A 56531-nucleotide genomic window follows, 5' to 3' on the forward strand; every position below is an offset into this window, starting at 1 on the left:
CGCCCTATTGCAAGCCCGATGCGCAGGGCGAGCCCGTGTTCCGGCTGCCGGGGCGGCCTTCGCATCCGCTGCCCTACCTGGGTTACGCGCCGGGGGCCTACCTCGGTCGCGTGACCGACCTCCTGCTCAAGCAGGCGGGCACCGCCATCCACCTCGACCGCGTCTACGAAACGGACATGGCCGAAGGCCTGAAGGTGATGGCGCTGGAAGGACACGGCGTCGCCTTCCTGCCGCACAGCGCGGTGCGCAAGGAATTGCGGGCGCGCAAGCTGGTGTCCGCCGCGCCGGCGGAGCTGCGCGACCTGGAGATCGCCATGGAAGTGCGCGCCTACCGCGAACGGCCGTCCGCCAGGCATTCGCCCAAGGGCACGGCGCAGGCGCTGTGGACCTTTCTCGCCGGCGAAGGCGCAGGGACGCTTCCACAAAGCTGACGACCCGGGACGGGGTGGCATGCCACCGGGCACAAACCCTGCTTACCGCTGTTCCTGGCAGGCCGTAAGCTTCCGGGCGCGTCGGGCGGGGCATCCAGGGCGCGGTCCCGCCTAGAATTTCGGTTTTGCTTTGTTTCAACGCGCTTCACAACAGGAGATTCTGATGAACAAGAAATTCGTGCTGGCCCTCGCCCTGACGGCCACTGCCGCGGGCGCTTTCGCCCAGGCGAACGACACGATGGCCAAGGCCAAGGCCGCGGGCAAGGTCGTGATGGGCGTGCGCGAGACGTCCGCCCCGCTGTCGTACACCCTGGGCGGCGGCCAGTTCGCCGGCTACCACGTGGAGCTGTGCCAGCGCATCCTGAAGTCGGTGCTGCCGGGCGTGCCGGTCGAATACGTGCCGGTGACTTCCGCCAACCGGATCCCGCTGGTGCAGAACGGCACCGTCGACATCGAGTGCGGCTCCACCACCAACAACGAGACCCGCCAGAAGGACGTCGCCTTCGCGCTCACCACCTACGTGACCGAAGTGCGCACCGCGGTGAAGGCCGACTCCAAGGTCAAGTCCGTCGCCGACCTCACCGGCAAGACCGTCGCCACCACCACCGGCACCACCTCGGTCGCCCTGCTGCGCAAGAACAAGCGCGCGCAAGGCATCCAGTTCAAGGAGGTCTACGGCAAGGACCACGGCGACAGCTTCCTGCTGCTGGAGTCCGGCCGCGCCGACGCCTTCGTGATGGACGACAACATCCTGGCGGGCCTGATCGCCGGTTCGCAGAACCCCAAGGGCTTCAAGATCGTGGGCGAGACGCTCAACGTCGAGCCGATCGCGATCATGGTCCGCAAGGACGACCCGAAGTTCAAGGGCGCGGTGGACGACTACATCAAGAAGGCCATGAAGGACGGCGAGCTGAAGCTGCTGTACACCAAGTGGTTCCTGCAGCCGATCCCGCCGAAGAACGTGGCGGTGAACCTGCCGATGGGCAAGATCCTGACCGAACTGGTCAAGTCGCCCAACAACAAGCCGGCCGAAGCCTTCAACCAGTAAGGCGAAGCATCCGGTGCCGGCCGCGCGTGGGCGCGGCCGGCTTTTTTCCAGGAGGCGAGGAGAAACGATGGCGCTCGAGTGGGCGATCTTCTGTCAGGACACGATCGAGCGGACCCCCGTGGCGGGCTGCTTCGGAACCGGTGGCGCCACCGGCACCCAGACCTACCTGGACTGGCTGATTTCCGCCTGGGGCCAGACCGTGCTGGTCGCGGCCCTGTCGCTGGTGGTGGCGCTGGTCGTCGGCTCCATCATCGGCACCATCCGCACGCTGCCCGACAGCCCGTGGCTCACGCGCTTCGGCAACTGGTGGGTGGAGCTGTTCCGCAACATTCCGCTGCTGGTGCAGATCTTCCTCTGGTACCACGTGGTGCCGGTGCTGTTCCCGGCCTTCGCCGACACGCCCAAGCTGGCCCTGGTGGTCGCGGGGCTCGGCCTCTTCACGTCCGCGCGCATCGCCGAACAGGTGCGGGCGGGCATCCAGGCGCTGCCGCGCGGGCAGCGCTACGCCGGCATGGCCATGGGCTTCACGACGCCGCAGTACTACCGCTACGTGCTGCTGCCCATGGCGTACCGCATCATCATCCCCCCGCTCACCAGCGAGGCGATGAACATCTTCAAGAACTCCTCGGTGGCCTTCGCGGTGTCGATCACCGAGCTGACCTTCTTCGCGCAGCAGGTGGGCGAGGAAACGTCGCGCGGCATCGAGGTCTACATGGCGGTGACGGCGCTGTACGTCGTGTCGGCCCTGACCATCAACCGCGTCATGGCCTTCATCGAGAAGCGGGTGCGCGTGCCGGGCTTCGTGGCGAGCACCGGCGGAGGCCACTGAGATGCTGGGCCTCGACTTTTCCTTCTTCACCGGCGAGGTGTTCCGTTCGTACATCCTGAACGGGATGTACTTCAGCTTCGCGCTGACGGCGGTGGCCACCTTCGGCGGCATCGTGTTCGGCACCGCGCTGGCGCTGATGCGCCTGTCGGGCGCCAAGCCGCTGGAATGGATCGCCGCGACGTACGTGAACGGCATGCGCTCCATTCCGCTGCTGATGGTGCTGCTCTGGTTCTTCCTGCTGGTGCCCTTCATCATCGGCCGGCCGATCGGCGCCGAGATGACGGCGGTGATCACCTTCATCGCCTTCGAGGCGGCGTACTTCTCCGAGATCGTGCGCGCCGGCATCCAGTCGATCGCGCGCGGCCAGGTGTTCGCCGGCCAGGCGCTCGGCATGAGCTACGGGCAGAACATGCGGCTGGTGATCCTGCCGCAGGCCTTCCGCAACATGATCCCGGTGTTCCTGACGCAGACCATCATCCTGTTCCAGGACACCTCGCTGGTCTACATCATCACGGCGCACGACATGCTGCACGGCTTCTCCGTCGCCGGCAGCAACCTGAGCCATCCGCGCGAGGCCTACATCCTCGCCGCCATCTTCTATTTCGTGATCTGCTTCTCGCTGTCCTGGATCGTCAAGCGCATCCAGAAGAAGATCGCCATCATCCGCTGAGAACAAGAAGGGATCCGCCATGAGCGACAAACCCATGATCGACCTGCGCAACGTGTCCAAGTGGTACGGCCCGGTGCAGGTGCTGCACGACTGCTCCGTGCAGATCAACAAGGGCGACGTGGTGGTCGTGTGCGGGCCTTCGGGCTCCGGCAAGTCCACCCTGATCAAGACCGTCAACGGCCTGGAGCCGATCCAGAAGGGCGAAATCTACGTCGACGGCGTGCAGGTCAACGACGGCAAGACCAACCTGCCCAAGCTGCGCAGCCGCGTGGGCATGGTGTTCCAGCACTTCGAGCTGTTCCCGCACCTGTCGGTGACGGAGAACCTCACCATCGCGCAGATCAAGGTGCTCGGACGCAGCAAGGACGAAGCGCAGGCTCGCGGCCTCAAGATGCTCGATCGCGTGGGCCTGATGGCGCACAAGGACAAGTTCCCCGGCCAGCTCTCCGGCGGCCAGCAGCAGCGCGTGGCGATCGCCCGCGCGTTGTCGATGGACCCGATCGTGATGCTGTTCGACGAGCCGACGTCCGCGCTCGACCCCGAGATGGTGGGCGAGGTGCTGGACGTGATGGTGGGCCTGGCCAAGGAAGGCATGACCATGATGGTGGTCACGCACGAGATGGGCTTCGCCCGCAAGGTGGCCAACCGCGTGATCTTCATCGACGTCGGCGGCCACATCCTGGAGGATTGCTCCAAGGAAGAGTTCTTCGGCGATCCGGACGCACGGCAGCCGCGGACGAAGGATTTCCTGTCGAAGATCCTCAGCCATTGACTCGTCACCCCCGCGGAGGCGGGGGCCCAGGGCATTGAAGAAGGCGGCCAGTGGCCGCCTTTTTCCTTGGACGCTCTGGATCCCCGCCTGCGCGGGGATGACGGAGCGTGGTGGGACAATCGCGGCATGTCCCAGACGACCCTCACCATCACCCGCCCCGACGACTGGCACCTGCACGTGCGCGACGGCGCGGCATTGGCGTCCGTGGTGCCGCATTCGGCGGCGCAGTTCGGCCGCGCGCTGATCATGCCCAACCTCCGGCCGCCGGTGACCACGGCCGCCGCCGCGGCTGCGTACCGCGAGCGCATCCTGGCCGCCGTGCCGCAGGGCGTGGACTTCGAGCCGCTGATGTCGCTGTACCTCACCGACAACCTGGCGCCGGACGAGATCGTGCTGGCGCGCCGCGCCGGCGTGGTGGCCGTGAAGCTCTATCCCGCGGGCGCCACCACCAACAGCGACGCCGGCGTCACCGACATCCGCAAGGCCTACAAGACGCTGGAGGCGATGCAGCGCGCCGGCATGCTGCTGCTGGTGCACGGCGAGGTGACCGACCCGAACGTCGACATCTTCGATCGCGAGGCGGTGTTCCTCGAGACGCAACTGAAGCCGCTGCGCCGCGACTTCCCGGAGCTGAAGATCGTCGTCGAGCACATGACGACGAAGGAAGCGGTGCAGTACGTGCGCGACGCCGACCGCTTCACCGCCGGCACCATCACCGCGCACCACCTGCTGTACAACCGCAACGCGATCTTCACCGGCGGCATCCGGCCGCACTACTACTGCCTGCCCGTGCTCAAGCGCGAGGTGCACCGCCAGGCGCTGGTGGAAGCCGCCACCAGCGGCAGCCCGAAGTTCTTCCTGGGCACCGACAGCGCGCCGCATCCGGCGGTGCTGAAGGAGCATGCCCTGGGCTGCGCCGGCTGCTACACCGCGCTGTCGGCGATGGAGCTCTATGCCGAGGCCTTCGACGGCGCCGGCGCGCTGGACCAGCTGGAAGGTTTCGCCAGCCTCCACGGCGCCGACTTCTACGGCCTGCCGCGCAACGCCGGCAAGCTGACGCTGAAAAAGGAAGACTGGCGGCTGCCGGAGAAGGTGCCCTTCGGCGAAGCGGAGCTGAAGCCGCTGCGCGGGGGCGAGACGCTGTCGTGGCGGGTGGTGGCGTGAACGGAAAACCGCGGGTCGCGCTGCTGATCGACGCCGACAATTCGCCCTCCGCCAAGATCGCCCTGATCCTCAACGAGCTGTCGACGTTCGGCGAAACGAACGTGCGGCGGGCCTACGGCAACTGGAAGAAGAACGAGCTCAAGGGCTGGGAAGAGCAGCTGCACGAGCATGCGATCCGGCCGATGCAGCAGTTCGACTACAGCAAGGGCAAGAACGCCAGCGACATGGCGATGGTGATCGACGCCCTCGACCTGCTGTACACCGACCGGCCGGACGCCTTCGGCATCGTGTCCTCGGACGCCGACTTCACGCCGCTGGTGATGCACCTGCGCGCCAAGGGCGCCGCGGTCTACGGCTTCGGCGCGCGCAAGACGCCGGAGCCTTTCGTGAATGCCTGCTCGCGCTTCCTGTTCCTCGACGAATTGCGCGAGGAGGCGGCCGACTTCGACAGCGAAGCCGGCGACCCGGATCGTGCGCAGCGGCTGCGGCGCACGCCCTCCGAGCTGCGGCAGGACCAGAAGCTGGTCGCCTTGCTGCGCAATGCGGTGCGCGGCGCCGCGGACGACGAAGGCTGGTCCCGCGTGAGCAGCGTCCGGCAGCAGATCGGCAACCAGGCGTCGTTCGACCACCGCAACTACGGTTACTCCACCCTCACCAAGCTGCTGGCCGCCACCGACCTTTTCGAACTCGTGGACGAGGGGACTTCGCAGGTCTCGCTGCGGGAGAAGCGCGCGCGCCGCGGCAAGGCCTGATGCCGGCGATCGACTGGACGCAGCCCTGGTACGCGCCCTGGCGCGATCCGGGCGAAGGCGTCGCCACGGGCGCGGAATCCGGCGTGCCGCTGCACGACGCGCTGAATGCGCAGGCGCCCGCGCCGGTGCGCTTCGTGCCGCAGGAGGCGCTTCCCGCAGGCGCCGCCTACGAGCAGTTCATCTTCGGCAACCGCCAGTGCCCGGTCCGCCCCGGCCTGCACGATTTCTTCAACGGGCTGGTGTGGCATCGCTTCCCCCGGGCAAAAGCTGCGTTGAACCGCATGCAGGCGCAGGAAATCGCCCGCGACGGCATCGGTGTCCGGCGCGGGCCGGTGCGCGACGCCATCACGGTGTTCGACGAAAACGGGGCGCTGTTGTCGGCGCCCGACCCGCTGTGGGAGGCGCTGCGCGCGCGGCAGTGGCGGCGGCTGTTCGTGGATCTGCGGCCGCTGTGGGCCGAGGCTCGTCTCCGGATCTTCGGCCACGCCTTGCTGGAGCAGCTTGCCGTACCGCGAAAAGGGCTGACCGCCCATGTCTGGTGCGGGTCCACTGCTCTTGATTCAGGAGCGGAAGCGGATGCCTGGCTGGCCGCCCGCTGCACCGCCGAAGCGCTGGCCACCAAGCCTTTCACGCCGCTGCCGGTCCTCGGCGTCCCCGGCTGGTGGCCCGCCAACGAGAACTTTTCCTTTTATGATGACTCCCACGTATTTCGTCCACGCAAGACGGCAGAACCCACTACAACGACAAAACTTGCGGGCCCTGCGCGCTCTTGATTTCGGGCTCGGCCAGCCTCATCTGGCGCGCGAGGGTGCATCCCTTCCACCCTTCGGAGCTACCTGGCAATGAAACGCATCCTTCTGTTCGTCGCAACCAACCTGGCGGTGGTCCTGGTCCTGGGCATGGTGTCCCGGCTGCTGGGCGTCGACCGCTATCTCACGGCGAATGGCCTCAACCTCGGCGCGCTGCTCGCTTTCGCGGCCATCATGGGCTTCGGCGGCGCGATCATCTCGCTGCTGATGTCCAAGACGATCGCCAAGTGGAGCTCCGGCGTCCAGGTGATCACCGGCAACGAAGGCCCCGACGAGGCCTGGATCGTCAACACCGTGCAGCGCTTCGCCCAGCAGGCCAACATCGGCATGCCCGAAGTCGGCGTCTTCCAGGGCGAGCCGAACGCGTTCGCCACCGGCGCCTTCAAGAACAACGCGCTGGTGGCGGTGTCCACCGGCCTGCTGCAAGGCATGACGCGCGAGGAAGTCGAGGCCGTGATCGGCCACGAGGTCGCGCACGTCGCCAACGGCGACATGGTCACGATGACGCTGATCCAGGGCGTGATGAACACCTTCGTCGTGTTCCTCTCGCGCGTGATCGGCTACGTGGTCGACGGTTTCCTGCAGCGCGGCGAGCAGCGCTCCGGCCCGGGCATCGGCTACTACGTGACCACCATCGTGCTGGACATCCTGCTCGGTTTCCTGGCGGCGATCATCGTGGCCTGGTTTTCGCGCCAGCGCGAATTCCGCGCCGACCGCGGTTCCGCGACGCTGATGGGCCGCAAGCAGCCGATGATCAACGCGCTGGCCCGCCTGGGCGGCATGGTTCCCGGCGAACTGCCCAAGGGCCTGCAGTCCATGGGCATCACGTCGGGCGTGGGCAAGCTGTTCTCGACGCACCCGCCGATCGAGGAGCGGATCGCGGCGCTGCAGCAGGGTTGATCGTCATCCCCGCGCAGGCGGGGACCGAGAGCGTTTGGAAGTGCCCGCGTCAGCGGGCACTTTGCTTTTGGATGCCCTGGATTCCCGCCTCCGCGGGAATGACGCGCAAGCCGGGAGATAATCCCCCCGTGAAGCTCGCCAGGCCGCCGCTGGTGCAAGTGCCGAAAGGCCGCACTGGAGGAACGTCCGGACTGCACAGGGCAGCGTAGCAGGTAACACCTGTCCACCGCGAGGTGAGGATTAGAGCAACAGAGACGAGTCCTCTGACGTCGCGGCGGCGAAAGCCGCCGCAAAGCCCTCTACGAGGGCGGTGTCAGAGGGGTGAAACGGGCAATCTCTACGCGCAGCAATACCAAATAGGCCAGCGTTGACGTGGTCCCGCGGAGCTGGCGGGTAGGTAGCATCGAGCCGGTGGCGTGAGTCCCGGCCCAGAAGAATGGCGGTCACACGTGGGCAACCACGTGCACAAGATCCGGCGTATCGGCGAACTTCACACTTTTCTTCAACGGCACGTTGCAACGTGCCCGTCCTTCAAATCCCGCGCCCGCTGCGGCGTCTCGGGATGGCTGCTCAGGATGTTCGTCCAGTTGCCGCTTTCGTCCGGCGCCGCCGCCGTCTTGCGGCCGCCGCGTTCGCCTTCGATGCCCAGCAGCAGGTCCGTCATCGGCGCGACCGGCAGGCCGGCGCGGCGCATCAGGGCGGCGGCGAAGCAGTCGGCTTCGGTCTCGTGGCCGCGGCGGTAGGCGAGGCCGGTGAGCGCCGAACCGGCCATCGACACCACCGTCGACACGTCGCCCAGCGCCAGCCCCAATCCCACGTTCAGCACGCCCTGTTCCACGATCATGCGGGTGGTGTGCCGGTGCATCACGTGGCCGATCTCGTGCGCGAGCACGCCCACCAGGGCGTCGTCCGGCAGGTTCTGCTTGGCCGAGGCCGCGACCATGTCGTCGGTCATGACGATGGTCCCGCCCGGCAGCGCGAAGGCATTCGGCCCGAGTCCCGAGCGGAATTGCAGCGTGAGCCGCGGTGCGTAGCCGGGATAGCGCCGCAGCTCCGGCGCGACCTGCGCGGCCAGCGCGTCGAAGCGCGCGCGCAGCGCGGCCTGCCGCTCCGCCGGCACCTTGCTCGGTTTCAGCCAGGCCGCATCCAGGTCGCGCAGCGCGCGTTCCGACAGGCCGGTCTCCCAGTCCAGGGGCACCTGCCGCGTGAGCTGCGTGGCGGCCCAGGGCGTGCCCCAACGGTAGAAGGCGCCGATCGCCGCAATCGCCATCAGGAAGACGGCCAGCAACGCCGTCCAGCGGGTCTGCATGCGCTGCGCGAGCGGCACGCTGCGTCCGGCTTCCTGCGCCGCCGCATGCCAGCCGGCGACGTCGTCCACCTGCAGGCTGCCGTGCGAGCCGAGGTCCACCATCACCTTGCGCGGCATGCGGCGCGCGCTCCAGGCTTCCGGCCAGGCGACCTCGCCGTGCGTGAGCACCAGCCGCTCGCCGCCATCGAGCGGCTGCAGCACCAGCGACGGGCCGCGCGGACCCGGCTCCAGCGCGACGCGCACCTCGCGGCCGCGGCTGGAGCGGCCGTCGAACCAGGCGGCGCGAAAGCTCGCCGCCATGTCAGCCGACGAGGTCCAGGCCGACGGCGTCGGCCAGAGCGTCGCCCAGGCCGTGCTCCTCGCGCGCGAGCTGGCCGGCGAGCTGGTCGAGTCCGCCCTTCACGTGCAGCGTGACGGAATCCAGCTTCATGCGGTACTCGCTCACCATCGCGAACGGCCGGTAAAAGCCCAGCGTGAGCAGCGTGAGGAAGATGTTCTTGACGCGGAGCAGCACGTAGCGCCCCACGCGCAGGTCGGACTTGAAGCGTGCGATGTGGCTCACGCCGGTGTTGTTCCAGACCAGCCGGAAGATGCGCGCCTCCCGGTAGGCACGGGCGGGCCCCGAAGCGAGGAACAGCAGGAACACGGCGGCGGCGAACAGGGCGATCGCCAGGAGCAACATGAGCAGGCCCGCGCGCCGCGGCCCATCCGGCCCGCCGGGCAGCAGGGCGGTCATGCCTCCCGTGACCGCCATGAGCAGGACGACCACCAGGAGCACGGACCCGAGAAACACCCCGACGGTGGCCAGCCAGATCCGCACGAAGTCCCCGAATACCGGTTTCCAGCGGCCCGCCTGCCCGCCGATGCGGGCCTTCGCGACCAGGAGGCTCTTGTAGTTGAACTCCAGGCGCATCAGGCAGCCCACGGTGACCAGCAGCGCCGTGCCGATCGCCGTCAGCGACGGCCCGATCGCGGCCTTGAACTGCGCGGGAGTCATGTCCGGCGAGACGTGCGCATCGATGACGGCGGCAGCGATGGCCCAGGCCAAGGCCGCCAGGAACAGGGGCCAGCTCGCGAAATAGACCTCGGGCCAGGTCGCCGTGAACTGCAGCCGCACCCCGCGCCAGCGCGTGGCATTCAGGCGGAAGCGCATCGCATTGCCCCAGAAGTACGGCGCGAACGCTGCACCTGCGAGCAGCATGAGGCTGACCGTCGTGTCCTGGCCGGTCTCGGCCGCCACCTTGAAGGCGATGTACAGCGCCGCGAAGAGCAGGAAGCCCATCACCATCTTGCGCTGCTGCGCCGCGAACTCCAGCGGGCTGTCCGCGACCGTCGTGTGGCCGTAGAAGTACTGCGCGGTGCGCCGGCGCGCGAAGGGCGTGTAGAGGCCGAAGGTCAGCACCGACAGCAGCACGTTGACGATCCACACGCGGAAGAACTCGCCTCCGCTGCCGCTGAATTCCAGCGGATAGGCCTCGATGCCGGGGTATGCGCCCCGCACGGCTCGGTCCATTGCCCTGTCCCCTCCAAGAACTGCCGGGCAGTGTAGCGGGCGCCGCCGTCAGCCGGCCAGTTGCAGGGCCTCGATGCGTTGCACGTGCGCCAACAGCGAGCGCTTGGCCACCGGCCACAAGCGCTGCGGCACGTCGGCGTAGGCGAGTTCCACCCAGTCTTCCAGCGTGCCGCCGGGGCGCGCGCGCATGGCGGCCACGACGCGCGCCTCGCGCTGCAGGCGGTGCGCCTTCAGCATCCCGATCGCCTTCTTCGGGTAACCCAGCACGTGGCCGTGCGCGGGCAGGATGAAGTCGATCCGGTGTTCGTCGCAGGCGGCCGCGAGCCGGTCCAGCGATTCGAGGTAGGCCGTCATGTCGCCGTCGGGCGGATCGACGACCGTGGTGCTGCCATTGAGCACGTGGTCGCCGGAGAGCAGCAGGCCGTCCTCCAGCAGCACCAGGCACAGGTGGTTGGCCGCGTGGCCCGGCGTGTGGATCGCCTGTACGCGATGGGTGGTGCCGTTGCCGGTGAGCGTGAGCACTTCGCCGTCGGCGAGCACGCGATCGGGCGTGAACTCGCTCGCGGGGCGCGCCGTCGGCGCGGAGGACAGGCCCAGGATGGGCGGCTTCGTCTTGCACAGCGCCTGCAGCGGCCGCGCGCCGGGCGAATGGTCCGCGTGCGAGTGGGTGCAGACGATCAGGCGGATGTCGCCGCCGGCGGCGCGCCACAGGCGCTGCTGGTGCCCGGGTTCGTCCGGGCCCGGATCGACCACGATGTAGCCGGTGTCCGGGTCGCCGACGATGTAGCTGTTGGTGCCGGGGCCGGTCATCACGCCGGGGTTCGGCGCCGTCAACCGCATCACGTTCTTCAGCAGGGCGACGGGCTGGTCGGTGCGCCAGTCCAGGTGGTGCAGCATCTGGCCGTCGGGGCACACCAGCGCCAACTCGCCGTAGGGCATCTCGTGTTCCATGAAGCGTGCCTCGGCACCCTGCAGGAAGCCGGCGCGCGGACAGCTGGTCCACAGCGGCTGCTCGGTGGCGCAGGCGGCGAGCACGGCGTCCACGGTCTCGAACTTCTCCAGCCGCTCCAGCGTGCGGATGGTGGGGAAGATCATGAAGAACTGGCCGGCCTGGTGCCGCGCCAGCGCATCGGCGGGGCGCACCCACACCGGCTCGAACTGCTCCGCCTCGTCGGCGACCGGCGACTGGCCCTGCGGCATGCGCGCGACGAGGAAGGGCACGTCGAAGCGTCGCGGCAGGTCGCGGTCGGTGATCCAGTGGGCGAGCACGAAGACCTGGTCGGCGGCGAGCATGAGGCCGCGCTCGCGGCATTGCGCGGCGAAGGGCGCGTGGCGATCGAGCGCGTGCACGTCCTCGCCAGTGACCGGCGTGCCATCGCGATGCCGCGCCAGCAGCACGCCCAGCTCCTCGAAGCTCTCGCGGATCGCGGCGATCGCCTGCGTGAGGGGCTCGTCCTTCTGCGTGGGGCGGCGCGCGGCGATCTCATGCGCCTGCGCATCGGCGGCGTCGATCGCGCCGCCCGGGAACACGTAGGCGCCCGGCGCGAAGCTGGCGGTGGCCGAGCGGCGCGTCATGAGCACTTCCAGCCCGCCGCTGCCGTCGCGCAGCAGCAGCACGGTGGCGGCCGGGCGCGGGACTGCGGGTTCTCGCTGAGGGTGCAGAAGCTGGCTGGCTCGTACCATGCCGGCCATTACAGCATGGGGAACCGCCATGAAGACCCGCAGAAGCCTCCTTGCGCTGGGCCTCGCCCTCTGTGCCGCGGCACCTGCCTTCGCGCAGGCCGGTGACTGGCCGAAGCGCCAGCCGATCAAGCTGGTGGCGGTGTTCCCGCCCGGGGGCTCGGTCGACCAGGTGGCGCGCATCCTCGCGCCGCAGCTGTCGCAGCAACTGGGACAGAACGTGATCGTGGAGAACAAGGCCGGCGCCTCGGGCTCCATCGGCACGGCCTCGGTCGCGACCGGTCCCGGCGACGGCTACACCTTCGCGGTGGTGTTCGACACGCACGGGGTGAACCCGAGCCTGATCCCGAACCTGCCCTTCGACACGCGCAAGGACCTGGCGCCGGTGATCCTGCTGGGGACGGCGCCGATGGTGGTGGCGACGCCCGCGGGCTCCGAGTTCAAGACTTTCGCCGACGTGGTGGCAGCGGCGAAGGCGAAGAAGAACGTGAGCTACGGCAGCGTGGGCTCGGGCAGCCTGGGCCATCTCGCGATGGCGCTGCTGGGGAAGAGCGGCGGGCTGGAGTGGACGCACGTGCCGTACAAGGGCGGCGGGCCGCTGATGCAGGACGCGATCGCCGGGCACGTGCCGCTGTCGGTGGCGTCGATCTTCGTGACCAAGCCGCACATCGAGAGCAAGCGGCTGCGTCCGCTGGCGGTGACCACCAGCCGGCGCTCGCCCGAACTGCCCGACGTGCCGACGGTGGCCGAGAGCGGCTACCCCGGCTTCGACGCACCGGCGTGGTGGGGCGTCCTCGCCTCGGCGAAGACGCCGCCGGAGATCGTGCGGCGCATGAACGACGAGATCAACAAGGCGCTCAAGGTGCCGGAGATCGCCTCCCGGTTGGCGGGGCAGGGCATGACCGTGGTGGGCGGTGCGCCGGACGCGGCGAGGTCCTTCATCGACCACCAGATCGACACGTGGGCGGTGGTCGTGAAGGACAACAACATCAAGGCGGACTGAATGTCGTCACCCCCGCGCAGGCGGGGGCCCAGGGCTTCCGGACGCCCTGGATCCCCGCCTCCGCGGGGATGACGTTATTTTTCGGGCGTCACGCCCAATGCGAGAAGGAACCGCGCGACCATGTTGTACGTCGCGATCGCCGCCGTGATCTCCACCAGCTCGGTGGTCTCGAAGCGCTGCCGCATCTGCGCGAAGAGCGCATCGTCGACCTTCACGTTGCGCGTCATCTGCGCCGCGTAGCGGGTGACCAGCGCTTCGTCGTCCGGAAGCCCTTGCGGTTCGCCTTTCGCGCCATCGTTCACGAAGGCCTGCAGCGCCTCCAGCGACGCCTGCTGTCCGCCGGCGGCGAGGAAGTCCGGCGCATGGTGGTGGTACTCGTAGTGCGCGCCCGTGAGCAGCGCCACCGTGCAGATGCCGATCTCGCGCAGGCGCCGGCTCGCGCCCAGGCCGGTGCGCACCGCCTTGAGGTAGGTGTTCCAGCCGCGGGCGAGCGGCTCGCTCCAGAGCAGGGCGCGGTCGAGATTGAGCAGTTCGCCGCCGCGGCGCTCCAGGATGGCCTGCACCAGGTCCTGCGGCTGCGGCTTGCGGTCGGGGGTCCAGTCGGGGATGCGCATGAAGGTGGTCTCGCTGGGTTTGTCTCCAGCCCGGAGCATAAGGCCCGCGCGCGCCGTGCGCCGACGCAACGAAGGTGTGGTCGCGGCGCCGCCTGCGCGGATAATGCGCCCATGCGCATCCGCTTCACCAAGATGCAAGGCGCGGGCAACGATTTCGTCGTGCTCGACGAAACCCGCCAGCGCCTGAACCTCACGCCGCAGCAGTACCGGCGGCTCGCCGACCGCCATTTCGGCGTCGGCGCGGACCAGGTCCTCTCGGTGCGCCCCTCGCCCGAGGCGGGCGTCGACTTCGAATACGTGATCCATAACGCCGACGGCGGCGAGGTGGAGCAGTGCGGCAACGGCGCGCGCTGCTTCGCCCGCTACGTGGCCGACAAGGGCCTGGCGCGCAGCGAGCGCATCCGCGTGAAGACGCTCTCCGGCGTGATCGAGCCGCGCCTGAACCGCGACGGCCGCGTGACGGTGGACATGGGCCCGCCGGTGTTCGAATTGCAGTCCATCCCCTTCGACGCGAGTGGCCTGAGCCCGCACAAGGACGGCGGCTGGCAGACATGGCGCCTGGCGCTCGATGTCGACGCCGAGGAAACGCTGGTGTCGGTGGCGGTGGTGTCCATGGGCAACCCGCACGCGGTGCAGGTGGTCGCCGACGTCGACCGCGCGCCCGTGAGGACCCAGGGCCCGCTGATCGAGCACCACCTGCGCTTCCCGAACCGCGTCAACGCCGGCTTCATGCAGGTGGTGGACCGCGGCCGCATCCGCCTGCGCGTGTGGGAACGCGGCGCCGGCGAGACGCTCGCCTGCGGCACCGGTGCGTGCGCCGCGGTGGTCGCGGGCATCCGCCTGGGACGGCTGGACGCGAAAGTCGACGTCGAGACGCACGGCGGCGTGCTGACCATCGAATGGGCGGGCGGCAACGCGCCGGTGCTCATGACGGGACCGGCCGTGACGGTCTTCGAAGGCGAGATCGAATTGCAGGACTGAATGACTCCAAACACCCCCATGACCCCGATCACGGAAGACGACATCGCCAACTTCCTGGTGAACAGCCCGGACTTCTTCGAGCGCCACGCGCAGCTGCTTGCCACCGTGCAGCTCACCAGCCCGCACGGCAACCGCGCGGTGAGCCTGCAGGAGCGGCAGGCCGAAATGCTGCGCGAGAAGATCAAGTCGCTGGAGCACCGCATCATGGACATGGTGCGGCACGGCAACGAGAACATGATCATCTCGGACCGCATCCACCGCTGGGCGCGCACCGTGCTGCTGGTGCAGTCCACCCGCGCGCTGCCGGCCACGCTGGTGTCGGAGCTGCAGAGCCAGTTCATGGTGCCGCAGGTGGCGCTGAAGGTCTGGGAGGTGGACGAGCGCTACGCGGGCGAACCCTTCGCGCAAGGCGTGAGCGAGGACGCCAGGAGCTTCGCCTCGTCGCTGACGCAGCCCTACACCGGCGTGAACTCCGGGATCGAGGCGGTGCGATGGCTGGACGATCCGGACACCGCGATGTCGATCGCGCTGATCCCGCTGCGGGCGGGCGCCATCAACGGCGCCGGCCCGGCCTTCGGCATGCTGGTGCTGGCCTCGCCGGACCCGCAACGCTTCGAGTCGGGCCTGGCCACCGACTTCCTCGAGCGCATCGCCGAACTGGCCAGCGCCGCGCTGTCCCGCCTCCGCCCGCGCTGACGATGCAAGCCGAAGACGCCGGGCTGGTCGAGCGCTACCTCGAACACGTCCGCGTCGAGAAGCGGCTGGCGCAGCGCACGGTGGAGCTCTACGCGCTCGACCTGCAGAAACTGCTGGAGAACGCGCAGACGGCTGCCGTGCCGCTGCTGCGGGTGCAGAACGCGCACGTGCGGCGCTGGGTGGCGCAGATGCACGGCGGCGGCCGCAGCGGGCGCGGCATCGCGCTGATCCTTTCCGGCTGGCGCGGCTTCTATGCCTGGCTGGGCCGCGAAGGCCGCGTCACCAGCAATCCGGTGCAGGACGTGCGCGCGCCCAAGGTGGCGAAGCCCTTGCCCAAGGCGCTCAGCGTCGACGACGCGGTGCAGTTCGCCGAATTCAGCGAGGACGAGGCCGATCCGTGGCTGGAAGCGCGGGACGCGGCGATCGTCGAACTGCTCTATGGCTGCGGACTGCGCGTCGGCGAGCTGGTGGGGCTGGATGCCCAGGCGAGCGGCAGCGCGAAAGGCTGGATCGACCTGCAGGCCGGCGAGGCCCACGTGCTGGGCAAGGGCAGCAAGCGCCGCACGGTGCCGGTGGGCCGCAAGGCGATCGCGTCGCTGCGGCACTGGCTGGACCTGCGCGGCGGCGGCTTGAAGGGCGAGCAGCCGGCACTGTTCGTCGGCCGGCATGGCTCGCGCCTGAGCGCGCAGGCGATCTGGCAGCGGTTGAAGCAGCGGAGCCTGAAGGCGGGACTCGCCACGCCGGTGCACCCGCACATGCTGCGGCATTCCTTCGCGAGCCATGTGCTGCAGTCGAGCGGGGACCTGCGGGCGGTGCAGGAGCTGCTGGGACACGCGAACATCGGCACGACGCAGGTCTACACGCGGCTGGATTTCCAGCACCTGGCGAAGGCGTACGACGCGGCGCATCCGCGGGCGAAGAGGAAATAACGCTCGTCATTCCCGCGCAGGCGGGAATCCAGGGCTCCCGTGTTGAACTGCGCGCTGCGCGCGCAGCCTGAATGCCCTGGGTCCCCGCCTGCGCGGGAATGACGATCGGGCGTCAGCCCGTGAGCGCCGCCGGCATGCTCGCCTTCGACAGCATGAACACCGCGCGGCGGCTGTCGGGCGGCGCGCTGGCGAGCAGCATCTCGAGGCGGCCGATCAGTTGCGCGGGATCGGTGCCGTCCATGGGGATCAGCGCCTGCGCCACCCGCACGTGCGCGGACCATTCCAGCGGCCGGCCCTTGAAGGGCATCAGGCAGCGCGCCACGATGCGCGGCCCGGCCTCGGCGACTTCGTCCGCATGCAGCGGGCCTTCGAGCAGGATGCCGAAGCGGTGCTCCGACAGCCGCGCCACGGTGTCGATCTCGCGCGCCACCGACAGCAGGCGGCCGGCCACGCGCAGCGTGAGTTCGCGGGCGGAGTCGGAGTCGAACTGGCGGCGGATCTGCTCGATGTTGCCGATGTCCACCAGCAGCATGGCGCTGCGGAACTTCAGCCGCTGCGAGCGCGCGATCAGGCGCACCAGGCGTTCGTGGAACACGGCGGCGTTGATCAGGCCGGTGGCGGGGTCGATGCGGTCCAGCCCCTGGATCCGGCGCTGGTGCTCGCGGCGGTGCTGGCTGCGCATCACCAGCACGATCAGCAGGATCGGCAGCTCCAGCGCGATGGCCACCTGCATGCCGTGCGTGGTCCAGAAGCTGATCGGGATCAGGCCGGCCGCGCGCGCCATCGGGAACAGCGCGCCGACGGCCACCGGCGAGGACCCCACCAGCAGCCAGGGGGCGTAGCGGTCGCCGCGCGAAGCCGCCCACACCACCATGCCCAGGCCGAACAGGGTGAAGCCCATGATGTAGCCGACGATGATGAACAGCCGCTGCATCACGTCGGGCGTGAACATGATGTAGGCCGCCAGCGGGAGGCTGCAGAAGGCGACCGCCACCAGGGCGCGGTACAGGATGCGCGAGCGTTCCCGCAGCGACACCACCTCGGCGAAGAACAGCTGCAGCGAGGCCACGCCGAACAGCGGCATGATCTGCGGCGCCACGTTGTTGAACCAGGGCCAGTCGCCCCACAGGTGCAGGCCGGCCAGGCCGGTCATCGTCGCCTGCGTCAGCGCGACGAAGATGCAGGACAGCGCGTAGAGCGTGTAGCCCTGGTCCTTGAGGGTGATCGCGCCGGCGGCCGACAGCATGACCGTCAGCACCACCAGGCCGAAGTAGATGCCCAGCGCCAGCGAGATGCCCTGCTCGTGGCGGGCCAGGTAGCTGTCGCTCACGAACTGCAGCGGCGCGCCGAAGATCGTGCCGTTCTGGATCCGCAGGTAGTGCACCCGCGCCTGGTTGGGCGACACCAGCAGCGGCATGATCGGGTGGCGGTGCGGGAAGGGCCAGTCGGAGACGGCGACGTTGTCGCCGGCCTGCCGGGTGATCCACTTGCCGTCCGATCCCTGCACGAACATGGTCACGCGGTCCACCCCGGGGTAGGGGATCTCGAGGTACCAGCGTTCGGTGTTCGGCGTCACCGGCACCGTGAAGCGGACCCAGAGGGCCTGTCCCTTGTCCAGCTTGTAGATGTTGTCGTCGGCCGTGACATGCCAGCGGACCTCCGCGCTGCCGGTCACCTCCTCGATGCCGAGCTTGCCGCTGTCGTCCACCCAGGCGTCGCCGGAGTCGCGGAGCATCACGTCCCTGCGGACGTCGTCGAAGTTCAGGCTGCTCCGGGCAAGCGCCGCCGGCCCGGCGAGCAGGGTCGCCAGGAACAGCAGCGTTGCCGCCAGCCAGCGGCCCCGGGCGAACCGCCCCATGGGTGTCTCCTTGACGACTTTGTCCTGTTGCACATTTTTACGGGGAATGCGAGCGCGGACAATAGGGTCCCATGAAAGTGATCCGCTTACGGGAAGGCCGCGAACGTTCGTTGTTGCGCCGCCACCCCTGGGTATTCGATTCGGCCGTGCACAAGGGCGGTGCCGATCCGGGCGAAACCGTCCGTGTGGAAAGCCACGACGGCCGTTTCCTGGCCTGGGCGGCGTTCAGTCCCGCATCCAAGATCCGGGCCCGCGCCTGGAGCTTCGACGAGGGGGATCGCATCGATCCGGCCTTCGTCCGGGCGCGGCTGCAGGAGGCCGTGCAGATGCGCGCCCGCCTGAAGGTCCCGAGCGACGGCGTGCGCCTGGTGCATGGCGAGTCCGACGGGCTGCCCGGCCTGGTGGTCGATCGTTACGGGAATACCCTCGTGGCGCAGTTCCTCTCCGCGGGATCCGAGCGTTGGAAAAAAACCATCGCCGATGCCCTGATCGAGCTGACCGGCCTGGAGCGCCTGTACGAGCGCTCGGACGCGAATGCCCGTTCGCTGGAGGGGCTGCCCGAAGTCACGGGCTGGCTGCGGGGCGAAGGCGCCACCGAGCTCGCCATCGCGGAGCACGACTGGAAGTTCGCGCTCGACGTCGCCACCGGCCACAAGACCGGCTTCTACCTGGACCAGCGCGAGAGCCGCGCCCGCTTCGCGGACTGGGTCCGGCGCCTCGGCGCGCGCCGCGTGCTCAATTGCTACTGCTATACCGGCGGCTTCACGGTGGCCGCGCTGGCGGGCGGGGCGCAGGAGGTGACCTCCATCGATTCCTCGGCGCCGGCGCTGGAGCGCGCGCGCGCCAACGTGGCCCTGAACGGCTTCGATGCGGGCCGCGCGGAATTCCTCGATGCCGACGTCAATGCCAGCCTGCGACGCTTCATCGAGGCGGGCCGCCAGTTCGACGCGATCGTGCTGGATCCGCCCAAGCTGGCGCCCACCGTGGCGCACGCCGAAAAGGCCGCGCGCGCCTACAAGGACATCAACCGGCTGGGGCTCAAGCTGCTGGCGCCCGGCGGCGTGCTGTTCACCTATTCCTGCTCCGGCGGCATCTCGGCCGACCTGTTCCACAAGATCGTGGCCTCGGCCGGCACCGATTCGGGCGTGGACGGCTACATCGCCGACCGCATGGGCGCGGCGCCGGACCATCCGATGACGCTCGCATTTCCGGAAGGCGAGTACCTGAAAGGGCTGGTGGTCCTGCGCAAGGGCTGAAGCCTCACTACACTCACCGTCCCCCTGGAGTTTTGAACATGAGCCTCATCCCCGCCACGATCCTCACCGGCTTCCTCGGTTCCGGCAAGACGACCCTGCTCAAGCGCGTGCTGGGCGAAGCGCACGGCGAGAAGATCGCCGTGATCGAGAACGAGTTCGGCGAGGAGAACATCGACAACGAGATCCTGGTCACCGAGACCCAGGAGCAGATCGTCCAGATGAGCAACGGCTGCATCTGCTGCACGATCCGCGAGGACCTGCGCTCCACGCTGCAATTGCTGGCCGCCAAGAAGCGCAAGGGCCTGCTCGATTTCGATCGCGTCGTCATCGAGACCACCGGCCTGGCCGACCCCGGCCCCGTCGCCCAGACCTTCTTCATGGACGACGAAATTGCCGAAAGTTACCTGCTGGATTCCATCCTGACGCTGGTGGATGCCAAGCACGCCGACCAGCAGCTCGATGACCGCCAGGAGGCTCGGCGGCAGGTGGGCTTCGCCGACCAGATCTTCATCAGCAAGACCGACCTGGTGGAGAAGGACGAGGTCGACGCGCTGATCCACCGCCTGAAGCACATGAATCCGCGGGCGCCGCAGCGCGCGGTGCACTTCGGCGACGTGGCGATCCAGGAAGTGTTCGACCTGCGGGGCTTCAACCTGAACGCCAAGCTGGACATCGACCCGGACTTCCTCAAGGAAGACGGGCACGAGCACGAGCACCACGACCATGACCATGACCATGACCATGAGCATGGCGAGCACTGCGACCACCCGCACCACCACGCCCACGACGACGACGTGAAGAGCTTCGTGTTCCGCTCCGAGCGCCCGTTCGACCCGATGAAGCTGGAGGACTTCCTGGGCGCGATCGTGAACATCTACGGCCCCCGCATGCTGCGCTACAAGGGCGTCCTGAACATGAAGGGCACCGAGCGCAAGGTGATCTTCCAGGGCGTGCACCAGCTGATGGGGAGCGACCTCGGGCCGCAGTGGGCCGAGGGGGAGCAGCGGCTGTCCAAGATGGTGTTCATCGGGATCGACCTGCCGAAGGACATCTTTTTGCAGGGCCTCGAGCAGTGCCTTGTCTGACGTCCCGCCGCGGCGCCTTCTGAAGCGCCGCGCTTCGGGCCCGGGAGTACGCTGGCGCACTTTCCCCTTCCACCGCATGCCGCCGGCCCGCCATGTCTGTCTCGCTTCCGCAACTGACGGAGTCCGCCATTAGCAGGGCTTGGACGGCGCGTTCCAACGAAAAGGAGGTCCACGGTCGTGCACAGCCCTTAACTCAGGGTATAAATCGCGGTCATGACGGCGCTTCAGCTACAACAAAAGGTACTCTCGCGGGGATGCACCCGCAGGGCGCCCGCGCCGATGATGCGAGGAGACGGGAAGTGAAGGCTCAGCCCAAGGCCGCCACCAAAACCAAGAAGCCTGCGGTGAAAAAACCCGCGGCCAAGGCCACCAAGCCCGCCGCCAAGGCGAAGGCGCCGGCGAAGAAAGCTCCTGCGAAGACCACCAAACCCGTAGCGAAGACCAGCAAGCCCGCCGCGAAGACCGCGGCCAAGGCACCGGCGAAGAAGACTCCCGTCAAGAGCGTTCCGGCCAAGGCGGCGAAGGCCGTCAAGGCGGCGCCCCTGGCGGCCAAGTCCGCGGCCGGCAAGGTCGTCGGCGCCGTCGCCAAGGCGGTCGCGACCGGCGCCAAGGCCGTCGTCGCCGCCGCCAAGAAGATTCCTGCCAAGGCCAGCACGGCTCCCGCCGTACCGGCCAAGGCGTCCCCACCCACTCCGGCACCCGCTTCCGCCGCAGCGAAACCGGCTCCACGGCCCGCGCCCCTCCCGCCAGCACCGCGGGCGGCGCAGCCGCAGCCCCTGCCCGCACCGGCGATGCCTGCTGCCGCCAAGGCAACCTATATCCCCATGGCAACCCAATCCGTACTGCCGCCCCCGCCCGTCGTGGCCGTGAAGAAGGACCCCAAGTTGGCGAACAACTGGAAGACGAAGACCGCCGAGGAGCTTTCGGACGAAGAAGTCCTGGCCATGCCGGATGCGGAATACATGAACGAGAAGCAGCTGGCGTTCTTCCGGCGCAAGCTCGAGCAGCTCAAGCAGGACATCCTCAACAGCGCCGGCGAGACCACCGAGCACCTGCGCGAGGACACCGTGATCGTTCCCGATCCCGCCGACCGCGCGACGATCGAGGAGGAGCACGCGCTGGAACTGCGCACCCGCGACCGCGAGCGCAAGCTGCTGAAGAAGATCGAGCAGTCGATCGCGCGCATCGACGCGGGCGACTACGGCTACTGCGACGAGACCGGCGAGCCGATCGGCGTCGGCCGCCTGCTCGCGCGTCCCACGGCGACCCTGTCGCTGGAGGCGCAGCAGCGCCGCGAGCTCAAACAGAAGATGTTCGGCGACTGACGCCGCCGTCGCACCTGCAGTACCCCGAGCCGACTCATGCCGCAGAAAGACGATTCCGCGCCCGGTGGCTTGTTCTCCAGGGTGGTGCGGTTCGTCCGTAACCCCAGCAGCGGTTTCAGCGAATCCACGCCCGAGAGCGACCGCGAAAGCTCGTACTCCAAGCAGATGCTCAAGGAGATGATCGAGCGCAAGCGGCGCAACGACTTCGTGCGCAAGCGCGAGTTCGACATGCTGCGCAAGATGCGCCGCAGCGAGGTGCTCGCCGGGCAGGATCCGGGCCTGCGTCCTTCGTTCTTCCAGAGCTCCATGCCCTCGAAGCCGGACGACCGCGCCACCACGCTGAAGAAGATCGACGAGATCGAGGCGCAGATGTCCATGCAGTGGTGGAAGACCAAGCATGGCGCCAACTCGCAGCAGCCTCCGGCCAACAGCGGCTTCGCGATGTCCTCGCAACAGCTTCCGCCCGAGAGCGTGCGTCCGGCGCCCGCGCCGGCGGGTGCTTCGTATTCGCGCACTTCGCCGCAGCCACTGGCCGATCCGCACGCCGCGACCGCGCCGGTGCCGCCTTCGCTGGCGGAGACGGAAAACGCGGACGCGACCACGCAGGCCATGGGCCTGCTGCCGCGCCAGCAGCGGCCCGTGGCGCCGCAGGCTCCGGTGCGGCCGGTGCCGCCGTTGAACGGTGCCGGCGGCAGCACGATGGCGCCGCCCGCGGTGCGCCCCATGGCGCCGGCCGCCGGCGCGCCCGCCCCGAAGCCCGAGCCGCAACCGGCGGCCAAGGAGCAGGCGCGTGATGGCGCGTCCAGCGTGCCGAGCATGTTCTCGCCGTCCAAGCAGTTCGCCATCCAGGTCGAGGAGTTCGCGCACGACCCCGAGCTGGAGGAGGCCTCGATCCGCTTCGCCAACGGCGACGACGACGGCGCCGAGGCCGGCCTGATGGAAGTGCTCGGTCCGCAGGGCACGCGCGTCAACCACGACGAGACCTGGCTCACCCTGTTCGACCTGTACCGCGCCACCGGCCGGCACGAGCGCTTCGAGCAGGCCGCCATCGATTTCGCCGGCCGCTTCGGCCGCTCCGCGCCGCAGTGGTTCTCGATGCCCGAGATCGTCGGGCGCATGAATACACCGGCGCAGCAGCCGGCGGGCCAGTCGGCCGCGGACTGGAACTGTCCCGCGGTGTTCGGAACGCAGACGCTCGCGGCGCTCAATGCGGCGCTGGCCAAGGCGAAGCAGCCCTACAAGCTGAACTGGAGCAAGCTCACCACCATCGGCGAGCCCGCGGTCGAGCCGCTCACCAGGCTGTTCACGCAGTGGGCCGGCCAGAACCTGCAGCTGCGCTTCATCGGCGCGGAGTCGCTGGAGCGCGTGCTGCGCGACGCGACGCCCTCCAGCGACCGCTCGGTCAACGCGGCCTGGTGGAAGCTGCGCATGGAAGTGCTGCGCGTGATGCACCGGCCCGACGAGTTCGAGCTGGTCGCGCTGGACTACTGCGTGACGTACGAAGTGTCGCCGCCGTCCTGGGACAGCGCACGCTGCGACTTCAAGGCCTTGCAGGCCGACGGCAGCGTGGCCAGCCGCAACACGATCGTGGGCGATGCCTACCGCGATTCCGTGGTCTCCAGCGTGATGACCTACGGCGATTCGCAGATGCCCGGCATGAGCTCGCAGCTCTCCAGCATCGCCACCGTCGAACTCTCGGGCCAGGTCCTGGGCGACGGCAAGGAAGCGATCGAGATCCTCGACGCCAAGCTGTCGGACGCCGACATCATGATCATCTCCTGCGCCCGGCTGATCCGCATCGACTTCACGGCGGCCGGCACGGTGCTGAACTGGGTGACGGCGCGCGAAGCGGAAGGCCGGCAGGTGCAGTTCTCCGACGTGCACCGGCTGGTGGCCGCGTTCTTCAACGTGATCGGCATCAGCGAGCACGCGCGCATTACCATCCGCAACGAGTAAGTCCCTGGGCGTTGCAATCCGGGGCTTCGTCCCAAGGTGCAACGCTTATGGAACAGTTTCACGGTACGACCATCGTCAGCGTGCGGCGCCAGGGCGCCGACGGCCGCTGGCAGGTGGCCATCGGCGGCGACGGCCAGGTGACCCTCGGCAACATCGTCGTCAAGGGCACCGCCCGCAAGGTGCGCAAGCTCTACCACGACAAGGTGCTGGCCGGCTTCGCCGGGGCCACCGCCGATGCCTTCACGCTCTTCGAGCGCTTCGAGGGCAAGCTGGAGAAGCACCAGGGCCACCTGGTGCGCGCGGCGATCGAACTCACGAAGGACTGGCGCACCGACCGCGTGCTGCGCCGGCTGGAGGCCATGCTGGCCGTCGCCGACCGCGAGTCCTCGCTCATCATCACCGGCAACGGCGACGTGCTGGAGCCGGAGCAGGGCATCATCGCGATCGGCTCCGGCGGCGGCTACGCGCAGGCCGCCGCCAAGGCGCTGCTGGACAACACCGAGCTCGGCGCGAAGGACGTCGTCAAGAAATCGCTCGAGATCGCGGGCCAGCTTTGCATCTACACCAACATGAACCACACGATCGAGGTGCTGGAATGAGCACGATGACGCCCCAGGAGATCGTGTCGGAGCTCGATCGGCACATCGTCGGCCAGAAGGACGCCAAGCGCGCCGTGGCCATCGCCTTGCGCAATCGCTGGCGCCGCCAGCAGGTCGACGACAAGCTGCGCCACGAGATCACGCCCAAGAACATCCTGATGATCGGCCCCACCGGGGTGGGCAAGACCGAGATCGCGCGGCGCCTCGCCAGGCTGGCCGACGCGCCTTTCATCAAGGTGGAGGCGACCAAGTTCACCGAGGTGGGCTACGTCGGCAAGGATGTCGACTCGATCGTCCGCGACCTCGCGGAAATGGCGGTGAAGCAGACGCGCGTCGCCGAGATGCGCAAGGTGCGCACGCGGGCGGAGGATGCGGCGGAAGAGCGCGTGCTCGGCGTGCTGGTCCCCGTGGCGCGCGGCGAGGACACGTCGGAGAACACCGCGCGCCAGGTGTTCCGCAAGAAGCTGCGCCAGGGCGAGCTCGACGACAAGGACATCGAGATCGACGTCGCCGAGCCCAAGCCCCAGCTGGAGATCATGGGGCCGCCGGGCATGGAGGACATGGCGGAGCAGCTCAAGAGCGTGTTCGGCCAGTTCGGCAGCGCCCGCCGCAAGCCGCGCAAGCTGAAGATCCGCGAGGCGATGAAGCTGCTGGTGGAGGAAGAAGCCGCCGGCATGGTGAACGAGGACGAGATCAAGGCCGCGGCAATCCAGAGCGCGGAGCAGAACGGCATCGTGTTCATCGACGAGATCGACAAGGTCGCTTCGCGCAGCGAGACCTCCGGCGCGGACGTCTCGCGCCAGGGCGTGCAGCGCGACCTGCTGCCGCTGGTGGAAGGCACCACGGTGTCGACCAAGTACGGGCCGATCCGGACCGACCACATCCTCTTCATCGCGAGCGGGGCGTTCCACCTCTCGAAGCCCAGCGACCTGATCCCGGAACTGCAGGGGCGCTTCCCGATCCGCGTGGAGCTGTCGTCGCTCTCCGTGCAGGACTTCGAGGCGATCCTCACCACCACGCATGCCTCGCTGGTCAAGCAGTACCAGGCGCTGCTGGCCACCGAGGGAGTGACGCTGGAGTTCACGCCGGACGGCATCACGCGGCTGGCGCAGATCGCCTACGACGTGAACGAGCGCACGGAGAACATCGGCGCGCGCCGCCTGTCCACCGTGATGGAAAGGCTGCTCGACGAGGTGAGCTTCGATGCGACCCGCCTCGAAGGCCAGACCGTCAAGGTCGACGGCGGCTACGTGGACGCGAGACTCTCCGAGCTCAGCCGCGACGAGGACCTTTCGCGCTACATCCTTTGACAGGGCTCAGGCAACACATTCAGAGCCGCGCCTAAGTACTTGGTTTGGAACGGAATTCGGAGGCCTCGTGCCTCCGAAGTCGTTTCTAAGTGCTTGATTTCATTGCCAAAAAGTACCAATGCCGCATTGCGCCTCAGCGTTTTCCTGCTAAAGTGCAAATAAGTGCAGAGAAGTGGGGGAACGTGGGAAACCACTCCTCCTTTTGCCGTTGAGCTGTAGTGAGGGCTGACAAAGGTGTTCCAGGGCGCGTCGTCGCTGAGTCTCGATGCAAAGGGGCGGCTTTCCATGCCGACCCGGCATCGTGACGTCCTGGCCGCCTCGTCCGCCAACCAGCTCACCATTACGAAGCACCCCCACGGGTGCCTCATGATTTTTCCTCGTCCCGAATGGGAAAAGTTTCGGGAACGCATCGCCCAGCTCCCCATGGCCGCGCAGTGGTGGAAGAGAATCTTCCTGGGCAACGCCATGGACGTGGAGCTGGATGGAACCGGCCGCGTGCTGGTGTCGCCCGAGCTGCGCGCCTCGGCGGGCATCGAGAAGGACACGATGCTGCTGGGGATGGGCAACCACTTCGAACTTTGGGACAAGGCGACTTACGAGGCCAAGGAGGCCGAGGCGATGCGCGGCGAGATGCCCGAAGCCTTCCAGGACTTTTCATTCTGAGAGCGGGCGGTGGACGGCACATGGCAACACACCACCGTCTTGTTGAACGAAGCAGTCGACGCCCTCGTCACCAAGCCGGATGGAACTTACGTCGACGCGACCTTCGGTCGCGGCGGGCACTCGCGCCTGCTGCTGTCGCGGCTGGAACCGCAGGGGCGCCTGATCGCCTTCGACAAGGACCCGGAAGCGGTCGCGGTGGCGAATGCCATCGGAGACCGGCGTTTCGAAATCCGGCACGAGGGCTTCGCGGCGCTGCGGGAACTGGCGGGGGCGAGCATCACCGGGGTTCTGATGGACCTGGGCGTGAGCTCCCCGCAGATCGACGACCCGAAGAGGGGCTTCTCCTTTCGTTCCGACGGACCGCTGGACATGCGCATGGATCCCACGCGCGGGACCAGCGCCGCGGACTGGCTTGCCACCGCGTCGGTGGAGCAGATGACGGAGGTGATCCGTGACTATGGCGAAGAACGGTTTGCTTTTCAGGTTGCAAAGGCGATTGCAGCTCGCCGACAGGAGCGGGGCCCTCTTGCAAGCACCTCCGAACTGGCCCAGCTCGTGGCTGGTGCGGTCAAAACCCGCGAGCCGGGCCAGGACCCTGCTACGCGCACATTTCAGGCTCTTCGGATTTTCGTCAACGCCGAGCTTGAAGAGCTGCAGCAGGCGCTAGAGGCGAGCCTGAACGTGTTGCAGCCGCACGGCCGCCTGGTGGTGATCAGCTTCCATTCGCTGGAAGACCGGATCGTCAAGCAGTTCATCGCGAAGCATTCGCGCGATGAGGTGGACCGGCGCGCGCCGTTCGCGGCCCCCAAGCCGATGAAGCTCAAGGCGGTGGAACGCGTGAAGCCCACGGCGGAGGAAGTCGCGGCCAATCCGCGGGCGCGCAGCGCGATCATGCGCGTGGCCGAGAGGACGGAAGCGTGACCCGCCTGAACCTCGTCCTGCTCGTCGCCCTGCTCGCCAGTTCGCTGTACCTCGTGCGGGTGCAGTACGACTCGCGCCATCTCTACGCCGAGATCGAGCGCGCGCAGAACGAATTTCGCAAGCTGGAAATCGAGCACGAGCGGCTGCAGGTGGAAAAGCGCGCGCAGGCCACGCCCGCGCGGGTGGAGAAGCTCGCCCGCGAGCAGCTGCACATGCGCCCGGCCACGCCGGCGATCACGCAGTACGTCACGCTCAAGGGCGCGGCGGCGTCGCGGGAGGGGCAGCAGTGAGGAGCAGCAAGGCGGTCGCCTACACCTCCAGCCCGCTGCTGGCGAGCCGCACGCCGGTGTGGCGCAGCAAGTTCATCGTGGCCGGCATCGCCCTGGCCTTCGTGACGCTGGCAGGCCGCGCCGCCTGGGTGCAGGTGTTCGGCAACGACTTCTACCGCAAGCAGGGCGAGGTGCGCTTCGCGCGCACGCTGGAGCTGCCGGCCAACCGCGGCCGCATCTTCGACCGCAACGGCCTGCTGCTCGCCACCAGCGTGCCGGTGCCCAGCATCTGGGCGATCCCGGAGGACGTGGAGCGCGATCGCATGAAGCTGCAGCAGCTGGCGAAGCTGCTGCAGGTGCCGCAGTCCGAGCTGATGAAGAAGCTCGAGGAAGAGGACAAGAACTTCGTCTGGCTCAAGCGCCAGGTCGACGAGGCGACGGCGCGCCAGATCGCCTCGCTCGACATCAAGGGCGTGTACCAGCGCAAGGAATACCGCCGCCAGTATCCCGAAGGCGAGGCCGCGGCGCACGTCGTGGGCTTCACCAACGTGGAAGACAACGGCCAGGAAGGCATCGAGCTCGCGTTCAACAAGGAGCTCGCGGGACGCACCGGTTCGCGCCGCGTGATCAAGGACCGCCTCGGCCGGATCGTGGAAGACGTCGGCGAGCAGGTGCCGCCCGCGGAGGGCAGGGACCTGCAGCTGTCCATCGACAGCAAGGTGCAGTTCTTCGCCTGGCAGAAGCTGCGCGATGCCGTGGTGGACAACAAGGCCAAGGCGGGCAGCGTCGTGGTGCTGGACGTGCGCACCGGCGAAGTGCTGGCGCTGGCCAACTATCCGAGCTACCAGCCGGCCAACCGCCAGAACCTCACCGGCGCGCAGCTGCGCAACCGGGCGCTCACCGACACCTTCGAGCCGGGTTCGACGATGAAGCCCTTCATCGCGGCGCTGGCGCTGGAGAAAGGCTTCGTGAAGCCGACGACGGTGATCCAGACGGCGCCCGGACGCATCACGATCACCGGCTCCACCATCACCGACGCGCATCCGCACGGTCCGCTGACCGTGTCGGAAGTGATCCAGAAGTCCAGCAACGTCGGCACGGTCAAGATGGCGATGCAGATGGAGCCGCACGACATGTGGGAGATGTTCTCCCAGGTCGGGCTCGGCCAGCGTCCCCAGCTGCCGTTCCCGGGCGCCGTGAGCGGCAAGCTGCGCGCCTACAAGACCTGGAAGCCGATCGAGCAGGCCACCATGAGCTACGGCTACGGCCTGTCGGCGAGCCTGTTCCAGCTCGCGCGCGCCTACAGCGTGTTCGCGCGCGACGGCGAGCTGGTGCCCGTGACGCTGCTGAAGACCGACGCGCCCGCCGCGGGCGTGCGCGTGCTGCAGCCGCAGACCGCGCAGGCGGTCCGTCAGATGCTGCACCTGGTTACGCTCAACGGCGGCACCGCGCCGCGGGCGCAGACCATGGGCTACTCGGTGGGCGGCAAGACCGGCACCGCGCACAAGCAGGAAGGCAAGGGCTATGCGGACCGCAAGTACCGCGGCTTCTTCGTCGGCGTGGCGCCGATCGACAACCCGCGCATCGTCGTCGCGGTGATGATCGACGAACCCAGCGCCGGCAAGTATTTCGGCGGCGACGTCGCCGCCCCCGTGTTCAGTGCCACCGTGCAGCAGACGTTGCGGATGCTGGGCGTGCAGCCCGACATGAACGTCAAGCCGCAGATCGTGGTGAAAGCGGTGGAGGAGTCGTTCTGATGCTGGTGCTGCGCACTCCCCGGCAAGCCGCCGACTGGCTGCGCCAGCGCGGCGTGGCCGAGCTGCATTGCGACAGCCGCAAGGTGGGCGCGGGCGACGGCTTCATCGCCTGGCCCGGCGCCGCCACCGACGGCCGCAAGTTCGTGCCCGCGGCGCTGCAGCAGGGCGCGAAGGCCTGCATCGTCGAACACGCCGGCAGCGAAGCCTACGGTTTCGCGAACGATGCGGTCGCGGCCTACGAAGGTCTCAAGGCGGCGACCGGACCGATCGGCGCGCTGTTCTACGGCGAGCCCACGAAGCAGCTCGACGTGCTGGCCGTGACCGGCACCAACGGCAAGACGTCCACCGCGTGGTGGCTCGCGCAGGCGCTCACCCACCTGAAGCCGCCGGTGCCCTGCGGGATCGTCGGCACGCTGGGCATCGGCCGTCCGCCGCACGTGGAGCACACGGGCCTGACGACGCCCGACCCGGTACTGATGCAGCGCCACTTCCGCCGCTTCCTGCAGGAAGGCGCGAAGGCCTGCGCGATCGAGGCTTCGTCCATCGGCATCGTCGAGCGGCGCCTCGACGGCACGCGCATCCGCGTGGCGGGTTTCACCAACTTCACGCAGGACCACCTGGATTACCACGGCTCGATGGAGGCCTACTGGGACGCCAAGGAGGAACTCTTCCGCTGGCCGGGCCTGCAGGCCGCCGTGGTGAACGTGGACGACGAGAAGGGTGAACTGCTGGAAGACCGCCTGCAGGGCGGCGCGATCGACCTGTGGACCTACTCCTGCGTCCGCGATGCGCGCCTGCGTGCGCTGGAGATCGGCTACACGAGCGAGGGACTGCGCTTCCTCGTCGCCGAAGGCGGCGAGCGCCACGAACTGCGCACGAAGCTGATCGGGCAGTACAACGTGTCGAACCTGCTGGGCGTGGTCGGCATGATGCGCGCGATCGGCGTTCCGCTCGCCGCGGCGGTGGCCGCCTGCGCCGACCTGCTGCCGGTGCCGGGACGCATGGAGCGCCTGAACGAAGTCGGCAAGCCGCTGGTGGCCGTCGATTACGCCCACACCCCCGATGCGCTGGAGAAGGGCCTGCAGGCGCTGCGCGACCTCGCCGCGCAGCGCGGCGGCCAGCTGTGGTGCGTGTTCGGCTGCGGCGGCGACCGCGATGCGACCAAGCGGCCGCTGATGGCGGCCGTCGCCGAGAAGAACGCCGACCGCGTGGTGGTCACCAGCGACAACCCGCGCAGCGAGAAGCCCGAAGCCATCATCAGCCAGATCCTGCTGGGGCTGTCGCACCGCGACAGCGTCGAAGTACAGGCCGACCGTGCCCGCGCCATCGCGGAGACGGTGGCCGCCGCCGCGCCCGGCGACGTGATCCTGGTCGCAGGCAAGGGCCACGAGGACTACCAGGAGATCGCGGGCGTCAAGCACCCGTTCTCCGACCAGGCGCACGCGCTGGCGGCGCTGAGGAACCGAAAGTGAATTCGACGATGTTCGACCTGAGGCAGGCCGCCGACTGGATCGGCGGCCGGCTCGTGGGCGACGGCAGCGTGCGGGTGCAGCGCGTGCACAGCGACACGCGCACCCTGCAGGCCGGCGACCTGTTCGTGGCGTTGAAGGGCGAGCGCTTCGATGCCAACGATTTCCTGGCCGACGCCCGCGGCAAGGGCGCGGTCGCGGCGATCGCCCAGCCGGGCCGGCTGCCCGCCGGCATGCCCGGCATCGAAGTGGACGACAGCAAGCTGGCCCTCGGCAAGCTCGCCAACGCCTGGCGCCTGCAGTACCAGTTGCCGCTGATCGCGGTGACCGGCAGCAACGGCAAGACGACGGTGACGCAGATGATCGCGTCCATCCTCAAGGCCTGGCACCCGGAGGCGCACCTCGCGACGCAGGGCAACCTGAACAACGACATCGGCCTGCCGCTCACGCTGCTGCGCCTGCGCAAGTCGCACCAGGTCGGCGTGATCGAGCTGGGCATGAACCATCCCGGCGAGATCGGCTATCTCTCCGACATCGCGCAGCCGACCGTCGCCGTGGTGAACAACGCGCAGCGCGAGCACCAGGAATTCATGGCGACGGTGCAGGCCGTCGCCGAGGAAAACGGCAGCGTGTTCCGCGCGTTGCCCGCGGCCGGCGTGGCGGTGTTCCCCGCCGGCGACGCATTCACCATGCTTTGGACGGGGCTCGCCGATGCGCGCCCCTGCATGACTTTCGGCGACGCGGACGCCGACATCGTTCTGGCCGGGTCTGCATGGCAACAGGGGCATTGGCAGGTGAGGGCGGAGACGCCGGCCGGTCCGATGCAGTTCCGACTCCATATCGCCGGCCGCCACAACGTGCGCAACGCCCTTGCCGCCGCCGCCTGCGCGATCGCCGCGGGCGCGCCGCTGGCCGCGGTCGCGCGCGGGCTCGAGAGCTTCGAGCCGGTCAAGGGCCGTTCGCGCGCGCTCGCCGTGCAGCTCGGCAAGCGCACGCTGACTGTCATCGACGACAGCTACAACGCCAATCCGGACTCCGTGCGCGCGGCGGTCGACGTGCTCGCCGAACTGCCGGGTCCGCGCCTGCTGGTGCTGGGCGACATGGGCGAGGTGGGCAACCAGGGTCCCGCCTTCCACGCGGAAGTGGGCCAGTACGCGCGCGAGCGCCGCATCGAACAGCTGTTCACGCTGGGCGAGCAGGCCGCGGGCATGAAGGGCCGGCACTTCGCCGACATCGACGCGCTGAACGCGGCGGTGGTCGAAGCCCTGGACAAGACGGAAAGCGTGCTCGTGAAGGGCTCGCGCTTCATGAAGATGGAACGGGTGGTGGAAGCGATCGCCGCCCGCGCACAAGAACAAGAGAAGAAGGAGAGCCCCGATGCTCGTTAGCCTGGCCGGCTGGCTGCAAGGCCTCGGACCCGAGTTCGGTTTCCTGCGGGTGGTGCAGTACCTGACCTTTCGCGCGGTGATGGCCGCGATGACGGCGCTGCTCATCGGCATCATCCTGGGCCCGTGGGTGATCCGCCGCCTGACCGAACTGAAGATCGGCCAGCCGGTGCGCGAATACGCCATGCAGTCGCACCTGAAGAAGAGCGGCACGCCCACCATGGGCGGCGTGCTGATCCTGCTGGCCGTCGCGATCTCCACCGTCCTCTGGTTCGACTGGACCAACCGCTTCGTCTGGATCGTGATGCTGGTGACGCTGGGCTTCGGCGCGATCGGCTGGGTGGACGACTGGCGCAAGGTGGTCAACAAGGACCCCGAGGGCATGCGCTCGCGCGAGAAGTACTTCTGGCAGTCGGTGATCGGCCTGGTCGCCGCGCTGTACCTCGCGTTCAGCGTGTCGGAAACGACCAATGTGCGCGTCCTCGGCCTGTTCGTCGACTGGGTGCGTTCCGGCTTCGACATGAGCCTGCCGCCGAAAGCCAACCTGCTCATCCCGTTCTTCAAGGAGATCAGCTACCCGCTGGGCGTGTTCGGCTTCGTGATCATGACCTACCTGGTCATCGTCGGATCGAGCAACGCGGTGAACCTCACCGACGGCCTCGACGGCCTGGCGATCATGCCGGTGGTGATGGTGGGCTCGGCGCTGGGCGTGTTCGCCTACGTGACCGGCAACGCGAACTTTTCGAAGTACCTGCTGCTGCCGCACATCCCGGGTTCCGGCGAGCTGATGATCTTCTGCGCGGCGGTCGCCGGCGCGGGGCTCGCCTTCCTGTGGTTCAACGCGCACCCGGCCGAAGTGTTCATGGGCGACGTCGGCGCGCTGGCGCTCGGCGGCGCGCTCGGCACCATCGCCGTGATCGTTCGCCAGGAGATCGTGCTCGCGATCATGGGCGGCATCTTCGTGGTCGAGGCGCTGTCGGTGATGGCGCAGGTCATCTACTTCAAGTACACGAAGCGCCGCTACGGCGAGGGCCGCCGCATCCTGCTGATGGCGCCCCTGCACCACCATTTCGAGAAGACCGGCTGGAAGGAGACGCAGGTGGTGATCCGCTTCTGGATCATCACGATGCTGCTGTGCCTCATCGGCCTGTCCACCCTGAAGCTGCGGTGATGGAAGAACTGGACCAGCCCCTTCAACCCGAGCAGCCGCCCGAGGCGCAGCCCCAGGCGCCGGAGGTGCAACTGCCTCCCCCGCCGGCGCGCGTGCTGGTGCTGGGTTGCGGCATCTCGGGCGTGGCCATGGCGCGCTGGTGCGCCGGCCGCGGCTCGGAGGTGACCGTCGCCGACACGCGCGAGGAGCCCCCGCAGCTCGCGCTGCTGCGCGAACAGGTGCCGCAGGCGAAATTCGTCAGCGGCGAGTTTTCCGCTGCGCTGCTCGAGGGGCAGGAGCAGGTGCTGCGCAGCCCCGGCCTGACGCCGGCGCAAGTCGCGCCCGTGGCCGATGCGGCGCGCGCGCAGGGCATCCCGGTGCGCGGCGAGCTGAGCCTGTTCACCGAGGCGCTTGCAACGCTGCGCCAGGCCGACGGCTATCACCCCGCCGTGCTGGCCGTGACCGGCACCAACGGCAAGACGACCGTCACCTCGCTCACCGGCCAGCTGGTGGAGCGCGCCGGCCGCACGGTGGCCGTCGCCGGCAACATCGGCCCCAGCCTGCTGGACACGCTCGCGCAGAAGCGCGACGCCGGCGCGCTGCCGCAGGTGTGGGTGCTGGAGCTTTCGTCCTTCCAGCTGGAAGGCATAGCGGATTTCGAGCCGACGGCCGCCGCTGTGCTGAACATCAGCCAGGACCACCTGGACTGGCACGGCAGCATGGAGGCGTACGCGGGCGCGAAGGCGCGCATCTTCGGCAAGTCCGCGACCATGGTGCTGAATCGGGAAGACCCGGCCGTGATGCAGATGCTTCCGGCACCCGTGCGCCTGAAGGGCGGCAAATACGAGCAGCGCGAATACGTCACCTTCGGTGGCGACCTGCCGAAGCGCCCCGGCGATTTTGGCCTGGACATCGTCAACGACATGGCCTGGCTGGCGCGCGCGCACGAGGCCGATGAAACCGAGAAGCGCCGCAAGGACGCGGAAGAAGAGCTGTACATCCAGCGCCTGATGCCCGCCGACGCGCTGCGCATCCGCGGCCGCCACAACGCGATCAACGCGCTGTCGGCGCTCGCGCTGGCGAACGCCGCCGGCTGCCAGCTCGCGCCCATGCTGTACGGCCTGCGCGAGTACCGCGGCGAGCCGCACCGCGTGGAGCCGGTGGGCATCGTCAACGAGGTCGAGTACTTCGACGACAGCAAGGGCACCAACGTCGGCGCGACCGTCGCGGCCCTGCAGGGACTGGGCGCCGAGCGCAAGCTGGTCGTCATCCTGGGCGGCGACGGCAAGGGCCAGGACTTCTCTCCGCTCGCCGCGCCGGTGGCCAGGTTCGCGCGCGCCGTCGTCCTGATCGGCCGCGACGGCCCGCAGATCCGCGCGGTGCTCGAAGACACCGGCGTGCAGCTGGTGGACGCCGCGACGATGGAAGAAGCGGTGCGCGCCGCCACGCAGCGTTCGCACGCCGGCGACGCGGTGCTGATGTCGCCCGCCTGCGCCAGCTTCGACATGTTCCGCAACTATCCGCACCGCGCCGAGGTGTTCCGCGCCGCGGTGCAGGCCATCGCCGACGAGGCCGGCGCCATGGTGCAGGGAGGTGAGGCTTGAGTCTGAGCGCTGTCATTGCGGGCTTGACCCGCAATCCATTCAGCCGCGCAACGCGCGGCGCCTGGGTGCCGGGTCAAGCCCGGCATGACAATTCCAGGATCCACGCCTTCGATCCGGCGCTGCTGTGGCTCACCGTGGCGCTGCTCGCCTGGGGCCTGGTGATGGTGTATTCGGCATCCGTCGCACTGCCTGACAACCCGAAGTTCCAGCGCTACGCGCACACCTACTTCCTGACGCGGCATGCGCTGTTCCTCGCGCTGTCCTTCGTCGTCGGCCTGCTCGCCTTCCAGGTGAAGGTGGAGAGCTGGGAGCGCATCGCGCCCTGGTTGTTCGTGCTGTCGCTGCTGCTGCTGATCGTGGTGCTGGTCCCGCACGTGGGCAAGGGCGTCAACGGCGCGCGCCGCTGGATCGGCCTGGGTCCCATCTCCTTCCAGCCCTCCGAACTCGCCAAGTTCGCGGTGCTGCTCTACGCCGCCAACTACATGGTGCGCAAGATGGAGGTCAAGGAGCGTTTCTTCCGCGCGGTGCTGCCGATGGCTGCCGCGGTGGCGGTCGTGGGCGTGCTGCTGCTGGCCGAACCCGACATGGGCGCCTTCATGGTGATCGCCGTGATCGCGATGGGCATCCTGTTCCTGGGCGGCGTCAACGCGCGCATGTTCTTCCTGATCGCCGCGGTGATCGTGGTCGCGTTCATGCTGATGATCGCGTTCTCCGACTGGCGGCGCGACCGCATCTTCGCCTACCTCGATCCCTGGAGCGAGAAGTACGCGCTGGGCCGCGGCTACCAGCTGTCGCACTCGCTGATCGCGATCGGCCGCGGCGAGATCTTCGGCGTCGGCCTCGGCGGCAGCGTGGAGAAGCTGCACTGGCTGCCCGAGGCGCACACCGACTTCCTGCTGGCGGTGATCGGCGAGGAGTTCGGCCTGGTCGGCGTGATGACGCTGATCCTGGCCTTCCTCTGGATGACCCGCCGCATCATGCACATCGGCCGGCAGGCGATCGCGCTCGACCGCGTGTTCGCGGGCCTGGTGGCTCAGGGCGTCGGCATCTGGATGGGATTCCAGGCCTTCATCAACATGGGCGTGAACCTCGGCGCGCTGCCGACCAAGGGGCTCACGCTCCCCTTGATGTCCTACGGCGGTTCCGCCGTGATGATGAACGTGGTGGCGATCGCGGTGGTGCTGCGCATCGACTACGAGAACCGGGCGCTGATGCGTGGGGGCAGGCTATGACCGAGCGCACGGCACTCGTCATGGCCGGCGGCACCGGCGGCCACATCTTCCCGGGCCTCGCGGTGGCGGAAGCGCTGCGCGCGCGCGGCTGGCGCGTGCACTGGCTGGGCGCGCCCGACAGCATGGAAGCGCAGCTGGTGCCGCCGCGCGGCTTCCCGCTCGAGACCATCGATTTCGGTGGCGTGCGTGGCAAAGGCATCAAGACGCTGGTGTTCCTGCCGCTCAAGCTGCTGCGCGCCTTCTGGCAGAGCATCCAGGTGGTGCGCCGCGTGCGGCCCCAGGTGGTGGTGGGCCTCGGCGGCTACATCACTTTTCCGGCCGGCATGATGAGCGTGCTGCTCGGCAAGCCGTTGGTTCTGCACGAACAGAACTCGGTGGCCGGCATGGCCAACAGGGTGCTGTCCGGCGTGGCGGATCGCGTCTACAGCGCGTTCCCCCAGGTGCTGAAGAAGGCCGAGTGGGTGGGCAATCCGCTGCGCAAGCCCTTCCTGGAGCAAGCGCCGCCGGAAGCGCGCTTCCAGGACCGCAACGGCCCGCTGAAGGTGCTGGTGGTGGGCGGCAGCCTCGGGGCCCGTGGGCTCAACCAGGTCGTGCCCAAGGCGCTGGCGCTGATCCCGGAAGGCCAGCGCCCCTATGTGCTGCACCAGAGCGGCGCCAAGCAGATCGACGAACTGCGCAACTACTACCTCGATGCGGGCGTGCGCGCGGAGCTCACGCCCTTCATCGACGACACGGCCGGCGCCTTCGCCGAGGCCGACCTCGTGATCTGCCGCGCCGGTGCGAGCACGGTGACGGAGATCGCGGCCGTCGGCGCGCCGGCGCTGTTCGTTCCGTTCCCGTCCGCGGTCGACGATCACCAGACCACGAACGCGAAGTTCCTGGTGGACGCCGGCGGCGGCTGGCTGGTCCAGCAGAAGGACCTTACCCCCGAATCCCTGGCGGCCCTGCTGCAGAAGCTGGGCCGCGCCGAACTGCTGCAGAAGGCGGTGGCGGCCAAGAAGATGGAAAAGACCCAGGCGACCGAACAGGTGGTCGCCGCCTGCGAGGCCCTCGCACGATGAAACACGCGATCAAACACATCCACTTCGTAGGCATCGGGGGCGCCGGCATGTCCGGCATCGCCGAAGTCCTGCGCAACCTCGGCTACCTCATTTCCGGCTCCGACATCGCCGACAGCGCCACCACGCGCCGCCTGCAGGAAATCGGCATCCAGACCTTCATCGGCCACGCCGCCTCCAACGTGATCGGCGCCGATGCCGTGGTCACGTCGACGGCGGTGCAGCAGGACAACCCGGAAGTCGTCGCCGCGCGCAAGCGCAAGATCCCGATCGTGCCGCGCGCGGTGATGCTGGCCGAGCTGATGCGCCTGAAGCAGGGCATCGCCATCGCCGGCACGCACGGCAAGACGACGACCACCAGCCTGGTGGCGAGCATCCTGGCCGAGGGCGGCCTCGACCCGACCTTCGTGATCGGCGGCAAGCTGAATTCCGCCGGCGCCAATGCCAAGCTCGGTTCCGGCGACTACATCGTGGTGGAAGCGGACGAGTCCGACGCGTCCTTCCTGAACCTGTTGCCGGTGATGGCGGTGGTGACCAACATCGACGCCGACCACATGGACACCTACGGGCACGACTTCAACAACCTGAAGAAGGCCTTCCTCGAGTTCCTGCACCGCATGCCGTTCTACGGCACGGCCATCCTGTGCTCGGACGACGAGGCGGTGCGCTCGATCATCCCGCAGGTGCAGTGCCCGGTGACCACCTACGGCTTCAACGAGGATGCGCAGGTGCGCGCTGTGAACGTGCAGGCGGTCGGCCCGCAGATGCACTTCACGGTGCTGCGCCGCAACGGCATCACGCTGCCCGACATGCACGTGAAGCTCAATGCGGTGGGCATGCACAACGTGCTGAACGCGCTGTCGGCGATCGCGGTGGCGGTGGAACTGAACATCCCCGACGAGGCCGTGACGAAGGCGCTGGGCGAATTTCGCGGCGTCGGCCGCCGCTTCCAGAGCTACGGCGAAGTGCCGGTGCCGGCCGCGCAGGGCGGCGGCAAGTTCACGGTGATCGAGGACTACGGCCACCACCCGATGGAGATGAAGGCGACGCTCGCCGCCGCGCGCGGCGCCTTCCCGGGCCAGCGCATCGTGCTGGCCTTCCAGCCGCACCGCTACACGCGCACGCGCGACTGCTTCGAGGATTTCGTGAAGGTGCTGGGCAACGCCGACAGCGTGCTGCTCGCCGAGGTGTATTCCGCCGGCGAGGAACCGATCGTGGCCGCCGACAGCCGCTCGCTCGCGCGCGCGGTGCGCGTGGGCGGCAAGCTGGAGCCGCAGTTCGTGGGCGAGATCGACGCGATGCCGCAGGCGATCCTCGACACGGTGCGCGACGGCGACGTGGTGATGTGCATGGGCGCGGGCTCCATCGGTGGGGTGCCGGCGAAGCTCGTTGAGCTTGGAAGCGTTGAGCGTTCAGCGTTGAGCGTTCAGCGGGAGGGAACCAAATGACGCTCGACGCTCAACCCTCAACGCCCAACGTCAAGGACATGGGCAAGGTCGCCGTCCTGATGGGCGGCAAGTCGGCCGAACGCGAGGTGTCGCTGATGTCGGGCGCAGGCGTGCTGAAGGCGCTGCAGTCCAAGGGCGTCGACGCGCATGCCTTCGACCCGGCGGAGCGCGACCTGGTGGAGCTGAAGCGCAAGGGCTTCAAGCGCTGCTTCATCGCGCTGCACGGCCGCTTCGGCGAGGACGGCACGGTGCAGGGCGCGCTGGAACTGCTCGGCATCCCCTACACCGGCTCGGGCGTGCTGGCCTCCGCCATGTCGATCGACAAGGTGATGACCAAGCGCGTGTGGACCACCGAAGGCATCCCGACGCCGAAGTCCGCGGTGCTGCGCAAGGGCGAGTACGACGGCGCGCACCTCGACCAGGTGGTGCAGGACCTCGGCCTGCCGCTGATCGTGAAGCCGGCGCGCGAAGGCTCCTCCATCGGGCTGGGAAAGGTGCTCGCCGCCAAGGAGATGCAGGCAGCGGTCGACGCGGCCGCGGCGCTGGACCGCGACGTGCTGTGCGAGCAGTTCATCGCCGGCGACGAAGTGACCTGCCCGGTGCTCGGCACCGGCCCCGACGCGCGCGCGCTGCCGGTGATCCGCATCGTCGCCCCGGAAGGCAATTACGACTACCAGAACAAGTACTTCACCGACGACACCAAGTACCTGGTGCCCTGCGGCCTGCCGGAAGGCGAGGAGCAGGCGATCCAGGAACTGGTCGTGAAGGCCTACCGCGTGCTGGGCTGCCGCGGCTGGGGCCGCATCGACGTGATGATCGATGCGAAGACGCGCAAGCCCTACCTGCTGGAGATCAACACCTCGCCCGGCATGACCGGCCACTCGCTGGTGCCGATGTCCGCGCGCGCCTCCGGCATCAGCTACGAGGACCTGTGCCTGCAGCTGCTGGCTTCGGCGGTGCTGGACCAGGTGCAAGGAGCGACGAAGGCATGAAGCAAACGCTGCCGCTGCCGGTGGACGTCAGGCTGATGAACATCACCGCCACGGTGCTGTTCGCGGCCTGCGGCCTCGTGCTCGCGGCGGCGCTGGGCTGGTGGGCGCTGCGGCATCCGATCTTCGCGATCGGCGGGATCGTGGTGGAAGGCGAGGTGTCGCACAACAGCGCGGCGACCTTGCGCGCCAACGTGGCGCCGCGGCTGAAGGGCAACTTCTTCACCGTGGACCTGCAGCAGGCGCGCGAGGCCTTCCAGGCCGTGCCCTGGGTGCGCACGGCGGTGGTGCGGCGGCAGTTCCCGAACAAGCTGCGCGTGCAGCTGCAGGAACACCAGGCCGAGGCGATGTGGGGCGCCGATTCGGAATCGCGGCTGGTGAACACCCACGGCGAGGTGTTCGACGCCAATCCGGGCGACGTGGAGCAGGACGAGATGCCGCGGCTGGTCGGGCCCGAAGGCACGGCGATCGACGTGCTGGCGATGTACCGCTCGCTCAAGCCGCTGCTGGAAAAGCTCGACTTGAACCTGGAGCAGGTGGCGCTGACGGGACGCGGCGGCTGGACGCTGCACCTGGACAGCGGCGCGACGGTGGAATTGGGGCGCGGCTCGATGGAGGAAGTGCTGGCACGCGGCCGGCGCTTCGCGGCCACGCTCGCGCAGGTGACGGCGAAATACGGGCGCCGGCCGGAAGCGCTGGTGACCGCGGACCTGCGGCACGCGGACGGCTATGCGGTGAAGCTGAGGGGCGTCGCCACCACGGACGTGGCGGCGAAGAGGAACTGAGGAAACAACGAGGATGGCCAAGGACTACAAGGATCTCGTCGTCGGACTGGACATCGGCACGGCCAAGGTGATGGCGGTGGTGGCCGAGGTCATGCCGGGCGGCGAACTCAAGCTCGCGGGGCTGGGCGTTTCGCCTTCCAATGGCTTGAAGCGCGGCGTCGTCGTGAACATCGACGCGACGGTCCAGAGCATCCAGCAGGCGCTCAAGGAAGCCGAGCTGATGGCCGACTGCAAGATCACGCGCGTGTACACCGGCATCACCGGCAGCCACATCCGCGGGATCAACTCCAGCGGCATGGTGGCGGTGAAGGACCGCGAGGTGACGCCCACCGACGTGGCGCGCGTCGTCGAGACGGCGCGCGCGATCAACATCTCCACCGACCAGCGCCTGCTGCTGGTGGAGCCGCAGGAATTCGTGATCGACGGCCAGGACGTGAAGGAGCCGATCGGCATGAGCGGCATCCGCCTGGAAGCCAAGGTGCACATCGTCACCGGCGCCCAGAGCGCGGCCGAGAACATCATCAAGTGCGTGCGCCGCTGCGGGCTCGAAGTGGAGCAGCTGCTGCTGAATCCGCTCGCCTCCAGCCAGGCCGTTCTGTCCGACGACGAGAAGGAACTGGGCGTGGCGCTGGTGGACATCGGCGCCGGCACCACCGACGTCGCGATCTTCACCGGCGGCGCGATCCGCCACACGGCGGTGATCCCGATCGCCGGCGACCTGATCACCAGCGACATCGCGATGGCGCTGCGCACCCCGACCAAGGACGCCGAGGACATCAAGGTGGAGTCGGGCTACGCCAAGCAGCTGCTGGCCGACCCCGACACGCAAGTCGAAGTGCCGGGCCTGGGCGACCGCGGTCCGCGCATGCTGTCCAAGCAGGCGCTCGCCGGCGTGATCGAGCCGCGGGTGGAAGAGATCTTCTCGCTGGTGCAGCAGGTGGTGCGCGAGTCGGGCTTCGAGGAAGTGCTGTCGTCCGGCATCGTGATCACCGGCGGCAGCGCGGTGATGCCCGGGATGGTGGAACTGGGCGAGGACATCTTCCTGAAGCCGGTGCGCCGCGGCATCCCGCGCCACATCGGCGTGCTGTCGGACATGGTGGCGCAGCCGCGCGCCGCCACGGTGATGGGCCTGCTCGAGGAGGCGCGCCTGGCGCGCGTGCGCGGGCAGAAAGTGGCGATGCAGCACGGGTCGGTGAAGACCGCGTTCGGGCGCCTGAAGGATTTCATCGTGGGGAATTTCTGAAGTGAACCCCCGCAACTTGTGGCTGGCGCGAGGGAGTCCACCTCGCAGAAAGGAGCGAAGTCGGTGCACCGATCCACCGTTCCCCCGTTGAAGGACGCACACAAGAACAGATTCGCAAGTGGCAACTGCAGAAAGTTAGGAGTATCCGAATGAGCATCGAAATGATCGAAGTCGAGGAGTTCCACCAGGGCACGCAGATCAAGGTGATCGGCGTCGGCGGTGGCGGCGGCAACGCGGTGGAGCACATGATCCAGCGCAGCGTGCAGGGCGTGGAGTTCATCTGCGCCAACACCGACGCGCAGGCGCTGTCGCGCAACCCGGCGCACAAGCACATCCAGCTGGGTGGCAGCGGGCTGGGCGCGGGCAGCAAGCCGGAGAAGGGCCGCGAGTGCGCGGAAGCCGCGATCGAGGACATCCGCGAGGCGATCCAGGGCGCGCACATGCTGTTCATCACGGCCGGCATGGGCGGCGGCACCGGCACCGGCGCGGCGCCGGTGATCGCGCGCGTGGCCAAGGAGATGGGCATCCTGACCGTCGGCGTGGTGACCAAGCCCTTCGACTGGGAAGGCGGCCGCCGCATGACCAACGCCGACAACGGCCTGTCCGAGCTGGAAGCCAACGTCGATTCGCTGATCGTGGTGCTGAACGAGAAGCTGCTCGACGTGCTGGGCGACGACATCACCCAGGACGAGGCCTTCGCGCACGCCAACGACGTGCTGAAGAACGCCGTGGGCGGCATCGCGGAAATCATCAACGTGCCGGGCCACGTGAACGTGGACTTCGAGGACGTGCGCACGGTGATGGGCGAGCCCGGCAAGGCGATGATGGGCACGGCCCTGGCCAACGGCCCGGACCGCGCGCGCATCGCCGCGGAACAGGCGGTGGCCTGCCCGCTGCTGGAAGGCATCGACCTCTCGGGCGCCAAGGGCGTGCTGGTCCTGATCAGCGCGGCCAAGGGCAGCCTGAAGCTGGCCGAGTCCAAGATGGCGATGAACACGATCCGTGCCTACGCCTCGCCGGACGCGCACGTGATCTACGGCACGGCCTACGACGACGACCTGGGCGACGCGGTCCGCGTGACCGTGGTGGCCACCGGCCTGTCGCGCCAGGGCCAGCAGCGCCGCACGGCGCCCCCGCTGCAGGTGCTGCGCACCGGCACCGACAACGTGCCGCTGCACGTGCCGACGATCCACACCGCGGTGGGCGGCCCGGGCGCGATCGTCACCCGCGAAATGCAGGCGTCCGGCGTCTCGGCGCCCCAGCAGCCGGACTACGGCGGCCTCGCCGTGCCCAGCGTGTGGCGCACCAACCGCACGCAGGCGGCGGCCAAGGTCGACGCGCTCTCGAGCGGCGGCATGGACGACTTCGAGATCCCGGCCTTCCTGCGCAAGCAAGCCGACTGAGCCTCCCTGCCCCCTCCCCCTCCGGGGGAGGGTTGGGGTGGGGGCGCTCCGGCCTCCGCAGTCGCAGCAGCGCAACGGGTCCGCTCGGCCGGTTGCGCTTTTACGCGCGCTTCATAGCTGCTTGACACGGGACGGGGAGGCTGAGGGAATGGGCTGGCTCTATCGGGGACATGGGGAAATGCAACGGGGCGGGAATGCCGGCGCCTCTAGAATCGGCGTCATGGTCCGGCAACGCACGCTCAAAACCCTCACCAAGGCCGTCGGCGTGGGTCTCCACGGCGGCCAGCGGGTGGAGCTCACCCTGCGTCCGGCACCGCCGGACACGGGCATCGTGTTCCGCCGAGTCGACCTCCCCGTGCCGGTGGACATCCCGGTGTCCGCGCAATCCGTCACGGACACGCGGCTCGCATCGACCATTTCCAACGGCGGCGCCAAGGTCCACACGGTCGAACACCTGATGTCGGCCTGCGCCGGCCTCGGCGTCGACAACCTCTACGTGGACATCACCGCGGAGGAGGTCCCGATCCTCGACGGCTCCTCGGCCTCCTTCGTCTTCCTGCTGCAAAGCGCCGGCATTGAATTGCAGAACGCGCCGCGCCGCTTCATCCGCGTACGCCGTCCGGTGGAAATCCGTGAAGGCGAGGGCGAGAACCTCAAGTGGGCGCGGCTGGAGCCGTACCACGGCTACAAGCTGGGCTTCGAGATCGATTTCGCGCACCGCGCCATCGATTCGACGGGCCAGCGCTATGAATTCGACCTCGGCGCCGGCCAGTACTCGCGCGACATCGCGCGCGCCCGCACCTTCGGCTTCACCAAGGACGTCGAGATGATGCGCTCGCGCGGCCTGGGCCTGGGCGCCGGCATGGACAACGCGATCGTGATGGACGACTACCGCGTGCTGAACGCCGGCGGCCTGCGCTACGACGACGAGTTCGTGAAGCACAAGATCCTCGACGCGATGGGCGACCTGTACCTGATCGGCAAGCCGCTGCTGGCCGCCTACAGTGCCTTCCGTTCCGGCCACGCCCTGAACAACAAGCTGATCCGCGCGCTGCTCGCGGACCAGGACGCCTTCGAGGTGGTCAGCTTCGGCGACGAACGCCAGGCCCCCGTCGGCTTCGCGCAGCCCGCCCGCGCCTGGTAAGGCGCCACCATGGCCCTGGTCCGCGGGATCGTCCTGCTGCTGCTGCTCGTGGCGGCCGTGAGCTTTGCGTTCTATGCGGCGACGGGACAGCCGAAGTACAAGCGATTCGGCCTGGTGATCCTGAAATGGACGCTGCTGGCGGTGTTCGGATTCTTCGCGGTGCTGGTCGTGCAGCGGCTGGCGAGTTGAGTTTTTGTCATCCCAGCGGATGTGTTTCTTCGTCATCCCCGCGCAGGCGGGGACCCAGGGCTTTTTGTCTTTGAAGCGGCTGCGCCGCTTTTTTTCCGCTTCGTCGCATCGCGCCGGCTGCCAGCCCCCATGCGGGCGGGGCCGGAGTCGCGCTGGCATGGCGTCCTTCGCGCCTGCGGCGCTTCGGCAAACCTGCGAGAACCGGGCAGGCGGCCCGCGCGACCGAACTCGCTGCGTGTTTGCCCGCGCGCGGTCAAACACTCCGCTCAGACACCGGTGTCGCGAGTCGGAAACGTACGCGCGGCTCGATACGCGCTACGCGCTCTCGTAGCCGCGCTGGGCCGCCTGCCCGGTCCTCGCAGGCGCCATGCCTTGATGCGCGATCCCGGCCCCGCCCGCACGGGGGCTGGCAGCAGGGCAGGGCGGTGGTGCATTGTTTGTTGCCACTGCCATCGTTCGCGCGATCGCCGTAGGGTGGGCAAGCTTCGCTTGCCCACCGTTTCCCGCGCGCCGCCATGGTGGGCAAGCAAAGCTCGCCCACCCTACGGGGGACGACGCAGCACGGTCAAACCACCCGCCCGGTCTTGTACGCCCCGGTATTCCGCCGCGCCACGCCGCCCGCTTCCTGAAGCCTCGCCGTCGCGATCGCCGCGTGCGCATGCGTGATCGCGAGGCCCAGGGCATCGGCGGCGTCTTTCCCCGGCAAGCCCGGCAATTGCAGCAGCCGCTTGACCATCTGCTGCACCTCCGCCTTCGCGGCCCGGCCGGTGCCCGCCACCGCCTGCTTCATCTGCATGGGCGTGTACTCCGCCACTGCGAGGTTGCACGAGACCAGCGCCGTCACGCAGGCGCCGCGCGCCTGTCCGAGCAACAAGGTGGACTGCGGGTTGACGTTGACGAACACGATCTCGATCGCCGCCGCATCGGGGTGGTAGCGCGTGCGCAGTTCGCCGATGCCGTCGTACAGCACCTTCAGCCGCGCCGGCAGGTCGCCTCGCTCCAGGTGGGTGGTGGTGATGGTGCCGCTCGCCACGTAGCGCAGCGTCTGGCCTTCCGCATCGATCACGCCGAAGCCGGTGGTCTGCAGCCCGGGGTCGATGCCGAGGATGCGCATCAAGGAAGTTCCGCGTCGCGCATGCGCGCAACGATGGTGTGCGCGCGGCCGGCGAGATAGCCGGAGCCCGGCGTCTTCTCGAAGCGCTTGGGCTGCGGCAGCATCACCGCGAGCCGCGCCGCTTCGTAGGCGGAGAGGCGGCTGGCGGGCTTGCGGAAGTAGTGTTGCGCGGCGGCTTCGGCGCCGAACACGCCTTCGCCCCATTCCACGTTGTTCAGGTAGATCTCGAGGATGCGCTGCTTGGTCAGCGCGTTCTCCAGCGCGAAGGTCAGCACGATCTCCTGGCCCTTGCGCAGCAGGGTGCGCTCGCCGGACAGCAGCAGGTTCTTGGCGAGCTGCTGCGTGATGGTCGATCCGCCCACGATCTTCGGCGGCCTGGCACGCGAGGGCGCCAGCTGCGCGCGCCTGGCGGCGAATTCTTCCGCCTTGGCATTGCGGGCCCAGGCCTTTTCCAGCGCGTCCCAGTCCACGCCGTCGTGGTTGGCGAAGCTGCCGTCCTCCGACGCGATCACCGCGCGCTTGAGGTTGTCCGAAATGCGCTCGTACGGCACCCACTGCTGGCGCCAGCGCAGGCGGTCGCGTTCGGTGGCGATGCGCCAGGCTTCCGAGCGCTGGAAGGTGGTCGACTCCGGATCGATCACCGCCATCGCCGCGATGCGGCCAACGAAAAACAGCTGCAGCCCCACGAAGGCGATGATCGCCAGCGCGATCCAGCGCAGCACCGCCTTCACCGCGCGAGCTCCTGGCGCAGTTCGGCCAGCACCTGCCGCGAGGGCGGGCGCATGCCGCGCCAGAACTGGAAGGCCTCGGCGGCCTGTTCGACCAGCATGCCCAGGCCGTCGCGGCCCACGGCGCCGTGCTCGCTCGCCCATTGCAGGAAGGGCTGGGCGGCCGGGCCGTACATCATGTCGCAGGCCAGGGTCCCGGGCTTCAGCACCCCGGCGCCCACCGGGACGCCACCGCCGGCAAGGCTGCTCGCCGTGCCGTTGATGACCACGTCGAACTGCCCGCGCACCGCGTGCAGCGCGCAGGCCTGCAGGTCGGCATGGGTGTCGTTGGCCAGCATGGCGTGACTTTGCACCAGCGCCTGCGCTTTCTCCAGCGTCCGGTTCGCCACCACGATGCGGCGAGGGCGGGCTTCCAGCAGCGGGCCCAGCACGCCGGCGGCGGCGCCGCCCGCGCCCAGCAGCAGCAGGTCGCGGCCGCCCAGCGAGACGCCGGCGTTTTGCTGCAGGTCGGCCACCAGGCCGATGCCGTCTGTGTTCTCGCCGTGGATGCCGTCGGCCTCGAAGCGCAGCACGTTGCAGGCGCCGGCAAGGTTCGTCCGGGCGCTGCGGAAATTCGCCAGCCGCGCGGCATCGAACTTGAAAGGCACCGTGACGTTGCAGCCCTTGCCGCCTTCGGCCCGGAAGGCGCGCACGCCTTCGACGAAGCCGTCCATCGGCACCAGGCGCTTGCCGTACTCCACCGGCTCGCCGGTGAGGACGGCGAAGCGGGCGTGGATCCACGGCGACTTGCTGTGTTCCACGGGATTTCCCATGACGCAGTAACGGTCCACGGCGGTGTTCTTCAGCGGCTGGTGAGCCTGGTTTCCAGCGTGTCGTCGCGCGTGAACTTGAAGCGCGAGACCACCACGATCTGGTCGGCCTTGCGGCGCATCCGGTCGTTGAACTTGCCGAAGGGGCCGGCGCTGCGCGCGATGCTGGCGGCGCGGCGGTCCAGCACCTTGCTGCCGGAGGTCTCGACGACCTCGGTTTCGAGCACGCGGCCGTCGAAATTGACGGTGACGATCATGGTCAGCTCGCCATACAGCTTGCGGCCGGCGAGTTCCGGGAAGTGCGTGGTGCCGCGCTCCTCGATCTTGCGGCGCAGGCCGTCGTAGTAGCCGGCGTAGACCTCTTCGCGCGTCGACGGGCTGATGTAGCGCTTCTTCGGCCGCGCGTTCTCCTCGTTGATCCGCTTCTCGATCTCCGCGAGGATCTTCATCAGGTGCCGGCGCTTCTCCTCCTGCGCGGCCACCTGCGGGTCGCGCTTGGCCATCCTGGGATCGGCCGGCGGCATGGCCGCCAGCGTCCGCTTGATCTGGGCGAGCATGAGCATCTGCTGCTCCTGCATCTCCTCGATCTCCTTCTTCTGCGTCTCCTCGGCGGAGTCGCCGATGCTGGAGAGCGCCGAAGGCGGCAGGGGCGAGGTGGCGCGGCCCTTTTCGGCCTCGCCGCCGCCGGCGAGCGAGCGCTGGGCGATCGCCTGCGGCTTGTCGACCTTCTCGCTGGCGTGGGCGTTGACCAGCACCACTTCCAGCGGCGTGTCCTCGAACACGCGGTTGAAGGCTTCGGGGTCCACGAGGCGGACGAACAGCACCCCCGCGTGCACGGCGACGGACACGCCCAGCGCGATGTGCAGGGTGCTGAGGGACTTCAGGTTCACTAGGCTCAATTATCCGCGGCAGCAGGCGCCGCTTTCGCTTCGTCCTCTGAAGTGTCCGTGACATCCACCGCGATCGCAATCGGACCCGCGACGGTTTCCTCTTCGCTGTCGTCCTCTGCCGACACTGCGGCCTCCGGCGCGGCGTCCAGGCGCTGGATCACGGTGCCCGTGACGTCCAGGGTGATCAGGTCGATGGCCCCCAGGCGCAGTCGCACGCGGGCGCCGCGCGGCAGGTCCGACGTGCCCATGACCGGCAGCACCAGGGGCAGGGTGTCGGCGCGGGCGAGGCCCTCCTTGAACACGGTCGCTTCCAGCTCGGTCACGCCCTGCTGCTGCAGGTACTTGAGCGTCCAGTACCGCTCCATCCCCGCCTGGTGCGAGTTGTAGGCGCCGTAGGCCGCGTCGAAACCCGAGATGATCGAGAACAATTCCGCATCCTTCGGCTTGAAGGGCGCGGCGAGCGCCGCGGTGCGGCCGTGACGGGCCGCCGCGATGATCTGCCACTGGTTCACCAGGTCGGTGTAGCGGCGCAGGGGCGAGGTGCTCCAGGCGTAGCTTTTCACGCCGATGCCGGCGTGCGGCAGCGCCTTGGTGCCCATGCGCACCTTGATGCCGGGCGCCAGGCTGGCCTGGCTGCGGTAGATCCCGGGCACGCCGGTCTCGCCGAGCCACTGGCCCCAGCTGCTGTTGGCGAGGATCATCGCCTCCGACACGATCAGGTCCAGCGGCGCGCCGCGCTTGCGCACCGTGATCTCCACCGCCTCGCCGCCCTCGGGGCCGTGCTCGCCGGCGCCCGGGACGCGGAAGTTGTAGTCCGGTCGGTTGAAGTTCTCCGGCTTGCCGCGCACCACTTCGCGCTGCGCCTTCAGCTGCTTCGCCAGGCGGAACAGGAAGGACAGCTCCGGCCGGAAGCGCGCCGCCTTTTCCGGCACCCCTCCCGCCACGAGCGAGGCGTCTTCCAGCCAGGCGGCGGTGAGGTGCTCATCGAGCTGGTCGTGCCGCAGGTTCACCGCGATCGGCACGCGCTCCAGGCGCGTCTCGCTCGCCTTCGGCTCCAGCGAGGCCTCGTCGTACTGCACGTACAGCGACACCGCGGGGCAGTCGCGGCCTTCCATCAGCGTGTAGGCCTGCACCACGTCGTCCGGCAGCATGGTGATCTTGTGGCCCGGCATGTAGACCGTGGACAGGCGCTGGCGCGCGAGCTGGTCCAGCGGCGTGCCGGCCTGGATCGCGAGGCCGGGCGCGGCGATGTGCACGCCGACGGTGACGGTGCCGCTGCCCAGGCCCTGCACCGACAGGGCGTCGTCGATCTCGGTGGTGCTGGAATCGTCCACCGAGAAGGCCTGCACGCCGGCCAGCGGCAGGTCGTCCTTGATGGCCGGCGCGGTGACCGGCGCGAAGCCGGTGCCTTTCGGGAACCACTCGAGCAGGAAGCGCTTGAAGTGGAACTGGTAGGGCGAGGTGATCGCGCCGGCCTTCTGCAGCAGGTCCAGCGGCGCCGTGTGCGTGTTGCGCGACGCCTCGACCACGGCCTTGTACTCGGGCGCGTTCTTGTCCGGCTTGAACAGGATCTTGTACAGCTGCTCGCGGATCGGGGGCGGGCAGCTGCCGGCGGCCAGTTCCGCCGCCCAGGCCTCGATCTGGGCCTGCACCTGCTTCTTCTTCTCGATGGCGGCCAGCGCCTGCTGCAGGATTTCGGCCGAGGCCTTGCGGAAGCGCCCCTTGCCGGCGCGTCGGAAATAGTGCGGCGCCTCGAACAGGCGCAGCAAGGCGGCGGCCTGCTGGGCGATCGTGGCCTGGGCGCTGAAGTACTCGCGGGCCAGGTCGGCGAAGCCGAAATCCTCCTCGGGGGCGAATTCCCAGGCCAGGTCCAGCTCGATACCCTCGGCGAGCGCCTGCGCCTCGCGCAGCAGCTCCTGCGGCTGCGGCTTCTCGAACTTCAGCAGGACATTGGCGGCCTTGACCTTCACCCGCTTGCCGGATTCCAGCTCCACCTGTGCCGAGGCGTCGGTTTCCGACAGCACCCGGCCGGCCAGGAATTTCCCGGCGTCTTCGAACAGAACGAACATCCGCGGATTGTCCCATGGGGGTCCGGCCCCCACGGCTGGGCCAGCGCAGGCGAAGTCAGGCGAGCCCCAGGAAGTCCAGGACGTCCCCGATGTGCGCGTCGAAGTCGCCGATCGCGTGATCGGAGCCCTCCAGCAGCTTGACGCGGATGCCCGGGTAGCGGCCGGTCATCTCGCGCCAGTCCAGCACTTCGTCGCCCTTGGCGATCACGGCGAAATAGCGGTCCGGATGCCGCACCGGCCCTTTCTCCAGCGCCCGCAGTTCGTCCACGTACTCCGGCGCGAAGTAAAAATGCCCGGCAGGGTCATGCCATGCGGTCTGTTCGCCGATGAAACGCGACAAATCCCGCGCCGGGTCCACGGCGGGGTTCAGCAGCACGGCCGGGCAGCCGGTCTCTTCCGCCACCCAGGTCGCGTAGAAGCCGCCGAGGGAGGAGCCCACGACGGCCATGCGGTCGCGCGGCCAGTGGGCGGTCGCTTCGGCCACCATGGCCATGGCGGCGCGGGGGGAGGGCGGCAACTGCGGGCACAGCCAGGTCACCCGCGGGTGACGGGCCCGCACGGCGGCCTCCATCCGCTGCGCCTTGAAGGAGCGCGGCGACGACCGGAAGCCGTGCAGATACAACAGGTGTGTGGAGTCCATCGGCCGGATGGTAGAGGTGGTGGCGATTCCCTTGGCCGATACCTCATTCTGCGACACACTCGCCGCGCAGGAGTCCGACGTGCTTCAAAAAACAGAACAACAGTCGCCGTTCGCGTCCCCGGGGTCCCCGGAGCTGGTGGCGCGCAGCGTCGCCATGATCCTGTCGCAGTCGCGTCAGGGCGCGGTGACGGCGGTGTTGATGGGCGGCCTGTTCGGGTTCATCTACGTGCCCGGCGCCGGCTGGGGCCCCTTCCTCGCCTGGTACCTGCCTTTCGCCGTCCTGATGGCGGCGCGCCAGCCCTATTTCCACCGCATGGTCGAGCGCGACGGCGCGACGCCCGAGACGCTGCACCGGATCGCCGCCATCGCCGCGTTCACCGGCTGGCTGGCGCCGGCGTCGGTGCCCGTTTTCGGCCGCTTCCTGGAGATCGCCGACGTCGGCGTGCTCACCATCATCACGGTGGGCTGGGCCTCCGTGGCGGTGGCGGTGCTGGCGGTGCAGCCGCGCATCTACGCCGTCTACCTCACCGCCTGTTTCGCCGTGGTGTACCTGGCGTGGATGCGCTTTGCCGGCACCACGGAGCTGATGATCATCGGCATCAGCATGGTGCTGGGCGGCCGCATGATGATGAAGCTGGGCCAGGCCGTGTGGGGCCAGCTGCGCGATACGGTGGCGGCCAACGAGCAGAACGCGCTGCTCGTGCACCAGCTGCGAGAGGCGCTGCAAAGCCAGCAGGCCGCCTACAGCGCGCGCTCGCGCTTCCTCGGCGCGGCCAGCCACGACCTGCGGCAGCCGGTGCAGGCGCTGATGTTCCTGTCCGACATCTTCCGCAAGTCGAGCGATCCCGCCCGGCGCGATGCGATGGCGCAGCAGATCGTGCGCACCGGCGAGTCCATCGACGGCATGTTCCGCCACCTGGTCGACTTCGCCCAGATCGACGCCGGCACGATGAAGGCGGTGGTGCAGCCGGTGCGCCTGGAGCAGCTGGTGATCGCCGCCGCCTCCGGCTTCGCCGAGAAGTGCGCCGCCCGCGGTCTGCGTTTCCGGGTGGACATGCCCGAATCCTTCACCGTCGCGGCGGACCCGGTGCTGCTCGAACGCACGCTGCGCAACTTCCTGGACAACGCCTACAAGTACTCGCTGCAGGGCGAGATCGTGCTGAAGGTGGAGCGCGAAGGCGAGCTCATCTCGCTATGCGTGTCGGACGAAGGCGTGGGCATGGAGGCGGAGGACCTCGCGCAGGCCTGCAACGCCTTCTTCCGCGGCCGCTCGGCGACGCTGGCGGAGGCCGAGGGCATCGGCCTGGGCCTGGCGATCTGCAAGCACATGGCCGACCTCATGCGGTCGGAACTGCAGCTGCACTCGCGCCCGGGCTCCGGCACCCGCGCGATCGTGCGGCTGCCCCTCGCCGAAAGCATGCAGCCGCGGGTGGCCGTCCCGGCGCCGGAGCGGCACGAATCGCCGCTGCGCGGCCGCCTGATCGCGGTGGTGGAAAACGACCGGCTGGCGCGCGAAGCCCTGTGCGCCTGGCTGTCGGAAGCCGGCGCCCGCGTCGCTTCCGGCAGCGCGCTGGCGCCGGTGCGCGAGGCGCTCGAGGCCAGCCAGGAAACTCCGGACTTCATCGTGGCCGATTTCCGGCTGGGCGAGGAGACCGGGATGGCCGCCATCGAGTCGTTGCGGGCGAAGTACGGTCCCGTGCCGGCGCTCGTGATTTCGGGCGAACCGGACCTGCAGGACAAGGGCTTGCCGGTGCCGGTGCTGCAAAAGCCCGTGACGCCGGACCGCCTGCTGGAGGCGCTGCTCGCCGCGGCGCCTCAGTGGACCGGCGGTGCGGGCGACGCTTCGAGGTCGCGGATGCTCAGCCCGGCGCGCGCCAGGGCATAGACCGCCTCGGTGCGGTTGGAGACGACCAGCGCCGCCAGGATGTGGGCCACGTGCGACTTCACCGTGGTGTCCGACAGTCCCAGTTCGCGGGCGATCACCTTGTTCGGCTTGCCCTGCACGATCCCGAGGAGCACCTGCCGCTGGCGTTCGGTGAGGTGCGTGCCCAGGCGGCTCCAGGCGTCCTGCTGGGCGCGGGTGGCCGGGACGCCGACGCTCAGGCTGGTGGGCGGCAGGTAGACGCCGCCGGCGAGCACGCGCGCCAGGGCGGCGTTGAACTGGTCGCTCGGCGCCGATTTGGGCACGAAGCCGAAGGCGCCCAGGTCGATGCATTCGCGCACCACCGCCGGATCCTCGTTGCCGGACAACACCAGCACCGGCACTTCCGGCCTGCGGTTGCGCACGGCGCGCACCGAATCCAGCCCGGTGTAGCCGGGCATCTGCAGGTCCAGGATCATCAGGTCGGCCCGCAGGCCGGCGTCGAGGCGCTGGAAGGCGGCGTCGAGCGTGGCGCATTCCACGACTTCGACGCCCATGCCCGTGTTCTGCAGCGCGAAGGACACGCCGCTGCGGTAAAGGGGATGGTCGTCGACTACGAGGATGTTCATGGCTGGCTCGGCTGCCGGGATGTTAGCAGCCGCCTTCCGGCCCGAAACGGCCATTCGGACGAGGGATAATTTGCCCATGGCCGCCGTTTTCGAGAAACCCTCCCTGCTGCAGCGCCTCGTTCCCGTGATGCAGGGATTCGACGGGCCGCTCGCCTTCGCCGTGTTCCTGCTCGCCTGCGCGGGCCTGCTGACGATGTACAGCTCCGGCTACGACCACGGCAGCCGCTTCCTCGACCACGGGCGCAACATGCTGCTGGCGGGCGCCATCATGTTCGTGGTGGCGCAGGTCCCGCCGCAGCGGCTCATGAGCTTCGCCGTGCCGCTCTACCTGCTGGGGGTGGGCCTGCTGGTCGCGGTGGCGGTCTTCGGCATCACCAAGAAGGGCGCCAGGCGCTGGGTCAACGTGGGCGTGGTCATCCAGCCCAGCGAGATCCTGAAGATCGCGATGCCGCTGATGCTGGCGTGGTGGTTCCAGAAGCGCGAAGGCCAACTGCGGCCGCTGGACTTCATCGTGGCCGCCTTGCTGCTGGCCGTGCCCGTGGGCCTGATCATGAAGCAGCCGGACCTCGGCACCTCGCTGCTGGTGCTGGCCGCCGGCATGTCGGTGATCTTCTTCGCCGGCCTGCCCTGGAAACTGATCATCCCGCCCGTGGTGGTGGGCCTCGTGGGCGTGGTGCTGCTGGTGTCCTTCGAACCCATGCTGTGTGCCGAGGGCTACCGCTGGCCGGTGCTGCACGATTACCAGCAGCAGCGGATCTGCACCCTGCTGGACCCGACCAAGGACCCCTTGGGCAAGGGCTTCCACATCATCCAGGGCATGATCGCCATCGGCTCGGGCGGCGTCTTCGGCAAGGGTTTCATGCAGGGCACCCAGACGCACCTGGAGTTCATCCCCGAGCGCACCACCGACTTCATCTTCGCCGCCTACTCCGAGGAGTTCGGCCTGGCGGGCAACCTGTTCCTGGTGCTGAGCTTCGTCTTCCTGGTGCTGCGCGGGCTGGCGATCGCGCTGGAGGCGCCGACGCTGTTCTCGCGGCTGCTGGCCGGCGCGGTGACCATGATCTTCTTCACCTATGCCTTCGTGAACATGGGCATGGTGAGCGGCATCCTGCCGGTGGTGGGCGTGCCGCTGCCCTTCATCAGCTACGGCGGCACCGCCATGGTCACCCTGGGCATGGGGCTGGGGATCCTGATGTCGATCTCCAAGGCCAAGAGGCTGGTGCAGAGCTGACGGCAAGGCGTGTCTCTCCCCCAATGGGAAGAGGCGAGCGGCGCGAACGGAGCGGCAAGATCGGGCGTCGATGGGTGACAGCCCGCATCCGGCCTGGGATGGAGTAGGGCAAAAGGAGACAGCTATGCGAGTTCTGGTGTGCGATGACCATTCCCTTTTCCGCGAAGGGCTGCGCCTCCTCCTCGAGAAGCTGGATTCCAGCATGGAGGTCACGCTGACCGGCTCCGCCGAGGAGGCCCTCGCGGCCACCCGCGATGCCATGTTCGACCTGATCCTGATGGACTGGCACATGGACGGCCTGGCCGGCGCCCGGGCGCTGGAAGCCCTGCGCGAGTCCGCGCCCCTCACCCGCGTGGTGGTGCTTTCCGGCGACCGCAATGCCGAACTGGTGCGCAACGCCGTGGACATCGGCGCGGCCGGCTTCATCCCCAAGGACTCGCCGCCTGCGCAGCTGATGCTGGCGGTCAAGACGATCGCCGACGGCGGCGTCTACCTGCCCTCGGCCGCCGGCGGCTCCACCATCCGCACCCGCGACGTGCGCGACGCCTTCCCCACGCTCACCGAACGCCAGGCCGACGTGCTGCGGGCCGCCTTGCGGGGCAACTCCAACAAGCTGATCGCCCGCCAGCTCGGGATCAGCGACGGCACGGTGAAGACTCACCTGCGCGCGATCTACCAGGAACTGGGCACGCGCAACCGCACCGAAGCCGTTTACATGGCCGCGGAACAGGGCGTGCGGATCTCGTAAGGGATCTAGTCTTCCAGCGCGGCCAACAGTTCGGCGCGGATCTTCCACTCTGCGTTTTCGCGGCGGGCGTGCAGCAGGCCGCAGCCGTTGGCGCGGCCGTCGGCGACGCGCGCCGCCACCCGCACCTCGTAGCCGGTGCCCTTGTGCTCGAAGGTGAAGCGGTCGCGCAGCAGCAGGTTCCAGCGGTTCTCGTTGGCGAAGGGGAAGGGCGCGTAGAGCGCCGGCGCGTGGTGCGACGCGAAGGTGCAGCGCCTGCCGCCGCCGCTCACGGTGATGCGCGCGCTGCAAGCCAGGTGCGCGTCGCCGGAGAGGAAGACGACGTTGCGCGCTTCCTCCTCGCACAGCAGCGCGAGCAGGCCGCCGAGCGAAGCCGGATAGCCCTGCCAGTTGTCCTGCCGCAGCGGCTCGCCGACGAACAGGCGGGTCCGCGGCAACAGCATCGCCGCGGACGTCACGATCTTGAGGTCGTCCTTCGGTGCCCGCTGCAGGAAATCACGCAATTCCGCGGTCTGCGGCGCACCGAGGATGCTGGCGCCGCGCACGCTGCGCTCGTCGCGGAATTCGCGCGCGGTGCGGGTGTCCGTCATGAACAGGCGCCAGCCCTCGCCGGACTCCTGCAGCCACACCGGCGCGCGGACATCGGCCTTGTGCTGCGCCGCCTGCTGCGTCTCGCCGCGCTGGTAGCGCCAGTAGGCGGCCAGGCCGCGTCCCAGGTGGTCCTCGCGCACGCGGGTGCGCTGCGGTTCCCAGTCGTCGCGGATCTCGTGGTCGTCCGGCGTCATGCGGATCACGCGCTGCAGGTCCTGCGGCAGTTCGCCCAGCGGCCCGTCCCGCCCGGTGAGTTCCTCGTAGGGCGAGCGGTAGTGGTCGTCCAGCCGCGCCGGATCGAGCAGGCCGTAGGTGGCGTCGGTGTAGACCTGGTCCCCCAGCAGCAGCAGGCGCGTCGGCAACCGGGCGCCGCCCGGAAAGCGCCGGGCGATGGCGCGGTGCGACGCATTCGCCTGGGCGCGGTCCATCATGCCGGAAGGGAACTGGCAACTCGCGAAAGCGAAGCACAGGCCCCGTTCGGGCGAGGGTGCCTCGGGCTCGGCGGCGCTCACCAGCTGGTGCTCGAAGTCCTCGCCGAATTGCCGCTGCAGGCCCGCGAGCGCCGCACCCAGCTGGCGGGCGGACACCTTGTCGTGCGCGTTTTCCTCATCGGCGGCGTCCTGGATCCAGGGATGCTCGCGCCCGGAACGGCGGCTGGGCCGGAAGCCGAAGCGGAAACCGCCGCCTTGCCGGTCCCCCGGATGGTCGTAGCGCAGCATGCACAGGTAGTGGCTGGCGTCGTGCTCCTGCACGGGCGGGGCCAGCGCCCGCGGCGCATCGACCGGCACGCGGGCGAGGTCCAGCAGCACATCCGCTTCGGCGGCGATCTCCCAGCCGCCCTCGCCGCGGCGCAGCGGCGCCAGCAGGCCCCAGGCGTCGCCGAGCGCGCGGTCGGCCGCGGCGTGCCACTGGCCGTCCTTGCTAACCAGTCCGGCGGACGGGCTCTGCCAGAGGAAGGTGCGGCTGTGGCTGGTCATGGGCTTGCTCCAGGAATCGGTACACGGGCGCGAACACGTCGCGCGCGGC

At 68.8% G+C, this 56531-nt stretch carries 53 protein-coding genes and 1 other RNA gene (1 of these 54 running past the window's edge); 40 read left to right on the forward strand and 14 right to left on the reverse strand.

Features of this window, described 5'->3' with window-relative positions:
• The 10 genes from VF522_RS22305 to rnpB all read left to right on the forward strand — a co-directional run.
• The coding region (locus VF522_RS22305; protein ID WP_330910529.1) for a LysR substrate-binding domain-containing protein at window positions 1-431 on the forward strand (431 nt) is incomplete at its 5' end.
• A 163-nt stretch (window positions 432-594) separates the two neighbouring features.
• Window positions 595-1479 carry an amino acid ABC transporter substrate-binding protein gene (locus VF522_RS22310; RefSeq protein WP_330910530.1) on the forward strand — a complete coding sequence of 295 codons (885 nt, stop codon included), beginning with the start codon at window positions 595-597 and terminating at the stop codon, window positions 1477-1479.
• 67 nt (window positions 1480-1546) lie between these two features.
• Window positions 1547-2308, forward strand: coding sequence for an amino acid ABC transporter permease (locus VF522_RS22315; RefSeq protein ID WP_330910531.1), 762 nt, complete (start codon window positions 1547-1549; stop codon window positions 2306-2308).
• A gap of 1 nt (window position 2309) precedes the next feature.
• Window positions 2310-2978, forward strand: coding sequence for an amino acid ABC transporter permease (locus VF522_RS22320; protein ID WP_330910532.1), 669 nt, complete (start codon window positions 2310-2312; stop codon window positions 2976-2978).
• A gap of 34 nt (window positions 2979-3012) precedes the next feature.
• Entirely contained in the window at window positions 3013-3750 is a 738-nt protein-coding gene (locus VF522_RS22325) for an amino acid ABC transporter ATP-binding protein (protein ID WP_330910582.1), read from the forward strand.
• A gap of 126 nt (window positions 3751-3876) precedes the next feature.
• Window positions 3877-4914 (forward strand): dihydroorotase, encoded by a 1038-nt coding sequence (gene pyrC / locus VF522_RS22330; RefSeq protein ID WP_330910533.1) that lies wholly within the window; start codon window positions 3877-3879, stop codon window positions 4912-4914.
• Window positions 4911-5666: an NYN domain-containing protein gene (locus VF522_RS22335; RefSeq protein WP_330910534.1), complete on the forward strand. Its 756-nt coding sequence runs from the start codon at window positions 4911-4913 to the stop codon at window positions 5664-5666. Before pyrC ends, VF522_RS22335 begins: the two co-directional genes overlap by 4 nt.
• On the forward strand, window positions 5666-6439 hold the full coding sequence (locus tag VF522_RS22340; RefSeq protein WP_330910535.1) for a DUF3025 domain-containing protein: 774 nt from the start codon (window positions 5666-5668) through the stop codon (window positions 6437-6439). Before VF522_RS22335 ends, VF522_RS22340 begins: the two co-directional genes overlap by 1 nt.
• Window positions 6440-6508: 69 nt before the next feature.
• Window positions 6509-7375, forward strand: a complete 867-nt coding sequence (gene htpX / locus VF522_RS22345) for a protease HtpX (RefSeq protein ID WP_330910536.1) — start codon at window positions 6509-6511, stop codon at window positions 7373-7375.
• A gap of 130 nt (window positions 7376-7505) precedes the next feature.
• Window positions 7506-7871, forward strand: an RNA gene (gene rnpB, locus VF522_RS22350) — RNase P RNA component class A.
• A gap of 6 nt (window positions 7872-7877) precedes the next feature.
• Here rnpB and VF522_RS22355 read toward each other — a convergent pair.
• From VF522_RS22355 to VF522_RS22365, 3 genes are read right to left on the reverse strand one after another with little or no spacing between them, the layout of a single operon-like run.
• Window positions 7878-8984, reverse strand: a complete 1107-nt coding sequence (locus VF522_RS22355; protein ID WP_330910537.1) for a M48 family metallopeptidase — start codon at window positions 8982-8984, stop codon at window positions 7878-7880.
• 1 nt (window position 8985) lies between these two features.
• Entirely contained in the window at window positions 8986-10197 is a 1212-nt protein-coding gene (locus VF522_RS22360; RefSeq protein ID WP_330910538.1) for a YjgN family protein, read from the reverse strand.
• Window positions 10198-10245: 48 nt separating this feature from the next.
• Complete coding sequence (locus VF522_RS22365) at window positions 10246-11880, reverse strand: MBL fold metallo-hydrolase (RefSeq protein WP_330910539.1); 1635 nt, start codon at window positions 11878-11880, stop codon at window positions 10246-10248.
• Window positions 11881-11908: 28 nt separating this feature from the next.
• Here VF522_RS22365 and VF522_RS22370 point away from each other — a divergent pair, with 28 nt between their 5' ends.
• A complete protein-coding gene (locus VF522_RS22370; protein WP_330910540.1) occupies window positions 11909-12880 on the forward strand; it encodes a tripartite tricarboxylate transporter substrate binding protein in 972 nt (323 codons plus the stop codon).
• 74 nt (window positions 12881-12954) lie between these two features.
• On the opposite strand, the gene VF522_RS22375 is transcribed toward VF522_RS22370, so the two are convergent.
• Window positions 12955-13494, reverse strand: a complete 540-nt coding sequence (locus tag VF522_RS22375) for a carboxymuconolactone decarboxylase family protein (RefSeq protein ID WP_330910541.1) — start codon at window positions 13492-13494, stop codon at window positions 12955-12957.
• A gap of 111 nt (window positions 13495-13605) precedes the next feature.
• On the opposite strand from VF522_RS22375, the gene dapF reads away from it, so the two are divergent.
• From dapF to VF522_RS22390, 3 genes are read left to right on the forward strand one after another with little or no spacing between them, the layout of a single operon-like run.
• Window positions 13606-14475, forward strand: coding sequence for a diaminopimelate epimerase (gene dapF / locus VF522_RS22380; RefSeq protein WP_330910542.1), 870 nt, complete (start codon window positions 13606-13608; stop codon window positions 14473-14475).
• 18 nt (window positions 14476-14493) lie between these two features.
• Window positions 14494-15171: a DUF484 family protein gene (locus VF522_RS22385; protein WP_330910543.1), complete on the forward strand. Its 678-nt coding sequence runs from the start codon at window positions 14494-14496 to the stop codon at window positions 15169-15171.
• Between the two features lie 2 nt (window positions 15172-15173).
• On the forward strand, window positions 15174-16100 hold the full coding sequence (locus tag VF522_RS22390; protein WP_330910544.1) for a tyrosine recombinase XerC: 927 nt from the start codon (window positions 15174-15176) through the stop codon (window positions 16098-16100).
• Between the two features lie 112 nt (window positions 16101-16212).
• On the opposite strand, the gene VF522_RS22395 is transcribed toward VF522_RS22390, so the two are convergent.
• A complete protein-coding gene (locus VF522_RS22395) occupies window positions 16213-17958 on the reverse strand; it encodes a sensor domain-containing diguanylate cyclase (protein WP_330910545.1) in 1746 nt (581 codons plus the stop codon).
• Between the two features lie 71 nt (window positions 17959-18029).
• On the opposite strand from VF522_RS22395, the gene VF522_RS22400 reads away from it, so the two are divergent.
• The 23 genes from VF522_RS22400 (at window position 18030) to VF522_RS22510 (ending at window position 44198) form a co-directional block, all read left to right on the forward strand.
• Window positions 18030-19214: a class I SAM-dependent rRNA methyltransferase gene (locus VF522_RS22400; protein WP_330910546.1), complete on the forward strand. Its 1185-nt coding sequence runs from the start codon at window positions 18030-18032 to the stop codon at window positions 19212-19214.
• A gap of 38 nt (window positions 19215-19252) precedes the next feature.
• The gene (locus VF522_RS22405) at window positions 19253-20299 is read left to right on the forward strand and encodes a GTP-binding protein (protein WP_330910547.1); all 1047 of its coding nucleotides are present in this window, start codon (window positions 19253-19255) and stop codon (window positions 20297-20299) included.
• 299 nt (window positions 20300-20598) lie between these two features.
• The gene (dksA, locus tag VF522_RS22410) at window positions 20599-21624 is read left to right on the forward strand and encodes an RNA polymerase-binding protein DksA (protein WP_330910548.1); all 1026 of its coding nucleotides are present in this window, start codon (window positions 20599-20601) and stop codon (window positions 21622-21624) included.
• A gap of 36 nt (window positions 21625-21660) precedes the next feature.
• On the forward strand, window positions 21661-23580 hold the full coding sequence (locus VF522_RS22415; RefSeq protein WP_330910549.1) for a hypothetical protein: 1920 nt from the start codon (window positions 21661-21663) through the stop codon (window positions 23578-23580).
• Window positions 23581-23627: 47 nt separating this feature from the next.
• Entirely contained in the window at window positions 23628-24179 is a 552-nt protein-coding gene (hslV, locus tag VF522_RS22420) for an ATP-dependent protease subunit HslV (protein ID WP_330910550.1), read from the forward strand.
• Complete coding sequence (hslU, locus tag VF522_RS22425; protein WP_330910551.1) at window positions 24176-25489, forward strand: ATP-dependent protease ATPase subunit HslU; 1314 nt, start codon at window positions 24176-24178, stop codon at window positions 25487-25489. The genes hslV and hslU overlap by 4 nt, the downstream gene beginning before the upstream one ends.
• 234 nt (window positions 25490-25723) lie before the next feature.
• Window positions 25724-26152 (forward strand): division/cell wall cluster transcriptional repressor MraZ, encoded by a 429-nt coding sequence (gene mraZ / locus VF522_RS22430; protein WP_330910552.1) that lies wholly within the window; start codon window positions 25724-25726, stop codon window positions 26150-26152.
• Between the two features lie 9 nt (window positions 26153-26161).
• On the forward strand, window positions 26162-27073 hold the full coding sequence (gene rsmH / locus VF522_RS22435; protein WP_330910553.1) for a 16S rRNA (cytosine(1402)-N(4))-methyltransferase RsmH: 912 nt from the start codon (window positions 26162-26164) through the stop codon (window positions 27071-27073).
• Window positions 27070-27363 (forward strand): cell division protein FtsL, encoded by a 294-nt coding sequence (ftsL, locus tag VF522_RS22440; protein ID WP_330910554.1) that lies wholly within the window; start codon window positions 27070-27072, stop codon window positions 27361-27363. The genes rsmH and ftsL overlap by 4 nt, the downstream gene beginning before the upstream one ends.
• Window positions 27360-29099 (forward strand): penicillin-binding protein 2, encoded by a 1740-nt coding sequence (locus tag VF522_RS22445; protein WP_330910555.1) that lies wholly within the window; start codon window positions 27360-27362, stop codon window positions 29097-29099. The genes ftsL and VF522_RS22445 overlap by 4 nt, the downstream gene beginning before the upstream one ends.
• Complete coding sequence (locus VF522_RS22450) at window positions 29099-30571, forward strand: UDP-N-acetylmuramoyl-L-alanyl-D-glutamate--2,6-diaminopimelate ligase (RefSeq protein ID WP_330910556.1); 1473 nt, start codon at window positions 29099-29101, stop codon at window positions 30569-30571. The genes VF522_RS22445 and VF522_RS22450 overlap by 1 nt, the downstream gene beginning before the upstream one ends.
• Before the next feature lie 8 nt (window positions 30572-30579).
• Window positions 30580-31956, forward strand: coding sequence for a UDP-N-acetylmuramoyl-tripeptide--D-alanyl-D-alanine ligase (locus VF522_RS22455; RefSeq protein ID WP_330910583.1), 1377 nt, complete (start codon window positions 30580-30582; stop codon window positions 31954-31956).
• Window positions 31946-33124 (forward strand): phospho-N-acetylmuramoyl-pentapeptide-transferase, encoded by a 1179-nt coding sequence (mraY, locus tag VF522_RS22460; RefSeq protein ID WP_330910557.1) that lies wholly within the window; start codon window positions 31946-31948, stop codon window positions 33122-33124. The genes VF522_RS22455 and mraY overlap by 11 nt, the downstream gene beginning before the upstream one ends.
• On the forward strand, window positions 33124-34707 hold the full coding sequence (gene murD / locus VF522_RS22465) for a UDP-N-acetylmuramoyl-L-alanine--D-glutamate ligase (RefSeq protein ID WP_330910558.1): 1584 nt from the start codon (window positions 33124-33126) through the stop codon (window positions 34705-34707). The genes mraY and murD overlap by 1 nt, the downstream gene beginning before the upstream one ends.
• Before the next feature lie 65 nt (window positions 34708-34772).
• Complete coding sequence (gene ftsW / locus VF522_RS22470) at window positions 34773-35939, forward strand: putative lipid II flippase FtsW (protein WP_330910584.1); 1167 nt, start codon at window positions 34773-34775, stop codon at window positions 35937-35939.
• Window positions 35936-37000 carry an undecaprenyldiphospho-muramoylpentapeptide beta-N-acetylglucosaminyltransferase gene (gene murG, locus VF522_RS22475; RefSeq protein ID WP_330910559.1) on the forward strand — a complete coding sequence of 355 codons (1065 nt, stop codon included), beginning with the start codon at window positions 35936-35938 and terminating at the stop codon, window positions 36998-37000. Before ftsW ends, murG begins: the two co-directional genes overlap by 4 nt.
• Complete coding sequence (gene murC, locus VF522_RS22480) at window positions 36997-38445, forward strand: UDP-N-acetylmuramate--L-alanine ligase (RefSeq protein WP_330910560.1); 1449 nt, start codon at window positions 36997-36999, stop codon at window positions 38443-38445. The genes murG and murC overlap by 4 nt, the downstream gene beginning before the upstream one ends.
• Complete coding sequence (locus VF522_RS22485) at window positions 38442-39437, forward strand: D-alanine--D-alanine ligase (RefSeq protein ID WP_330910561.1); 996 nt, start codon at window positions 38442-38444, stop codon at window positions 39435-39437. The genes murC and VF522_RS22485 overlap by 4 nt, the downstream gene beginning before the upstream one ends.
• Window positions 39434-40219: a cell division protein FtsQ/DivIB gene (locus tag VF522_RS22490; RefSeq protein WP_330910562.1), complete on the forward strand. Its 786-nt coding sequence runs from the start codon at window positions 39434-39436 to the stop codon at window positions 40217-40219. Before VF522_RS22485 ends, VF522_RS22490 begins: the two co-directional genes overlap by 4 nt.
• Window positions 40220-40232: 13 nt before the next feature.
• Window positions 40233-41462 carry a cell division protein FtsA gene (gene ftsA, locus VF522_RS22495; RefSeq protein ID WP_330910563.1) on the forward strand — a complete coding sequence of 410 codons (1230 nt, stop codon included), beginning with the start codon at window positions 40233-40235 and terminating at the stop codon, window positions 41460-41462.
• 149 nt (window positions 41463-41611) lie between these two features.
• Window positions 41612-42865: a cell division protein FtsZ gene (gene ftsZ, locus VF522_RS22500; RefSeq protein WP_330910564.1), complete on the forward strand. Its 1254-nt coding sequence runs from the start codon at window positions 41612-41614 to the stop codon at window positions 42863-42865.
• Between the two features lie 220 nt (window positions 42866-43085).
• Complete coding sequence (gene lpxC, locus VF522_RS22505; RefSeq protein ID WP_330910565.1) at window positions 43086-44009, forward strand: UDP-3-O-acyl-N-acetylglucosamine deacetylase; 924 nt, start codon at window positions 43086-43088, stop codon at window positions 44007-44009.
• 9 nt (window positions 44010-44018) lie between these two features.
• Complete coding sequence (locus tag VF522_RS22510) at window positions 44019-44198, forward strand: hypothetical protein (protein WP_330910566.1); 180 nt, start codon at window positions 44019-44021, stop codon at window positions 44196-44198.
• Between the two features lie 565 nt (window positions 44199-44763).
• Here VF522_RS22510 and ruvC read toward each other — a convergent pair.
• Genes ruvC through VF522_RS22540 form a run of 6 tightly spaced genes read right to left on the reverse strand, consistent with a single transcriptional unit; the run spans window position 44764 to window position 50448 of the window.
• A complete protein-coding gene (gene ruvC, locus VF522_RS22515) occupies window positions 44764-45312 on the reverse strand; it encodes a crossover junction endodeoxyribonuclease RuvC (protein ID WP_330910585.1) in 549 nt (182 codons plus the stop codon).
• Window positions 45312-46043, reverse strand: coding sequence for a monofunctional biosynthetic peptidoglycan transglycosylase (gene mtgA, locus VF522_RS22520; protein ID WP_330910567.1), 732 nt, complete (start codon window positions 46041-46043; stop codon window positions 45312-45314). Before mtgA ends, ruvC begins: the two co-directional genes overlap by 1 nt.
• Entirely contained in the window at window positions 46040-46852 is an 813-nt protein-coding gene (gene aroE / locus VF522_RS22525) for a shikimate dehydrogenase (protein WP_414709574.1), read from the reverse strand. Before aroE ends, mtgA begins: the two co-directional genes overlap by 4 nt.
• A gap of 29 nt (window positions 46853-46881) precedes the next feature.
• Window positions 46882-47733: an energy transducer TonB gene (locus tag VF522_RS22530; RefSeq protein ID WP_330910587.1), complete on the reverse strand. Its 852-nt coding sequence runs from the start codon at window positions 47731-47733 to the stop codon at window positions 46882-46884.
• An 11-nt stretch (window positions 47734-47744) separates the two neighbouring features.
• Window positions 47745-49808, reverse strand: coding sequence for a ribonuclease catalytic domain-containing protein (locus tag VF522_RS22535; RefSeq protein ID WP_330910568.1), 2064 nt, complete (start codon window positions 49806-49808; stop codon window positions 47745-47747).
• A gap of 55 nt (window positions 49809-49863) precedes the next feature.
• Window positions 49864-50448, reverse strand: a complete 585-nt coding sequence (locus VF522_RS22540) for a YqiA/YcfP family alpha/beta fold hydrolase (RefSeq protein WP_330910569.1) — start codon at window positions 50446-50448, stop codon at window positions 49864-49866.
• Window positions 50449-50527: 79 nt separating this feature from the next.
• Here VF522_RS22540 and VF522_RS22545 point away from each other — a divergent pair, with 79 nt between their 5' ends.
• Window positions 50528-52333: a hybrid sensor histidine kinase/response regulator gene (locus VF522_RS22545; protein WP_330910570.1), complete on the forward strand. Its 1806-nt coding sequence runs from the start codon at window positions 50528-50530 to the stop codon at window positions 52331-52333.
• Here the strand turns inward: VF522_RS22545 and VF522_RS22550 are convergent.
• On the reverse strand, window positions 52264-52938 hold the full coding sequence (locus VF522_RS22550) for a response regulator transcription factor (RefSeq protein WP_330910571.1): 675 nt from the start codon (window positions 52936-52938) through the stop codon (window positions 52264-52266). The genes VF522_RS22545 and VF522_RS22550 overlap by 70 nt on opposite strands.
• A 76-nt stretch (window positions 52939-53014) precedes the next feature.
• On the opposite strand from VF522_RS22550, the gene rodA reads away from it, so the two are divergent.
• Complete coding sequence (gene rodA, locus VF522_RS22555; RefSeq protein ID WP_330910572.1) at window positions 53015-54169, forward strand: rod shape-determining protein RodA; 1155 nt, start codon at window positions 53015-53017, stop codon at window positions 54167-54169.
• 124 nt (window positions 54170-54293) lie between these two features.
• Window positions 54294-54917, forward strand: a complete 624-nt coding sequence (locus VF522_RS22560; protein WP_330910573.1) for a response regulator transcription factor — start codon at window positions 54294-54296, stop codon at window positions 54915-54917.
• Between the two features lie 5 nt (window positions 54918-54922).
• Here the strand turns inward: VF522_RS22560 and VF522_RS22565 are convergent, their stop codons facing one another.
• A complete protein-coding gene (locus VF522_RS22565; RefSeq protein ID WP_330910574.1) occupies window positions 54923-56482 on the reverse strand; it encodes an alkaline phosphatase D family protein in 1560 nt (519 codons plus the stop codon).
• Window positions 56427-56531, reverse strand: partial view of a GMC family oxidoreductase N-terminal domain-containing protein gene (locus VF522_RS22570; protein ID WP_330910575.1) — the 3' end only. It continues 3819 nt past the right edge of the window; the window shows 105 of its 3924 coding nt (coding positions 3820-3924); its start codon lies off the right edge, out of view — the gene reads right to left on this strand; the stop codon is at window positions 56427-56429. The genes VF522_RS22565 and VF522_RS22570 overlap by 56 nt, the downstream gene beginning before the upstream one ends.

This window comes from Ramlibacter sp., assembly GCF_036383835.1.
Taxonomy (GTDB): domain Bacteria; phylum Pseudomonadota; class Gammaproteobacteria; order Burkholderiales; family Burkholderiaceae_C; genus Ramlibacter.

Bases quoted from the DNA above. Each gene is read 5' to 3' on its own strand.
- VF522_RS22310 (WP_330910530.1), top strand. From the start codon at position 595: ATGAACAAGAAATTCGTGCTGGCCCTCGCCCTGACGGCCACTGCCGCG.
- VF522_RS22315 (WP_330910531.1), top strand. From the start codon at position 1,547: ATGGCGCTCGAGTGGGCGATCTTCTGTCAGGACACGATCGAGCGGACC.
- VF522_RS22320 (WP_330910532.1), top strand. From the start codon at position 2,310: ATGCTGGGCCTCGACTTTTCCTTCTTCACCGGCGAGGTGTTCCGTTCG.
- VF522_RS22325 (WP_330910582.1), top strand. From the start codon at position 3,013: ATGATCGACCTGCGCAACGTGTCCAAGTGGTACGGCCCGGTGCAGGTG.
- pyrC (WP_330910533.1), top strand. From the start codon at position 3,877: ATGTCCCAGACGACCCTCACCATCACCCGCCCCGACGACTGGCACCTG.
- VF522_RS22340 (WP_330910535.1), top strand. From the start codon at position 5,666: ATGCCGGCGATCGACTGGACGCAGCCCTGGTACGCGCCCTGGCGCGAT.
- htpX (WP_330910536.1), top strand. From the start codon at position 6,509: ATGAAACGCATCCTTCTGTTCGTCGCAACCAACCTGGCGGTGGTCCTG.
- VF522_RS22355 (WP_330910537.1), bottom strand. From the start codon at position 8,984: ATGGCGGCGAGCTTTCGCGCCGCCTGGTTCGACGGCCGCTCCAGCCGC.
- VF522_RS22360 (WP_330910538.1), bottom strand. From the start codon at position 10,197: ATGGACCGAGCCGTGCGGGGCGCATACCCCGGCATCGAGGCCTATCCG.
- VF522_RS22365 (WP_330910539.1), bottom strand. From the start codon at position 11,880: ATGGTACGAGCCAGCCAGCTTCTGCACCCTCAGCGAGAACCCGCAGTC.
- VF522_RS22370 (WP_330910540.1), top strand. From the start codon at position 11,909: ATGAAGACCCGCAGAAGCCTCCTTGCGCTGGGCCTCGCCCTCTGTGCC.
- VF522_RS22375 (WP_330910541.1), bottom strand. From the start codon at position 13,494: ATGCGCATCCCCGACTGGACCCCCGACCGCAAGCCGCAGCCGCAGGAC.
- dapF (WP_330910542.1), top strand. From the start codon at position 13,606: ATGCGCATCCGCTTCACCAAGATGCAAGGCGCGGGCAACGATTTCGTC.
- VF522_RS22385 (WP_330910543.1), top strand. From the start codon at position 14,494: ATGACCCCGATCACGGAAGACGACATCGCCAACTTCCTGGTGAACAGC.
- VF522_RS22390 (WP_330910544.1), top strand. From the start codon at position 15,174: ATGCAAGCCGAAGACGCCGGGCTGGTCGAGCGCTACCTCGAACACGTC.
- VF522_RS22395 (WP_330910545.1), bottom strand. From the start codon at position 17,958: ATGGGGCGGTTCGCCCGGGGCCGCTGGCTGGCGGCAACGCTGCTGTTC.
- VF522_RS22400 (WP_330910546.1), top strand. From the start codon at position 18,030: ATGAAAGTGATCCGCTTACGGGAAGGCCGCGAACGTTCGTTGTTGCGC.
- VF522_RS22405 (WP_330910547.1), top strand. From the start codon at position 19,253: ATGAGCCTCATCCCCGCCACGATCCTCACCGGCTTCCTCGGTTCCGGC.
- VF522_RS22415 (WP_330910549.1), top strand. From the start codon at position 21,661: ATGCCGCAGAAAGACGATTCCGCGCCCGGTGGCTTGTTCTCCAGGGTG.
- hslV (WP_330910550.1), top strand. From the start codon at position 23,628: ATGGAACAGTTTCACGGTACGACCATCGTCAGCGTGCGGCGCCAGGGC.
- hslU (WP_330910551.1), top strand. From the start codon at position 24,176: ATGAGCACGATGACGCCCCAGGAGATCGTGTCGGAGCTCGATCGGCAC.
- VF522_RS22450 (WP_330910556.1), top strand. From the start codon at position 29,099: ATGCTGGTGCTGCGCACTCCCCGGCAAGCCGCCGACTGGCTGCGCCAG.
- VF522_RS22455 (WP_330910583.1), top strand. From the start codon at position 30,580: ATGTTCGACCTGAGGCAGGCCGCCGACTGGATCGGCGGCCGGCTCGTG.
- mraY (WP_330910557.1), top strand. From the start codon at position 31,946: ATGCTCGTTAGCCTGGCCGGCTGGCTGCAAGGCCTCGGACCCGAGTTC.
- murD (WP_330910558.1), top strand. From the start codon at position 33,124: ATGGAAGAACTGGACCAGCCCCTTCAACCCGAGCAGCCGCCCGAGGCG.
- murG (WP_330910559.1), top strand. From the start codon at position 35,936: ATGACCGAGCGCACGGCACTCGTCATGGCCGGCGGCACCGGCGGCCAC.
- murC (WP_330910560.1), top strand. From the start codon at position 36,997: ATGAAACACGCGATCAAACACATCCACTTCGTAGGCATCGGGGGCGCC.
- VF522_RS22485 (WP_330910561.1), top strand. From the start codon at position 38,442: ATGACGCTCGACGCTCAACCCTCAACGCCCAACGTCAAGGACATGGGC.
- VF522_RS22490 (WP_330910562.1), top strand. From the start codon at position 39,434: ATGAAGCAAACGCTGCCGCTGCCGGTGGACGTCAGGCTGATGAACATC.
- ftsA (WP_330910563.1), top strand. From the start codon at position 40,233: ATGGCCAAGGACTACAAGGATCTCGTCGTCGGACTGGACATCGGCACG.
- ftsZ (WP_330910564.1), top strand. From the start codon at position 41,612: ATGAGCATCGAAATGATCGAAGTCGAGGAGTTCCACCAGGGCACGCAG.
- lpxC (WP_330910565.1), top strand. From the start codon at position 43,086: ATGGTCCGGCAACGCACGCTCAAAACCCTCACCAAGGCCGTCGGCGTG.
- VF522_RS22510 (WP_330910566.1), top strand. From the start codon at position 44,019: ATGGCCCTGGTCCGCGGGATCGTCCTGCTGCTGCTGCTCGTGGCGGCC.
- ruvC (WP_330910585.1), bottom strand. From the start codon at position 45,312: ATGCGCATCCTCGGCATCGACCCCGGGCTGCAGACCACCGGCTTCGGC.
- aroE (WP_414709574.1), bottom strand. From the start codon at position 46,852: ATGGGAAATCCCGTGGAACACAGCAAGTCGCCGTGGATCCACGCCCGC.
- VF522_RS22535 (WP_330910568.1), bottom strand. From the start codon at position 49,808: ATGTTCGTTCTGTTCGAAGACGCCGGGAAATTCCTGGCCGGCCGGGTG.
- VF522_RS22540 (WP_330910569.1), bottom strand. From the start codon at position 50,448: ATGGACTCCACACACCTGTTGTATCTGCACGGCTTCCGGTCGTCGCCG.
- VF522_RS22550 (WP_330910571.1), bottom strand. From the start codon at position 52,938: ATGAACATCCTCGTAGTCGACGACCATCCCCTTTACCGCAGCGGCGTG.
- rodA (WP_330910572.1), top strand. From the start codon at position 53,015: ATGGCCGCCGTTTTCGAGAAACCCTCCCTGCTGCAGCGCCTCGTTCCC.
- VF522_RS22560 (WP_330910573.1), top strand. From the start codon at position 54,294: ATGCGAGTTCTGGTGTGCGATGACCATTCCCTTTTCCGCGAAGGGCTG.
- VF522_RS22565 (WP_330910574.1), bottom strand. From the start codon at position 56,482: ATGACCAGCCACAGCCGCACCTTCCTCTGGCAGAGCCCGTCCGCCGGA.